The 57074-nt window shown below is 58.0% G+C and carries 50 protein-coding genes, 1 tRNA gene and 1 pseudogene (3 of these 52 running past the window's edge); 19 read left to right on the top strand and 33 right to left on the bottom strand.

Features of this window, described 5'->3' with window-relative positions; translation table 11 throughout:
* Positions 1-1329 carry the 5' portion of an AAA family ATPase gene (locus tag ACR0I7_RS01385; RefSeq protein ID WP_480507685.1) on the bottom strand. 1815 nt of this gene lie to the left of the window's left edge, so only the first 1329 of its 3144 coding nucleotides appear in the window; the start codon lies at positions 1327-1329; the stop codon falls past the left edge of the window.
* 446 nt (positions 1330-1775) lie between these two features.
* The gene (locus ACR0I7_RS01390; RefSeq protein ID WP_480507687.1) at positions 1776-3755 is read right to left on the bottom strand and encodes a bifunctional 2',3'-cyclic-nucleotide 2'-phosphodiesterase/3'-nucleotidase; all 1980 of its coding nucleotides are present in this window, start codon (positions 3753-3755) and stop codon (positions 1776-1778) included.
* A 245-nt stretch (positions 3756-4000) separates the two neighbouring features.
* Between ACR0I7_RS01390 and ACR0I7_RS01395 the strand changes: the two genes are divergently transcribed.
* Complete coding sequence (locus ACR0I7_RS01395; RefSeq protein ID WP_480507689.1) at positions 4001-5239, top strand: AGE family epimerase/isomerase; 1239 nt, start codon at positions 4001-4003, stop codon at positions 5237-5239.
* Between the two features lie 490 nt (positions 5240-5729).
* Positions 5730-8312, top strand: a complete 2583-nt coding sequence (locus ACR0I7_RS01400; protein ID WP_480507691.1) for a molybdopterin-dependent oxidoreductase — start codon at positions 5730-5732, stop codon at positions 8310-8312.
* 51 nt (positions 8313-8363) lie between these two features.
* Here the strand turns inward: ACR0I7_RS01400 and ACR0I7_RS01405 are convergent, their stop codons facing one another.
* The 13 genes from ACR0I7_RS01405 to ACR0I7_RS01465 all read right to left on the bottom strand — a co-directional run bounded on the left by ACR0I7_RS01405 (position 8364) and on the right by ACR0I7_RS01465 (position 25249).
* Positions 8364-11015 carry a molybdopterin-dependent oxidoreductase gene (locus ACR0I7_RS01405; RefSeq protein ID WP_480507693.1) on the bottom strand — a complete coding sequence of 884 codons (2652 nt, stop codon included), beginning with the start codon at positions 11013-11015 and terminating at the stop codon, positions 8364-8366.
* Complete coding sequence (gene nirD / locus ACR0I7_RS01410; protein ID WP_480507695.1) at positions 11015-11347, bottom strand: nitrite reductase small subunit NirD; 333 nt, start codon at positions 11345-11347, stop codon at positions 11015-11017. The genes ACR0I7_RS01405 and nirD overlap by 1 nt, the downstream gene beginning before the upstream one ends.
* Positions 11344-13779 carry a nitrite reductase large subunit NirB gene (gene nirB, locus ACR0I7_RS01415; RefSeq protein WP_480507697.1) on the bottom strand — a complete coding sequence of 812 codons (2436 nt, stop codon included), beginning with the start codon at positions 13777-13779 and terminating at the stop codon, positions 11344-11346. The genes nirD and nirB overlap by 4 nt, the downstream gene beginning before the upstream one ends.
* 4 nt (positions 13780-13783) lie before the next feature.
* Positions 13784-15463 carry an ABC transporter ATP-binding protein gene (locus ACR0I7_RS01420; protein ID WP_480507699.1) on the bottom strand — a complete coding sequence of 560 codons (1680 nt, stop codon included), beginning with the start codon at positions 15461-15463 and terminating at the stop codon, positions 13784-13786.
* A gap of 5 nt (positions 15464-15468) precedes the next feature.
* Entirely contained in the window at positions 15469-16551 is a 1083-nt protein-coding gene (locus tag ACR0I7_RS01425) for an ABC transporter permease (protein ID WP_480507701.1), read from the bottom strand.
* Positions 16552-16625: 74 nt separating this feature from the next.
* A complete protein-coding gene (locus ACR0I7_RS01430; protein WP_480507703.1) occupies positions 16626-17990 on the bottom strand; it encodes a CmpA/NrtA family ABC transporter substrate-binding protein in 1365 nt (454 codons plus the stop codon).
* A gap of 258 nt (positions 17991-18248) precedes the next feature.
* On the bottom strand, positions 18249-19418 hold the full coding sequence (locus ACR0I7_RS01435; RefSeq protein WP_480507705.1) for an ABC transporter substrate-binding protein: 1170 nt from the start codon (positions 19416-19418) through the stop codon (positions 18249-18251).
* Positions 19415-19999, bottom strand: coding sequence for an ANTAR domain-containing response regulator (locus tag ACR0I7_RS01440; protein ID WP_480507707.1), 585 nt, complete (start codon positions 19997-19999; stop codon positions 19415-19417). The genes ACR0I7_RS01435 and ACR0I7_RS01440 overlap by 4 nt, the downstream gene beginning before the upstream one ends.
* Positions 20000-20166: 167 nt before the next feature.
* On the bottom strand, positions 20167-21138 hold the full coding sequence (locus ACR0I7_RS01445; RefSeq protein WP_480507709.1) for a sulfotransferase domain-containing protein: 972 nt from the start codon (positions 21136-21138) through the stop codon (positions 20167-20169).
* A 44-nt stretch (positions 21139-21182) separates the two neighbouring features.
* Positions 21183-22403 carry a CoF synthetase gene (locus ACR0I7_RS01450; RefSeq protein WP_480507711.1) on the bottom strand — a complete coding sequence of 407 codons (1221 nt, stop codon included), beginning with the start codon at positions 22401-22403 and terminating at the stop codon, positions 21183-21185.
* A 37-nt stretch (positions 22404-22440) separates the two neighbouring features.
* A complete protein-coding gene (locus ACR0I7_RS01455) occupies positions 22441-23271 on the bottom strand; it encodes an MBL fold metallo-hydrolase (protein ID WP_480507712.1) in 831 nt (276 codons plus the stop codon).
* Complete coding sequence (locus ACR0I7_RS01460; protein WP_480507714.1) at positions 23268-24230, bottom strand: NAD-dependent epimerase/dehydratase family protein; 963 nt, start codon at positions 24228-24230, stop codon at positions 23268-23270. The genes ACR0I7_RS01455 and ACR0I7_RS01460 overlap by 4 nt, the downstream gene beginning before the upstream one ends.
* 17 nt (positions 24231-24247) lie before the next feature.
* Positions 24248-25249, bottom strand: a complete 1002-nt coding sequence (locus ACR0I7_RS01465; RefSeq protein WP_480507716.1) for a 3-oxoacyl-ACP synthase III family protein — start codon at positions 25247-25249, stop codon at positions 24248-24250.
* Positions 25250-25681: 432 nt separating this feature from the next.
* Here ACR0I7_RS01465 and ACR0I7_RS01470 point away from each other — a divergent pair, with 432 nt between their 5' ends.
* Positions 25682-28813 carry a CARDB domain-containing protein gene (locus tag ACR0I7_RS01470; protein WP_480507718.1) on the top strand — a complete coding sequence of 1044 codons (3132 nt, stop codon included), beginning with the start codon at positions 25682-25684 and terminating at the stop codon, positions 28811-28813.
* Positions 28814-28981: 168 nt separating this feature from the next.
* Here the strand turns inward: ACR0I7_RS01470 and ACR0I7_RS01475 are convergent, their stop codons facing one another.
* Positions 28982-31039 (bottom strand): adenylate/guanylate cyclase domain-containing protein, encoded by a 2058-nt coding sequence (locus tag ACR0I7_RS01475; protein ID WP_480507720.1) that lies wholly within the window; start codon positions 31037-31039, stop codon positions 28982-28984.
* Between the two features lie 319 nt (positions 31040-31358).
* Positions 31359-31432, bottom strand: a tRNA-Cys gene (locus ACR0I7_RS01480).
* A 231-nt stretch (positions 31433-31663) separates the two neighbouring features.
* Here ACR0I7_RS01480 and ACR0I7_RS01485 point away from each other — a divergent pair.
* The 3 genes from ACR0I7_RS01485 (at position 31664) to ACR0I7_RS01495 (ending at position 34679) form a co-directional block, all read left to right on the top strand.
* Positions 31664-32317 carry a protein-L-isoaspartate O-methyltransferase family protein gene (locus tag ACR0I7_RS01485; protein WP_480507722.1) on the top strand — a complete coding sequence of 218 codons (654 nt, stop codon included), beginning with the start codon at positions 31664-31666 and terminating at the stop codon, positions 32315-32317.
* A gap of 95 nt (positions 32318-32412) precedes the next feature.
* Positions 32413-33831, top strand: coding sequence for a TolC family outer membrane protein (locus ACR0I7_RS01490; protein ID WP_480507724.1), 1419 nt, complete (start codon positions 32413-32415; stop codon positions 33829-33831).
* A gap of 74 nt (positions 33832-33905) precedes the next feature.
* A complete protein-coding gene (locus ACR0I7_RS01495) occupies positions 33906-34679 on the top strand; it encodes a hypothetical protein (protein ID WP_480507726.1) in 774 nt (257 codons plus the stop codon).
* A gap of 3 nt (positions 34680-34682) precedes the next feature.
* On the opposite strand, the gene ACR0I7_RS01500 is transcribed toward ACR0I7_RS01495, so the two are convergent.
* Positions 34683-36125, bottom strand: a complete 1443-nt coding sequence (locus tag ACR0I7_RS01500) for a cobyric acid synthase (protein WP_480507728.1) — start codon at positions 36123-36125, stop codon at positions 34683-34685.
* On the opposite strand from ACR0I7_RS01500, the gene ACR0I7_RS01505 reads away from it, so the two are divergent.
* Positions 36124-36276, top strand: coding sequence for a hypothetical protein (locus ACR0I7_RS01505; protein ID WP_480507729.1), 153 nt, complete (start codon positions 36124-36126; stop codon positions 36274-36276). The two genes, ACR0I7_RS01500 and ACR0I7_RS01505, sit on opposite strands and share 2 nt — an antisense overlap.
* A gap of 17 nt (positions 36277-36293) precedes the next feature.
* On the opposite strand, the gene ACR0I7_RS01510 is transcribed toward ACR0I7_RS01505, so the two are convergent.
* Complete coding sequence (locus ACR0I7_RS01510; protein ID WP_155151640.1) at positions 36294-36614, bottom strand: DUF6280 family protein; 321 nt, start codon at positions 36612-36614, stop codon at positions 36294-36296.
* A 219-nt stretch (positions 36615-36833) separates the two neighbouring features.
* On the opposite strand from ACR0I7_RS01510, the gene efp reads away from it, so the two are divergent.
* Entirely contained in the window at positions 36834-37397 is a 564-nt protein-coding gene (gene efp / locus ACR0I7_RS01515) for an elongation factor P (RefSeq protein ID WP_480507731.1), read from the top strand.
* 55 nt (positions 37398-37452) lie between these two features.
* Here the strand turns inward: efp and ACR0I7_RS01520 are convergent, their stop codons facing one another.
* Both ACR0I7_RS01520 and ygfZ read right to left on the bottom strand, forming a co-directional pair.
* Positions 37453-38400: an ABC transporter transmembrane domain-containing protein gene (locus ACR0I7_RS01520; protein ID WP_480507733.1), complete on the bottom strand. Its 948-nt coding sequence runs from the start codon at positions 38398-38400 to the stop codon at positions 37453-37455.
* Between the two features lie 86 nt (positions 38401-38486).
* Entirely contained in the window at positions 38487-39227 is a 741-nt protein-coding gene (ygfZ, locus tag ACR0I7_RS01525) for a CAF17-like 4Fe-4S cluster assembly/insertion protein YgfZ (RefSeq protein ID WP_480507735.1), read from the bottom strand.
* A 72-nt stretch (positions 39228-39299) separates the two neighbouring features.
* Between ygfZ and ACR0I7_RS01530 the strand changes: the two genes are divergently transcribed.
* The gene (locus ACR0I7_RS01530; protein ID WP_480507737.1) at positions 39300-39974 is read left to right on the top strand and encodes a TIGR04283 family arsenosugar biosynthesis glycosyltransferase; all 675 of its coding nucleotides are present in this window, start codon (positions 39300-39302) and stop codon (positions 39972-39974) included.
* A gap of 7 nt (positions 39975-39981) precedes the next feature.
* On the opposite strand, the pseudogene ACR0I7_RS01535 reads toward ACR0I7_RS01530, so the two are convergent.
* A pseudogene (locus ACR0I7_RS01535) lies at positions 39982-40737 on the bottom strand (hypothetical protein); the annotation flags it as partial.
* A gap of 107 nt (positions 40738-40844) precedes the next feature.
* Here ACR0I7_RS01535 and ACR0I7_RS01540 point away from each other — a divergent pair.
* Positions 40845-41615, top strand: a complete 771-nt coding sequence (locus ACR0I7_RS01540) for an alpha/beta hydrolase (RefSeq protein WP_480507739.1) — start codon at positions 40845-40847, stop codon at positions 41613-41615.
* A 13-nt stretch (positions 41616-41628) separates the two neighbouring features.
* Here the strand turns inward: ACR0I7_RS01540 and ACR0I7_RS01545 are convergent, their stop codons facing one another.
* The 4 genes from ACR0I7_RS01545 to ACR0I7_RS01560 all read right to left on the bottom strand — a co-directional run bounded on the left by ACR0I7_RS01545 (position 41629) and on the right by ACR0I7_RS01560 (position 46241).
* Positions 41629-42060: a hypothetical protein gene (locus ACR0I7_RS01545; RefSeq protein ID WP_480507741.1), complete on the bottom strand. Its 432-nt coding sequence runs from the start codon at positions 42058-42060 to the stop codon at positions 41629-41631.
* Positions 42061-42453: 393 nt separating this feature from the next.
* Entirely contained in the window at positions 42454-43233 is a 780-nt protein-coding gene (locus tag ACR0I7_RS01550; protein ID WP_480507743.1) for a hypothetical protein, read from the bottom strand.
* Between the two features lie 10 nt (positions 43234-43243).
* Positions 43244-45202: a DNA topoisomerase IV subunit B gene (parE, locus tag ACR0I7_RS01555; RefSeq protein WP_480507744.1), complete on the bottom strand. Its 1959-nt coding sequence runs from the start codon at positions 45200-45202 to the stop codon at positions 43244-43246.
* Positions 45203-45302: 100 nt separating this feature from the next.
* Entirely contained in the window at positions 45303-46241 is a 939-nt protein-coding gene (locus ACR0I7_RS01560) for a YHYH protein (RefSeq protein ID WP_480507745.1), read from the bottom strand.
* Between the two features lie 164 nt (positions 46242-46405).
* On the opposite strand from ACR0I7_RS01560, the gene ACR0I7_RS01565 reads away from it, so the two are divergent.
* The 3 genes from ACR0I7_RS01565 to ACR0I7_RS01575 all read left to right on the top strand — a co-directional run bounded on the left by ACR0I7_RS01565 (position 46406) and on the right by ACR0I7_RS01575 (position 49758).
* On the top strand, positions 46406-47014 hold the full coding sequence (locus tag ACR0I7_RS01565) for a carboxymuconolactone decarboxylase family protein (RefSeq protein WP_480507747.1): 609 nt from the start codon (positions 46406-46408) through the stop codon (positions 47012-47014).
* Between the two features lie 190 nt (positions 47015-47204).
* Entirely contained in the window at positions 47205-48134 is a 930-nt protein-coding gene (gene ppk2, locus ACR0I7_RS01570; protein ID WP_480507749.1) for a polyphosphate kinase 2, read from the top strand.
* Positions 48135-48405: 271 nt separating this feature from the next.
* The gene (locus ACR0I7_RS01575) at positions 48406-49758 is read left to right on the top strand and encodes an MATE family efflux transporter (RefSeq protein WP_480507751.1); all 1353 of its coding nucleotides are present in this window, start codon (positions 48406-48408) and stop codon (positions 49756-49758) included.
* Positions 49759-49768: 10 nt separating this feature from the next.
* On the opposite strand, the gene ACR0I7_RS01580 is transcribed toward ACR0I7_RS01575, so the two are convergent.
* Positions 49769-50170: a hypothetical protein gene (locus ACR0I7_RS01580; protein WP_480507753.1), complete on the bottom strand. Its 402-nt coding sequence runs from the start codon at positions 50168-50170 to the stop codon at positions 49769-49771.
* A 14-nt stretch (positions 50171-50184) separates the two neighbouring features.
* Positions 50185-51387, bottom strand: a complete 1203-nt coding sequence (locus tag ACR0I7_RS01585) for a pyridoxal phosphate-dependent aminotransferase (RefSeq protein WP_480507754.1) — start codon at positions 51385-51387, stop codon at positions 50185-50187.
* A 91-nt stretch (positions 51388-51478) separates the two neighbouring features.
* On the opposite strand from ACR0I7_RS01585, the gene ACR0I7_RS01590 reads away from it, so the two are divergent.
* From ACR0I7_RS01590 to ACR0I7_RS01600, 3 genes are all read left to right on the top strand, one after another.
* A complete protein-coding gene (locus tag ACR0I7_RS01590; RefSeq protein WP_480507756.1) occupies positions 51479-51871 on the top strand; it encodes a helix-turn-helix domain-containing protein in 393 nt (130 codons plus the stop codon).
* A gap of 29 nt (positions 51872-51900) precedes the next feature.
* Complete coding sequence (locus ACR0I7_RS01595; RefSeq protein WP_480507758.1) at positions 51901-52125, top strand: succinate dehydrogenase assembly factor 2; 225 nt, start codon at positions 51901-51903, stop codon at positions 52123-52125.
* A 77-nt stretch (positions 52126-52202) separates the two neighbouring features.
* A complete protein-coding gene (locus tag ACR0I7_RS01600) occupies positions 52203-52700 on the top strand; it encodes a MarR family winged helix-turn-helix transcriptional regulator (RefSeq protein WP_480507760.1) in 498 nt (165 codons plus the stop codon).
* Positions 52701-52756: 56 nt separating this feature from the next.
* Here the strand turns inward: ACR0I7_RS01600 and ACR0I7_RS01605 are convergent, their stop codons facing one another.
* Positions 52757-53185: a VOC family protein gene (locus tag ACR0I7_RS01605; protein WP_480507762.1), complete on the bottom strand. Its 429-nt coding sequence runs from the start codon at positions 53183-53185 to the stop codon at positions 52757-52759.
* 190 nt (positions 53186-53375) lie between these two features.
* Between ACR0I7_RS01605 and thyX the strand changes: the two genes are divergently transcribed.
* Positions 53376-54287, top strand: coding sequence for an FAD-dependent thymidylate synthase (gene thyX, locus ACR0I7_RS01610; RefSeq protein ID WP_480507764.1), 912 nt, complete (start codon positions 53376-53378; stop codon positions 54285-54287).
* Positions 54288-54647: 360 nt separating this feature from the next.
* On the opposite strand, the gene ACR0I7_RS01615 is transcribed toward thyX, so the two are convergent.
* Positions 54648-54854, bottom strand: a complete 207-nt coding sequence (locus tag ACR0I7_RS01615) for a cold-shock protein (protein WP_008758035.1) — start codon at positions 54852-54854, stop codon at positions 54648-54650.
* A 215-nt stretch (positions 54855-55069) separates the two neighbouring features.
* On the opposite strand from ACR0I7_RS01615, the gene ACR0I7_RS01620 reads away from it, so the two are divergent.
* Both ACR0I7_RS01620 and ACR0I7_RS01625 read left to right on the top strand, forming a co-directional pair.
* On the top strand, positions 55070-55387 hold the full coding sequence (locus ACR0I7_RS01620; protein WP_480507765.1) for an ArsC/Spx/MgsR family protein: 318 nt from the start codon (positions 55070-55072) through the stop codon (positions 55385-55387).
* Between the two features lie 41 nt (positions 55388-55428).
* On the top strand, positions 55429-55797 hold the full coding sequence (locus tag ACR0I7_RS01625; protein WP_480507767.1) for a hypothetical protein: 369 nt from the start codon (positions 55429-55431) through the stop codon (positions 55795-55797).
* A 1-nt stretch (position 55798) separates the two neighbouring features.
* Here ACR0I7_RS01625 and ACR0I7_RS01630 read toward each other — a convergent pair whose 3' ends face one another.
* The gene (locus ACR0I7_RS01630; RefSeq protein ID WP_480507769.1) at positions 55799-56317 is read right to left on the bottom strand and encodes a hypothetical protein; all 519 of its coding nucleotides are present in this window, start codon (positions 56315-56317) and stop codon (positions 55799-55801) included.
* Positions 56314-57074, bottom strand: the 3' portion of a protein-coding gene (locus tag ACR0I7_RS01635) for an HvfC/BufC family peptide modification chaperone (protein WP_480507771.1). The gene runs 1 nt beyond the window's last position; the window shows 761 of its 762 coding nt (coding positions 2-762); only part of the start codon is in view: it crosses the right edge, with 2 bases visible at positions 57073-57074; its stop codon occupies positions 56314-56316. The genes ACR0I7_RS01630 and ACR0I7_RS01635 overlap by 4 nt, the downstream gene beginning before the upstream one ends.
* Positions 57072-57074, bottom strand: the 3' end of a protein-coding gene (bufB, locus tag ACR0I7_RS01640; RefSeq protein ID WP_480507773.1) for an MNIO family bufferin maturase. Its footprint extends 855 nt past the window's final position; 3 of the gene's 858 nt are visible here — the last part of the coding sequence; its start codon lies off the right edge, out of view; the stop codon is at positions 57072-57074. Before bufB ends, ACR0I7_RS01635 begins: the two co-directional genes overlap by 4 nt.

Here is a 57074-nt window from a genome sequence, read left to right on the forward strand (position 1 = left end):
CAAAAGTACCGGGTGCTGTTTGGCCAAAGTAGCCATCGCCTGTACCAGCGCATCGTGAAACTGCGCCTTCAGCCGGTCCGAAGGCAGCTTGGGTAGACCATCTTCGACAGCCATAGGCAAGGACATGGCATTCGCAAAGAGAGGCAGGGTTTGTTCTGTAACCTCCGACCATTGCGAAAAGAGCCGTTTCAGCTTTTTCAGCTTCTGCTCGACGCTGTCTGATCTGCGGAAATCGGCCATATGGCTGATGCAGCTGATGACTGGGAAATGCGCGCTGCGTTCGTGGTTGGGCGAACACTGGAAGCTGAGGCGCAGGCAGGGATGCGCGTCGAAACTGTTTGTTGCGGCCTCGATAAGGCGCGACTTTCCGATGCCGGCCTCGCCGGACAGCATGACAGCCTGCCCAGAGCCGCGCCTTGCCGCTTGCCAGTGTTTCTTGATTGTCTCTATCTCCTTGACCCGGTTGACGAAGGGCGATCCGGTTTTTCGCGGGCGCGCCTGAAAGCGCAACATGGGGACTTCGGACCCTAGAACCGTCCATATACCAACGGGCTTTTCAAATCCCTTGAGGTCCTGTTTGCCTTGCCATGCGCAGTCGAAATTGCTGCCGATAAGCAATTTTGTGTGTTCGCTGATGGCGACGGTTCCGGGCTCTGCCCTTTCCTGCACCCGCGCGGCCATGTTGGGAACTTCGCCAAAAACCAGCCCGCCCAACGTTGAATGCCCGTCGACCACCGCTTCTCCGGATGAAACTCCAACCCGGACTCCGACGGTCTGGTCATCTCCGTGCCGGATCTTTTTGATCGACTCGCAAATCTCCAGCCCCGCAGCGACGGCGCGTTCTGCGTCGTTTTCTTCGACGGTCGGATACCCGAAATAGGCGACAACGCCATCTCCGATGAATTGGGCGATGTGGCCCTGATGCCGTCGGATGATCTCGAAACACAGCGCCTGATAGTCGTGCAGGACCGCGCGGTATTCCTCCAGACCAAGTTGGTTCGACAGTTGTGTAGACCCGACCAGATCGATAAAAATCAGGGTCAGATAGCGGCGTTCAGGAACGTGATCCGATGCGCCTGATTGTATCGAGCGCAGAATGTCGGGCCGTGCCGAGCGTTCCAGGCCACCGCCGGAATTCGCATATTGATGCGCGTGAAGATCCTCAATCGCAATCATCATACGTTTGCGATCACCAAGGTTCAGGCCAAGCTCGATCAGGTCATTTTCAGTAAGCGTGGCAATAACATCCAGATCGATCGAATTCGCCGAGAATGCATCATGGTACTTCTCAAGCGAGATGCTTTCCAGCCACGTCCTGATGCCTGCCATCCTGTTCCCCCGGTCGAAATCAACTCAAAAATAAAACTCGCTATTCAAGTGGCATTACAGAGGCGGCTTCTTCATCTGTCCGCTTCAGGCGCGCGACAATCCGGAAATCGGTTTACTGATGCAGTTCACGCAGCGCGCAGAAAAACTAAAAAATAAATAGGGCTCACCTCAGTGCCTTATGACAAACCTATCCCAAGACGGAAATCGCGTCTACCGGATCGAAAGAATACGGCGGTTTGTTTCCATCTGCGGAACTGCGGTAATCGGCACTTCTTGGTTCCAAGTGCGCTCTGGCCTTTTCGCAACTGTCTGAACGGCTATCAAAGCACATACGCCCTGAGCGGCGGCGGATGCAGCGCATCCTACATATTGCCCGTGCTCTGCTTGAACCGAGCCCGACACACTTCTGGGAAGGTGCCGGGCTCTGATGCGGTGCGGGTTGTTTGTTACAGTTTGATCCGGAAGGCGGCGAACCCATCGGTGCCTTCGCCGGCGTCTTCGATCACGACACCTTTGACATCCTCGACATAGTCGCGCGCTTTGGGTCCTGTTTCGAACAACACCGTCGTGTCGGCCAGTGGTGCAAAGGACCAGTTGGCGTCTGCCTTGGGGTCGATTGTGCCTTGCTCGACGATGTATCGTACGATCACATCCCGGTTGGTGTCGGGGGCTTCAAAAACTACCGTGTCACCCAAAGCACCCGGGAATGTGCCGCCGCCAGAGGCGCGGTAGTTGTTGGTGGCGATAATGAACTCCATGTCATCAGTCACGGGTGCGCCGTTGAATTCAAGGTCTACGATCCGGGCTGCATCCGGATCGGCCTCTTCGCCCTTCGGGCCAAAGCGTGAGGGCTGGGACAGATCGATCTGATAGGTCACGCCGTCCATGACGTCGAAATTGTAAGACGGGAATTCCGGGTTCAGGAGGATCGCGTCTTTCGAACCGGCCTTTATCTGGTTGAACATGCCCGCTGACCGTTCCAGCCAGCCGCGCAGCTGGCCACCGTTCACACGCACCGCGCGTACCGTGTTCGGATAGAGATACAGATCGGCGACGTTCTTGATTGCAACATCCCCAACCGGAACATCGGTATAGTATTCCGGCCCGCCGCGACCGCCAGCTTTGAAAGGTGCCGCCGCAGACAGGATCGGCAGACCTTCGTGTTCGGTGCCTTTCAACATCTCTTCAATATACCATTTCTGCGCGATCGAGACGATCTGAACCGACGGGTCATCGGCCACCAGCGCGAAATAGCTGTGCAGCGGTGCCGAGGTTTTCCCGACCGCGCGCCGGACATAGGCCAGCGTCTCGTCGTGATCTGTTGCAACTGACGCCAGAACCTTTGGATCATCTTCCACCAATGCGGTGATCGAACGGTCGTCGTTGCGCTGCGAAATCGGGCGCGCCTCTGACGTGGTGGTCACCACCCGCCATTCATTGCCGTCACGTTCAAGCAGCAGATCGAGCACGCCCAGATGCGAGCCCCAAAACCCACCCATGACTGCGGGTTTGCCCATCAACGTGCCTTTTTCCACGTCCACGCCCGCACGATCGGCGAAGGTCGGAGATGGGAAAACCAAGTGATTGTGACCGGTTACCAGCGCATCAATTCCATCGACGCCCGCCAGCACAACCGAGGCGTTCTCCATCCCGTCCACATGATCCGCTTCACCAATGCCGGAATGCGATAGGGCGATGATCAGGTCACACCCCTGTTCTTTCATCTCGGGGACATAAGCCTGCGCGGTTTCGACAATGTCGCGGGCCTGAACGTTACCGTCCAGATGCTTGCGGTCCCAGTTCATGATCTGCGGCGGCGTAAATCCAATTACGCCAACCTTGATCGGGTGCTTGGTACCATCCCCCATTTCAATCTCACGTTCGAGGATCGCGTATGGCTTGACCAGGGTTTTGTCGTCGCGCGGGTTCGCACCCTGTGTTTTTGCAACGTTCGCCAGCACAACCGGGAACTCGGCTCCGGCCAGAGCCTTGTCCAGAAAATCCAGACCGTAGTTGAATTCGTGATTGCCCAACGTTGCCGCATCATAACCAACCGTATTGAAGGCTGTGATGATCGGATGGCTGTCGCCCTCTTTCATGCCGCGCTCATACGCGATGTAGTCGCCCATGGGGTTGCCCTGCAGAAAGTCACCATTGTCGACCAGCAGCGAGTTGGTCGCCTCGGCGCGGATCTCGTTGATGATCGACGCGGTGCGCGACAACCCAACTGTGTCACGGGGTTTGTCCGCGTAGTAGTCATAGGGGAAGACATGGACATGGATATCTGTGGTTTCCATGATCCGCAGGTGAGCTTGATTATTGGCCGCAGCCGCTGAAAATGGGTGCAGCATGATGGTGGCTGCTGTGGCTGAGGATGTCGCCAAAAACTGACGGCGCGAGAGTTTAAAGGGGGCGGAAAAGGACATTGGGCACCTTTAGGGTTATAGTTAGATGCGCCGTCTAGTGTCCAACCATAACAATGATATGACACGGGCCGAGCGCGCATCGAGATCGTCTTTTGTCGACGAATTCGCAAATCCAGTCTGCCCCAGTTCGGTCAGTTCAGTAAAGCCATCTGTCGGTGCAATGGCGGACTTCCTCTTCTTGTGCATCTGTGATGTGAATGCGGCCAGAGGTTTCTATGTTCGAACGCTTGCCAAGAGAGACGCAGATGACCAACATCAATGCACATCCAACCGCTCAGATCGGGCCTGAAAGGATTGAGGAGCCTTGGCTGCTGTCCCCGGCGCATAGCGCTTGGTTGCGATCCGATGCCGAGCGTCAGTTTGCTTTCTTTAGAAAGAGTCTGCGCCCCGAGGGCGGGTTTTGTCAGCTGGACGCTGAGGGAAATCCCCGTACCGCCGCGCAAGAGCTTTTTGTGACGACGCGCATGGTGCATTCTTATGCGCTGGGCACTCTGTTCGGGTTTGAAGGCTGCACGCGGATGATCGATCACGGCATGCGATTCATTTGTGATCACCATCTGGATCGCACTCATGGCGGCTATGTCTGGTCGTTGAGTGACAATGAAATCCAAGACGACCGGAAATCGACCTATGGGCATGTTTTTGTCCTGCTGGCTGCAGCAACGGCAAAACAGGCCGGACATCCGGAGGCCGACGCGTTGCTGAAAGATGCAACCGAGGTGCTGTTGGATCGATTTTGGGATGAGGCGCATGGCGCTTTTGCGGATGAGGCCAGCCGAGATTGGATACATCTGTCACCCTATCGGGGCTTCAATGCAAACATGCATGCGGTCGAGGCGTTGCTGGCCGCGTTTGAGGCGACGCAGGATACGCAATACCTTGGGATGGCCGAGCGTATTCTGCGGTTCTTCATCCACGGCATCGCGCCAAAATATCATTATCGCGTGCCAGAGCATTTCACCGAAAACTGGCAGGTCGATGAGGCGTTTCAGGGCGACCCGATGTTCAAACCCTCTGGCACCACCCCCGGCCACTCGTTCGAGATTGCGCGTCTGGTGCTGCACCACTGGGATCTGTCCGGTCGGCAAGATCCCGATGCTGTATTGCACGCGCGAAAGCTTGTTGATCGCGCCCTGAGCGATGCCTGGGATCATGAGCGTGGAGGGTTGTTTTATACGCTGCGTTTTGATGGAACGCCGGATATACGCAACCGGTATTGGTGGCCTGTGACCGAGGCGATTGGCGTGTTGGCCGCGTTGCTCAAGCTAGAACACAACCAAGCTGATGAGATTTGGTATCGTCGCCTCTGGACGTTTGCTGACAAATACTTCATCGACCACGAGTTTGGGGGCTGGCACCCAGAGATCGACAAAACCGGCAGGCATTCCTCGGTTCAGTTCAAAGGTAAGCCGGACATTTATCATTCCGTTCAGGCGTCGCTGTTTCCACTTTCCGAACGGATATCGGGCATGACGTCCCGATAGTAGGCAGACAACCTTTCAGCCAGATGGCGGGTGGAATGGACTACCATTGGCATGAAGGCAGATTCCATACCTTCGGCTTCTGCCTGCTGCGTCTGCTCGGGTGTGATCGAACCCAACCGACCCAGAGTGATGCCGATCGCCTGGGCAAATATGTTGAGAAATTTGGCCCGAGCCGGGACAGGGCTGCCGCGGATCAGATTTTCGCCCCGGAGGCTGCAAATAATTAGCGGTAATCTGACCCACATCAAGTCGGGTGTGGGCTATCTCTGAAATACTGCGCTCACGGTGCCGCAGGAGTGCGACGCCGGATCACGGACTCCAAGCAGCGTCAGCAGCACGTTCATTGCCGACAGGCTTTGATCTGATGCCGTATTTGCGTCTCGGATCCTCGGAATTAGCAACTCTGGATGATAGCAGGTCAAAACAGATGTCTCCAAACCTTTCCCGCCGAAGCTTTCTCAAAACCTCTGCGTCTACAATCGTAGCAGGCATGCTGCCTTTGTCGGCAGTCGCCTCAGCTGGTCGTGACGTGACCTTTGTGCCTCATGCCGGACAGGCTGGCGCGTTCTGGGGCATGATTCAGGATGGAAAACTGATCAAGGCGATCCCACGCACGGAGTTTGACCCGCGACCCACCAAGATGATCAGCAAGGGGATTGTCAGCCGTACCTATCACGATACGCGCGTGAAGTACCCGCATGTGCGGCGGTCCTATCTGGAAGGCTACGAGGCAAACGACGTCAAGCCCGAGCTGCGCGCGCGAGATGAGTTCGTTCGCGTAGATTGGGACACCGCGCTCGGGCTGGTTGCGCGGGCGATCCTCGACACGATTGACGAACATGGCAACAATGGCATTTTCTCGACCTCTTATGGCGGCTGGTCCCATGGTGGTGTGCTGACACCAAATGTCCTGCAGGGCCGGTTCTTTAACCTTATCGGCGGTGCAGCCGTTACCGTGGGCGACTATTCCGGCGGCGCCGGTCAGATCATCATGCCGCACGTTTTGGGCGATATGGAGGTCTACTCGCGTCAGACCTCTTGGTGGCAAATGCTGCAGCATTGCGAAAACTTCGTGATGATCGGTACCGATATGCACAAAAACGGCCGGGCAGAGGGCCGCACCACCGACCACTCGATGTTCCCGCGTTGGGAACAGATCAAAGAGGCGGGTGTCAACTTCATCTCGATCAACCCGCAGTTCACGACCACCGATGAATGGCTGGGATCCGAATGGATCAAGATCATTCCCAACACCGACACCGCGTTGTTCCTGGCGATGAGCCAGCACGTCTATGAAACCGGTCAGCATGATCAGGCTTTCCTCGATACGCATACGGTCGGGGCGGACAAGTTCATCAGCTACATCATGGGCGAAGATGATGGCGTTGCGAAGACGCCGGACTGGGCGGCCAAGATCACCGGCATCAGCGCCGAAGACATCCGCGCGTTGGCGGACCGCTGCGCCACCACCCGGACCCAGTTTGCCGGGTCCTGGGCGATCCAGCGGGCGCAGCATGGTGAGATGCCGTATTGGGCGATCACGGCCTTTGCGGCGATGACTGGGCAGATCGGTTTGCCGGGCGGCGGCGTCGGCTTTAGCTGGCACTGGGGGCAGGGGGGTGCGCTGTTTGCACAGGCCCGTGCGCCGGGTGGTCTGCCGCAGGGACGCAACCGGGTTCTGGGCATCTGTCCGGCCTCGCGCCTGAATGAGATGCTGCTTAATCCGGGCAAAGAGTTCACGCGCAATGGCGGCACCTTCAAGTACCCCGATGTGCATATGATCTATAACTCGGGCAACAACTTTGCCTCGCACCAGCAGGACACTAACGAGCTGTTGCACGCGATGGAGAAGGTGAAGACTGTCGTATGTCAAGACCCGTGGTGGACGGCTGCGGCGCGGTTCTCGGACATCGTGCTGCCTGCGACTTCGCATGTCGAGCGGGATGAGATCAGCTCGGGCGGGACCTATTCTAAGGACAAGGTCTATGCGATGCGCAAGATGATCGAACCGGTGGGCGAGTCGCTTGACGATTTCGAGATTTTCCGCCGGCTGGCCGACATGTTCGGTGTCGAAGGGCAGTTCACCAACAACATGGAGCGGATGGATATCATCCAGGAATCCTACGAGAAATCGACCGCTTCGGAATACATGGACTTTGACGAGTTCTGGGAGACCGGCGTTGCACGTGTCCCCCAGCCGCAGGAAGAATTCGAATGGGTCCGGCATGGTGCCTTCCGCGAAGATCCCGAGGACAACCCGCTGGCAACCCCGTCGGGCAAGGTCGAGATTTACAGCGAAGCCATCGCCAAGATGAACATCCCTGACTGCCCGCCCATGCCCATGTGGCTGGAACCGGACGAGTACCTCGGCACAGGTGAGCCCGACGATATCCACATCGTCAGCCCGCACCCGTATAACCGGATTCACTCGCAATTCGCACAATCCGATCTGCGGCATGAGCTGAACGTTCAGGACCGCGAATTCCTGCTGATCAACACGCAGGATGCGGCGGATCGTGGGATCGAGGATGGTGATCTGGTCGAGCTCTACAATGACCGCGGCGCCGCGATTGCCGGTGCGCGGGTGTCCGACAACATCATGCCGGGTGTGGCCTCGCTGTATGAGGGCGCGTGGTTGTCCTTTGACAGCAAGGGGCGGTGTAACTCGGGGGCGATCAACATCCTCACCTCAAGCCGCCGGGCCAGCGGGCTGAGTCAGGCGACCACGGCCAATACCTGTCTGGCCAAGCTGCGTAAGGCGACGGATGTTGATGGGCCGAACCGTGCGTATGAGCCACCGCAAATTGCGGAGGAGGTTGTCACGCTTGATACGTCGACGTTCAACCTCGAGCGGGCCTATGACCTGATGGAGACGTTTACGGCCAATATGGAGCCGGGTGAAAAGCTGTTCTACGAATACTGCACCCTGTGCCATGTGCCGCAGGACCCGGCCTCGCACACCAAGAAGCAATGGCGTGGCATCACCGAAAGCATGTTCGTCAATGCGGGTGTGACCGACGAAGAAGCGGCTCAGATTCTCGAGTTCCTAGACAAATACGCCAAGCCCGAGTGAGGCAGAATGCCTATGCACCCCGGCCGATTTCGGTCGGGGTGTCTTTCCGATTCAATCCGGCTCGTGCGTTTCCAACGCCCGGTCTGCAGGCACGGTATGCTTCTTGATAAGCTCGGCGAGTTCGGGTCTGCACGAGCCGCAATTTGTGCCAGCTTGAAGCATTTTCCCAATTTCATCGACGTTGATCTTTTGTTTCGTCTGTATCGTGCGAACGATGGTTTTCAGGCCAACACCGAAACAGGAACAGACCGTCGGACCTGTATCTTCTGCATCCACCGGCGCGCGGCCGGACAAGAGCTGATGCGGCGGGATATCTGGCAGTGTCGCCACGTAATCCCGCATCAGTGCGACGGGTGTTGGTGACACGAACAGAACAGCCCTGAGGGTGTCGTTCACAGACAACGCAATGCGAAACGACCCGCGTTTGGGGTCAGACAGGGACACCGCCGTTGCATCTGGCAAACCGAACCACGCGCGTGCGCTCGCGCCCCAATCGTCTACAGTTTTGCACCCGGCGAGTTCTGTTCTGTACCCCGCAGCAGTCTTGGCCGTCGCCCAGTAGTCGACCGGCGGAGAGATCGCTGTGGCCGAGACCGCAAACCCGTACCAGGCCGCGTTCAACCGGCGGATCGTCACCGCAGTGGCCTTGCTTTCCGGTTGTCCCGAAACCGGATCAGTGACGCTGGCAACAAGCGCGTCCACACGTGCTGACGGGGCGGTTTCTCCGGTCCAGTGAATCGGAGCAAAGACCTGCCCCAGTGCAACGGCATCTGTAACGCGCAGCCGGAAAATACAGCGCCCAACGGCGCTTTCTACCTCGACAAGGTCTGCCGGGGTCAGGGCAAGACCTGCGGCGTCATTGGGGTGCATCTCCAAAAACGGCTCGGCAAGATGGGCTGACAGACGGGGCGACAGGCCGGACCGGGTCATGGTGTGCCACTGATCGCGAATACGACCCGTGTTCAGCATATAGGGGTATCGTGGTGTTGTGACGGCTGCGGGTGGGCGGTGGGCAACCGGTATAAACCGCGCTTTTTGGTCCGGGTGAAAGAACTGTCCGTTCTCAAAGAACCGCGCGCGGCGATCCTTACTCGTAACCGGCCAGCGGGTTGGGTCCAGATCGGCATAGTGATCCTCACCAAGATCGCTGAGCCCCGAAATGTCGAAATCCTTGCCAAACGATGCCGCAACGCCCGACAGGGCGGCATATTCGCGAAAAATCTCAGCCGGAGATTTATAACTGAATGCGGCCTGCCAACCCATGCGGCGACCAACCTCGGCCAGAATATCCCAATCCGCACGCGCCTGCCCCGGAGGCGTCAAAACTGCCCGCTGGCGACTGATCGTACGGTCCGAGTTGGTGACAGTGCCGTCTTTTTCCGCCCATCCTGCGGCAGGCAGGACAACATCGGCCAGCCGAGCTGTGTCTGTCCGATGGGTCAGGTCGCTGACCACCGTGAAGGGGCAGGATGAGATGGCTTTTCGCACCCTATCCGCATCCGGCATCGTGACCGCCGGGTTGGTGTGAATCACCCACAGCGCTTTGATCTGACCCTGCTCAACGGCCTGAAACAGATCGACGGCTTTCAGGCCCTGATGCGTGGGCATTGTGGGTGAGGCCCAGAACTGTTGCACCACATCGCGGTGATCGGCGTTTTCGATGTCCAGATGGCAGGCCAGCATATTGGCCAGCCCGCCCACTTCGCGCCCACCCATCGCGTTTGGCTGACCAGTGACCGAGAACGGTCCCATACCGGCGCGCCCAATGCGGCCCGTGGCCAGATGGCAATTGAGGATTGCGTTGACCTTGTCCGTCCCGCTTGAGGATTGGTTGACCCCTTGGCTGAAGATTGTGACCACGCGTTCGGTCTTGATCCAGAGATCGCAGAACGCCGCGATCTGTTCCTCGCTCAGGCCAGTGACTGCGGTCCCATCTTGCCGTGCGGTTTCCAGCGCCTGCTCCAGCCCCACGGTATATTCCAGGAACTCTGGTGAGACATGTCCGTTGTCGTGAATTCTGGTGAGCAGCCTGTTGAACAGGGCCACATCGCTGCCGGGCTGCAAGGGCAGATGCAAATCCGCCTGATCGCAACTGGCCGTGCGACGCGGGTCGATAACCACAATCCGGGTGCCGCGCGCCTGACGCGCCGCCATCACCCGTTGATAAAGAACCGGGTGACACCACGCCAGGTTTGAGCCCACCAGCACAATCAAATCGGCCTGATCCAGATCCTCATACGTGCCCGGAACGGTATCCGTGCCAAAAGCCCGCTTATGCCCGGCCACGGTCGAGGCCATGCAAAGCCGGGAATTGGTGTCGATATTGGCCGCCCCGATGAAGCCTTTCATCAGCTTGTTGGCGACATAGTAGTCTTCGGTCAGCAACTGGCCCGAGACATAAAAGGCCACGCTGTCCGGCCCATGCGCCTCGATGGTCGAGGAAAAGCGATCCGCCACCAGTTGCAGCGCCGCGTCCCAGCTGGCCTCTTTCCCAAAGGCGCGCGGCGTCAGCAGGCGGTTTTCCAAGCCCACGGTTTCCCCCAGCGCCATGCCTTTGGAACACAACCGCCCGTGGTTCGCCGGGTGGTCCGGGTCGCCGCGCACGGCCAGCCCTCCGGCCCCGTCGGGGCGCAACAGAACGCCGCAACCCACACCGCAATAGGCGCAGGTTGATCGAACCTCGGGCAGGCCGGTTCCGTCCATCAGGCCGCGCTCCGCCGGGCCATTTCGCTGTCGTCCAGCAGAATGCGTCCGTCTTCAAGCCGCACCGGATAGGTGGTGATCCGCCCGTCATCTGCGCCCTGCGCCTCACCTGTGTTCAGATCAAAAACCCAATTGTGCAGCGGGCAGGTCACGGACTGCCCATGTACTATGCCCTCGGACAGGGGGCCGCCTTTGTGCGGGCAGCTGTTGGTGGCGGCAAAGACCTCGTCCTCGGCCGTGCGGAAGATCGCGATGCAGCCGACATGCGTTTTCACCAGCCGCGCCCCGCGCAGAGGCACCTCGTCGATATGTCCGATGTCGATCCAGCTCATTCCGCGGCCTCCAGTGTGAAATCTGCAATAGGCGCGTAGGTCTGCGCTTTTTCCTGCACATGCTCGGCCCAGGGGTCCTTGCGATAGATGCTTTGCGACAGCTCGAACCGTTCGACCAGCGCGGCGCGGTTCTCAAGGTCATCGACGACCTGCGCCTTGACCCAGTCCATGCCGACCTTGCCCAGCCATTTGTAAAGGCGATCCAGATACTTGCCACCTTCGCGATAGGCTTGCGTGACAGCCATCACAACCTCGATGGCGTCCTGCTCGGTTGGCACCTGACACAGCAGTTCCGTCTCTTTTACATCCATGCCCGCAGCCCCGCCGATGCTGATCTGATAGCCCGAGTCCACACAGATGACACCGATATCCTTGCAGGTCGCCTCGGCACAGTTGCGCGGGCAGCCAGACACAGCCAGCTTCAGCTTGTGCGGCGTCCAAGACCCCCACAGAATTTTTTCAAGCTTGATGCCAAGCCCTGTGCTGTCTTGTGTGCCAAACCGGCAATGATCGGTGCCGACGCAGGTTTTGACCGTGCGCAGACCCTTGGAATAGGCGTGGCCCGAGACCAGCCCGGCCTTGTTCAGATCGGACCACATTGAAGGCAAATCTTCGCCTTTGACGCCCAGCAGATCGATCCGCTGACCGCCAGTAACCTTGACGGTTGGCACATCGTATTTATCCGCCGCATCTGCAATGGCGCGTAATTCATCCGGCGTGGTGATCCCGCCCCACATACGTGGTACAACGCTGAACGTGCCGTCTTTCTGAATGTTGGCGTGTTTGCGTTCGTTCACAAACCGGCTCTGCGGGTCGTCCTGATACTCCAGCGGCCAATCGGCCAGCAGGTAGTAGTTGATCGCAGGGCGGCAGACATGGCAGCCATTGGGTGTTTTCCACCCGAGTTCCTGCCAGACAGCGGCTTGGCTTTTCAGTTCCTGCCCTTTGATCAAACGGCGCACATCCTCATGCGTCAGATCGGTGCAGCCACAGATCGGTTGCGCCGTTGGCATCTGGAAGTCGTCGCCCAGCGTGACCTGCAACACCTGCTCGACCAGCCCGGTACATGTCCCGCAGGACGCGCTGGCCTTGGTGCTGGCACGCACCGCGCCCAGATCGCTGGCACCTGCGTTGATCGCCGCGACGATATCACCTTTGCATACGCCGTTGCAGCCGCAAATCTCCGCCTCAGGCGGCAATGCTGCAACGGCTGAAAGAGGGTCCGCAGTGTCGCCCCCCTGATAAGCTGGGCCAAAGATCAACGTCTCACGCATCTCTTCAATTCTGGTGCCGTCTTTGATCAAGCCAAAGAACCAACTGCCATCTGCTGTATCGCCATACATGACGGCGCCAACCAGACGATCCTCTTCGATCACAAGACGTTTGTAGACCCCGCGCGAGGGGTCGCGGAACACAATGTCTTCGCGCCCAGCTCCTTCAGCGAAGTCGCCTGCACTGAACAGATCACAGCCCGTGACTTTCAGCTTGGTCGATAAGGTTTTCTGAACAAACGCGGCGTCTTCCTCCATCAGTGCCTGCGCTGCGACTTTCGCCTGATCGTAGAGCGGTGCGACAAGGCCAAAGACCTCACCGTCATGCTCAACGCATTCGCCCACCGCATAGACATCCGGGTCTGATGACAGCATCTGATCGTCCACATGGATACCGCGCCCGGTGGCCAGACCGGCCTCTTGCGCCAGCGCCGTGTTCGGGCGGATACCCACCGCCATAACCAGTAGATCACAAGGCAATTCAGTCCCGTCCTCTAGAAGCAGCGCCCGGACTTTGCCATCTTGGCCGAGGATTTCTTTAGAGTTCGCCTGCAGGCAAATCTTGATGCCTTTGTCTTCAAGCGATTTCTTCAGCAGATAGCCTGCGGCTTCATCCAGTTGGCGTTCCATCAGGTGGCCCATGATGTGAACGACGGTCACGTCGACCCCATGCGCGGCCATGCCCGCAGCGGCTTCAAGCCCCAAAAGGCCGCCGCCGATGACGACAACCTTGTTGTTAGGACCCATGCCTATCATCCGCTGGGTGTCTTCCAGATCGCGATAAGCGATCACGCCGTCCAAATCATGACCGGGCAGAGGGATGATGAACGGATTTGACCCTGTCGCAATGATCAGCTTGTCGTAGGGCACATGTCCGTTGACTCCCTCGACCACCTTCATCTCACGGTCGATCTTAGCCACCTTTTCGCCAAAACGACACGCGATACCACGTTCGGCATACCAGGCGTCGTCATGGGTGACGATCTCTTCATATGTCGTCTCGCCCGACAGAACCGGGCTGAGCATGATGCGGTTGTAGTTCCCGCGCGGCTCGGCGTTGAACAGGGTGATGTCGAACGCGTCCGGGGCCGCGTCGGTCAGGGTTTCCAACACCCGGCCCGAGGCCATCCCTGCGCCAATGACGACAAGTCGTTGTTTCATGATTTCACTCCGCTGCAATCGCCTTGGGGGCGGGTGTTTTGGGCTTGGCGCCGTGTTCGTATTCCTCGAGGAAATCGAGGACCTCCTGCCGGTACGTGTAGTAGTCCGGATGTTCCAATAGGGCTTTGCGGGTGCGTGGGCGTGGCAGGTCGACCTTGGTGATCTTGCCGATGGTCGCTTGCGGGCCGTTGGTCATCATCACTACGCGGTCGGCCAGAAGGATCGCCTCATCCACGTCATGGGTCACACAGATTGCGGTGACCTTGGTGCGGGACCAGACCTCCATCAGGACTTCCTGCAACTCCCATCGAGTGAGGCTGTCGAGCATTCCAAACGGTTCATCCAGCAGCAAAAGTTTCGGCGACAAGGCGAAGGCGCGGGCAATACCGACGCGTTGTTTCATGCCGTTCGAGAGATCCGAGGCAGATTTGTCCATCGCGTCAGCCAGACCAACGCGTTCCAGATAGTATTCAACCACATCCTGCCGCTCGGCCATGCTGGCCTTGGGATAGACCTTGTCGACCCCAATCGCGACATTCTCTTTGGCGCTGAGCCAAGGGAAAAGGTTGGGCGACTGGAACACCACGGCGCGCTCGGGGTCGGCCCCTTCGACGTGACGGCCATCCAGCTTGATCGCGCCTTTCGAGATGTCGTTCAGACCCGCAGCCATAGTCAGAACCGTGGATTTGCCGCAGCCCGAATGCCCGATCAGAGAGATGAATTCACCCTTGTCGATTTTTAGGTCGAAATCCTCAACCACGGTCAGCGGACCTTTGGGCGTTGGATAGACCTTGTGCAGCTGGGAGAAGTCGAGGAAGCGGCTCTCGATCATCCCCTTTTGCGCCTCGGCCACCGCCGTTGGAACCCCGTGGATTGGGGTGACATCGGGCAAGATGCGCGACCCTTCGACCTTGGCCTCGATCCCCACATCCATCAGGTATTTGGTGACGTCAGCGCGGAGGCGTTTGAAGGTCTCATCGTTGTTCATCGCCCCTCGATCCCGTGGACGTGGGATCGACACGCGGAACTCCTGACCCAGAGTCCCATCGGGGTTCAACGCAATGATACGGTCGGCCAGAATGATCGCCTCGTCGACATCATTGGTGATCAGCACGCAGGTCTTTTTGTCGGCCTCCCAGATGTGTTCGATCTCATCTGCCAGATTGGCTCGGGTGAGCGCGTCAAGCGCTGACAAAGGCTCATCCAGCAGCAGAACTTCGGGGTTCATCGACAAAGCCCGCGCCACGTTGACCCGCTGGCGCATCCCGCCCGACAGCTCCGCCGGACGGCGCGTCGCGGCGTGGCTGAGGCCCACCATCTTGACGTAATGCGCCACTTTATCGGCTTTCTCTAGCTTGCTGAGGCCCGGGAAAACCGTATCAACGGCCAGACCCACATTGCCGCTGACTGTCAACCACGGCATCAGCGAGTAGTTCTGGAAGATCACGCCACGCTCGGGGCCGGGGCCTTTGATCGGGGCACCCTTGAATGTGACCTCGCCGCCGGTTGGGGTATCCAGCCCCGCCAACAGATTGATCAGGGTGGTTTTCCCGGTGCCGGAAAAGCCGAGGATGACCAGAAACTCACCCTCTTGCACATCCAGATTGATGTCTTTCAACACATCGGTCCGTGCGGTGCCCTCGCCAAAGGATTTCGAGGCGTTTTTGAAGCTTAAGATGCTCATCGCGCTCACCGGTTATTGGTAAAGGTAAAAAGGGATTGCAGCGCGTACATCACCCGGTCCAGCAAGAAGCCGATGATGCCGATGGTAAAGACCGCAACCATGATCTTTGCCAAGGAGCTGGAGGAGCCGTTTTGGAACTCATCCCAGACGAATTTGCCCAAACCGGGGTTCTGCGCCAGCATTTCGGCGGCGATCAGAACCATCCAACCAACCCCAAGCGACAGGCGCAAACCGGTGAAGATCAACGGCAGGGCCGAAGGCAATACCAGTTTGGTGATCTTGGTATAGGTGTTCATTTTCAGAACTTTGGAGACGTTCACAAGATCCTTGTCGATGGATGCAACACCCAGCGAGGTGTTGATAAGTGTGGGCCAGAGCGAACACAGGGTCACGGTGATGGCCGAGATCAAAAAAGACTTGGCGAACCAGCCGTCATTGGTGACGTAGACAGCCGAAACGATCATGGTGACGATCGGCAGCCATGCCAGCGGTGAGACGGGTTTGAAAATCTGGATCAGCGGATTCAGCGCGGCATTTGCCGTCGGCGACAGACCCGCTGCGATCCCCAGAGGAACAGCGATGGCCGTTGCGATCAGAAAGCCAAAAAACACCGTTTTGATCGAGGTCCAGATTTGCTGATAGTAAGAAGGGGCGCCGGTAAAGGCGACGTCTTTCACCTTTTCGGGTTGGCCTGCGTCGATGAATTTCTGGTTGCGCTGTGCGACCATCGCTTCGAATTTGGCGCGCTTGGCGGCCTTGGCCTGCGCATCTGCGTTCAGACTGACCATTTCCTCCCAGACTTGAGCGGGTCCGGGCACCGCACCAAGCGAGGTCTGAACCTTGGGTGCTAGTGTCGCCCAGAGCAGCAGAAAGGCGCAGATCGACAGCAGCGGCACAACCAGCAAACGCCAGATCTCAGTCATCTGGGCGCGGGGGTTGTCGCCGGCGGCAGCTTTCAGAACAGGTGTGGCCCAGCTGAGGCCCAGAACCTGAAACCATTTATCGGCGGCGTTGATACGGGTGAAAAGGCGGGCGCGACGCTCTTGCCGTGCGGTGTCTGCGTTGAATTCGGGATCGACCGTTGTCATCAGATCTTGTCCTTGCGCTGGCGGGGCACTTTTAGGGGCCACGCCCGACTGTCGCCGGGCGCAGCGTTTCGGGATTAGCCTTGGACGTCTGTGCCGACGATCTTCTGATCGCCCTTCAGACCGATGGACAGGCTTTCGAGATAGGCGTTGGGGGTGCGGCCATCATAGGCGATGCCGTCTATGATATCTTCGGGCGGGGTCGGAGCTTTATAGCCATCGCTGTCCCAGGGGAAGTCCGCTTCATTCGCTAGGCCTTCGTCGACCAGCATGCGCGCGGCTTCAAGATAGATGTCGGGCTTATAGACCGACTTGGCGACCTCATCATACCAGCTGTCTGGTTTTGATTCTGGGATCTGGCCCCAGCGGCGCATCTGGGTCAGGTACCAGACGGCGTCGGAATAAAACGGATAGGTCGCGTGATAGCGGAAGAACACGTTGAAATCGGGAACGTCGCGCTTGTCGCCTTTTTCGTATTCAAACGTGCCGGTCATCGAGTTTGCGATGACTTCATAATCGGCCCCCACATATTCCGCACGGCTGAGAATCTCGACCGCTTCAGGCCGGTTGGCATTGTCATTTTCGTCCAGCCATTGTGCGGCGCGGATCAGAGCTTTGGTCACAGCCAAAGTGGTGTTGGGATATTGCTCGGCAAACTCGGCATTGATGCCAAAGACCTTTTCGGGGTTGTTCTTCCACAGTTCATAATCGGTGATGACCGGAACGCCGATGCCTTTGAACACGGCCTGCTGGTTCCATGGCTCACCCACGCAATAGCCATAAATCGTACCGGCCTCGAGCGTCGCAGGCATCTGCGGTGGAGGGGTCACCGATAGGAACACATCCGCGCCAATCTGGCCGGTCACGTTTTCCGGGCTGTAATAACCGGGGTGCAGACCACCGGCCGCTAGCCAGTAGCGCAGTTCGTAATTGTGGGTCGAAACTGGGAAGACCATGCCCATGTTAAAGGGCTTGCCTTCAGAGTTGTATTTCTCAACCACCGGCGCCAGCGCCTCGGCACTGATTGGGTGCTGCGGGCGGCCATCGTCCATCACCGGGATGTTTGGCTTCATTTCTTCCCAAACTTCGTTGGAGACCGTGATGCCGTTGCCGTTCAGGTCCATTGAAAACGGGGTGACAATGTGCGCTTCGGTGCCATACCCGATGGTTGCGGCCAGAGGCTGTCCGGCCAACATATGCGCGCCGTCCAGCTGACCGTCGATCACGCCATCCAGCAGCACCTTCCAGTTGGCCTGCGCCTCAAGCGTCACGAACAGACCTTCGTCCAGAAAATACCCCTGCTCATAGGCCACCGCCAGCGGGGCCATGTCCGTCAGTTTGATAAAGCCAAAGGTCAGCTCGTCCTTTTCCAGCTCAAGCTCGGCAAGGGCCGGAGAGACAAGCGCGGTGCTTGCCGCGAGGCTCAAAAGTAGTTTTTTCATTTCGGTCTCCTTTGGTTCGGGCAAACAAAAAAGCCGCCGACACAGACCGCCGGGAGGAGATGGCGGTTGGTCGAGCGGCTTTGCTCTAGTTCATGTGCCCAAAGCTTTGGGCGAATTCCTGCGGTGGGCGTCGTTGCCTGCCGTTGGGACTATTAAGTCAGTCGCTGCTTTGGCAGTCACCAGGTTTTCGTTTGAAGGCGGTGAATATTCTGCATCGCAGCATCGATTTGCGCTGCAGTGCAAAAAAATTGTGCAGAACTACCCGGACGGCTCGAAAATGCGCCGATCAAAGAACATGTTCGGCGGCAGAATCAGGCTGCCACGGGCCGAGGCAACCGCGGTGGATTCGGGGATAGCCCCTTCAAGCTTTTCCGAGGCTCCGGGCAATTCAACCCCCGAGCCCTGCAATTCACGCCGGTACAGATCGCTGCGGAACACCTTTGCCGCCTGACGTTCTGCAATCTCTGGATCAATGCCGTTTCGGCGGGCCAACTGGTGCGCGATCCACTTGGCCTGACTGCGCCAAGGAAAGGTCGCCGCGCCGTCAAAGAACTCGACAAACCCTTCAGCCTGCCGCTGTTCCCCACGCGCCGAGATTGAGAAACTGCCCATTAGCGCGCGGTCGATCAGCTCTGGCGATACGTTGAGATAGGTCTTTTTCGACAGCATCTCGGACGCCGTTGTCCTGCGTTCCGCCTGCGATAGCCATCGCCCGGACCGCCACACCGCGCGCAGCAGGCTGCCCAACAGGTGTGGCTCTGTCTCGGCCCAGTCGCTGCGGACGGCCAACACCTTTTCAGGCGCGCAGGTCCAGATTGCGCGACCGGGCAGCAGCAGGGTGCCCACCTGATCATCTACCGCAAATGACCCCCAGGGTTCACCAACGCAGAACGCATCAATCTCACCCGCGGCCAAAGCCTGCGCCATGAGCGGTGGGGGAACCGTGCGTATTTCAACCTGCTTGGTCGACAGGTCAGTGCCTGCAACCCAATAGCGGAGTAATTCGACATGCATCGAAAACGGAAATGGCACCCCAAAGGTCAGGACATCACCGGCAGCCTGCGCCAGTGCCGCACCGGCTTTTTGGGCGTCGGCAAAATCGAAGCCAAAGCCCTGATCTGCCAATCGCTTACCCAGTTGCGCGCCAACGCCAATAACGGTGCCGTTCAGCGACAGAACTGAAATGGCGGACAATGGCGTTGCGTTGCCGCCCAGCCCCAGGGCAATGGCAATTGGAATCGGCGATAGCAGATGTGCCGCGTCGACATGACCAAAGGCCAGCATGTCCCGCAGTGATGACCAGGACGGGGCAGGGCGCAGGTCCAGCGAGATACCCTCGGCATGGTCAAACCCCATCTCGCGCGCAACGATCAGGGGGGCCGCATCGACAAGCGGCACATAGGCAACGGGCAGGGTCACGGTCCTCATGACAGCAACCCCGATGCGGTGACCAGCGCCTCGGCCACCTCGGCCACGCGGCGGTTCTGGTTCATGGCGGTTTTGCGCAGCAGGGCATAGGCCTCATCTTCCTGCAGCCCCTTGGCCTTCATCAGCAGGCCCTTGGCCCGGTCAATCACCTTACGCTCTTCCAGGGCGCGCCGGGTTTCGACAAGTTCCGTGCGCATCTGGCGCAAAACCTGAAACCGGGCGATGGCCGTGTCGATAACCGGCTTGATGCGTTCGGCCTGCAGGCCATCCACCACATAAGCAGAGACGCCCGCCTCAACAGCTGCGCGGGCCAGACCGCCCGCCGCGCCTGACACAAACATGGCGACCGGACGCTCCAACGGGCCCGAGGCGATGGTCAGCTCTTCCAGCATATCACGTGACGGGTTGTCGATATCGATCAGCACGATGTCGGGGCTGTGCGTGGCAATCTTGCGCGCCAGGCCCGAGACCTCATCAATGACAAAGACATCGACATTGCCCGAGTCCTTCAGCGCGTCAACGATTGCAATCGCGCGCTCGCGATTTTGTTCGACAACAACAATGGTCAGGTTGGAGGTCATGGGTAATGCGCTGGAGAAAGATGCCGGCAACTACAATTCCAGCATGCAGCGCACCAGGCCACGCTCGATTGAGCTGCTTATTATTTGGGCAGTGTGTCAGATTTTGCAAAAAGGCTGTGCAGTTGGTTTTTTGCTGGCTGCGCGGCATTTCGAGCCTCTTGTACAGGCTATGCAACCCGATTTGAGATCTGTCGGCCCGCTGCCGTAAGTTCATCGAGTTTTTGTTGGTCGTGCATCGGCAACGACATATAGCGCGGTTGAGATACGCGGGGGATGCCCGCGCCGGTCCTGAGCCATGCCTCATGTTCCGGCAATTCGAGAAACTGCGCCAGGCGGGACAGCTGGGGCCGTGGTGTTTTGGTGATTTCCTCATAGCGCATCACTATCCGGCGGTTCTGGGGCAAAGCCTGAAACTGCCCGATCCCGCTGTGGATCATGGCGGACCAGCAGGCTGCCGCGTCCTCGATCGAAGGACGCGTTTGCAGGATGCGCTTCATCGGCAAAATCGACCCCGACAAACGCTCGGCCATCGCAATCCAGCGGGTGCTGCCAATATGTGCGCCGGGTTTGAAAACGTCGATGCCCATCCGTTTCGCAGTTTTCCAGAACCAGATCAGAAAATGAGCAGGCAGGTAGTTTTGCATGGACAAGGCAACATCGCGGCCATCCCGCAGGATCAGTACGAACTTTGCCTCAGGAAACCTTTCAGCCAGCGCTGCTGTTGCAATTAGTGTACCACCAGAACGCTCGACCCAATGCTGCTGCCCAGTTTGAGCGGCAAGGGTTTCGATGAGCGCGCGACAATGATCAGCGCGCGTTTGTTTGCCAAAGCGGGGGACAACCTGCGCCAGATGATCAAAGATTGCATCCGGGTTTTGGAACAGATGAGGAAGTGTCACGGCGAGTATCGGGGGGCAATCGAAAGGATCGAAACGCCCGCCCGGCACCGTGTGGTATAAAAACTCATTCGGCGCGCTGTGTGGATTTGCCAGTTGCCGCATGACCGGCGTTGGCTTCGCAAGCTGTCGCCAGAAGGTGTCCCCGTCGATGCGCCCGGGCAGAAGCGCGCGCGACCCCTGCATTGTCATCAGCTCAGACAGGCTGAGCACATCCGGATGCTGACGCAGAATCGTAGACATCATCGTCGACCCGCTCCGCGATGTGTTGACGAGAAAAGCGCCTTTCATGGTGGGGTTCCATGCCATTGGTTCTCGACCCGCCGCAGCTTGCGATTGGTTTCGGGTTGCAACCGTTCGGTTCTACCTGACACGCTGACATCCGGGCATCGGGCGCGCATCAAAGCTTCTAATGCGCGGCGAGATCGCTCTAACTGCTCCGGGTGGCTTGTTTCGGGAAGAACCAGGTCCACTCTATCTTCGGCAACTCTGCGGATTCTGAAATCGGTGATCTGCCTGTCTGTGTTCAGCACCGTATTGCGTAATACATCCGGCGTGAAATAGATCGGCTGACCCTGCCGGTCAAAGATGAATACATCGTCCATGCGGCCCACGATCTCGTCCACAACCCGCAGCGGCGAACCGCAGGGGCACGGCCTGTCAGAGAGGCGCAGCAGATCGTTCATCCGATAGCGGGCCATGATCTGAAACTGCCGCTGAAAACAGGAAATGATCGGATTCACCAACCCGTTCTCGGCGGGTTCGAATTCGAAGAACACAGCATCTTCAGCCAGATGTAGCGCTCCATGGGCGCAGCTGACCCCGAAAAGCCCCTCGGTCGCCATATAGATTTGTCCCAGCGGGATACCAAAGCCTGCTTCGATTGCATCGCGGTCCACTGGATCCAGCGTTTCCGCGCCCGAATAGAGAATTCGAGGGCGTAGCTTTAACGGGACCTCTGCCAACGCACGTAAAATGCGTGGCGGTCCGACCAGACATGTCGGATCAAATTCCTGCAGCCGATGCGACCAAGCCTCAAGCCCTTCGGTCAGATCAAAGAACGCAAGTTGCAGCCGTCTGGCTTTACCTGCCGTGTCATAGAGCGCCGAGGACTGCGGCAGGATCACCGCAACGCGTTCAGATTGCAGCGGAAACCGCGGCAACGTTTTGGCGAGGATCACCCCCAGCCAGCGCAGACGTTCTTTCGGCGTCACCATATAGAGAGCGCGATTGCCGCTGGTGCCGGTGCTGGCCCCCACGCTGACACCGTCCAGAACGCCACCGCCATCAAAGCATCGCCATCCCTTGGCAGCGGGCACATCCCATCGATTGAACGCGCCGAAATCGGCCATCATGACGGATTTGTCTATTATTGGCAGGTCCTCAAGCTGCGCTGCGCCGGATGCATAGTATCGCACGCGCGGAACATCTCGGTGCAGCCAGCGCTGGACCATCCTTTCTTGCCAGGCCTCGAAATGCTGCCGCGAGATGCCGTTTCTTGTGCGCATACGGGTCGCCGTAAAAGACCGTCCGAGGTGCCACAGGTCATACATCTTCGAGCTGGTCCCTATCATAGGTTGTCAGCACCGGGTCATGGCAAAGAATGACCTTGCCGCCTGCGGCACCAAATTCAGCGACACGGGTTCCCGATTGCTGCGCGGCCTGGACGTCCGCAGATACCAAGCGCGATAGGATAGGCGGGACATGTGGTAATGACAGCGCTTGGGTCACCCATTGCACGTCACAGGCATAGAGGAGCGCAGGATCAACCCCGGGAAAACACAGTCCGAAATGACCCGCCGCATGTCCGGGTAGATCTATGGCGATGACCGTCCCGTCGCCGAAAAGCTCGCGCCCGACACCCAGGTTCAGCGGCGCAGGGATATTTGGCAGGCTCGCGATATCGGTCACCCTGTCGGGTAGGCCATCGGGCAGAAGTTCGGTAAAGATACCGTGCCGTATATTCATAAGGTGCCCACGGCCTAAGACAGTTTTCAGGGCTGTAAGATTGGTGATAATTTTGGCATTCGGGAATCCGCTGAGCGCCGCGACATGATCTGCATGAAAGTGGGTGACAATTATTGTTGTCACGTCCGACGGAACATAGCCCAAATTGCCCAGAACCGTGCCGATCTGCCCGCTTGCCACAAGCCGGGGTTTCGTCGCGCGGGCATAGGCGCGCAACGCAAAACTTCGCTGTGCGCCGTTAGTAACCGCGCTGCTATAACCCGTGTCGATCAGCACGGGGCCAAGACGGGGGTGTTCGAGAATGCCGTATCTGACACGAAGGTCCAGCGTCTTGCGCCAGCGTCCGCCACGCAGGACTGCCCGCTCTGGAGCATCGATAAATGCGCTATTGGCGAAATGCAGCTTCATGTTCGTTCCCCGGTGACCATAGCCTCTTGCAGACCTTCCTCAAACCCGACGAGCGGACGCCAGTCCAGAAGCCGCGCGGCTTTGTCGATATTCAGGCTTTGCTCAAAGGCCAGCAATGCCAGCGCATATGCGCTGATCCTGGGTTCGCCTGTGCCGGGCAGCAGGGCGGTCAAATGCTCGGCCAGCCTTGCTGCGGCAAGGGCTGGTCTGAACGGGATCGACCTCCAGCGGGGCGTTACCCCCGCACGTGTGCAAGCCATGTCGATGATCTGTCTGACCGGCAGCACTTCACCACCTGATATATTAAAGACCTGTCCGATTGCATCAGGTCCCGCCCGAAGCGCTGCATCGACTGCGGCGCAGACATCAGTCACGTGAGTCAGATCAATCTTTGCTCTGCCGTCTCGAAACACCGGCAGAGGGTGCCTTTGCGCGGACTGCAGCAATCTCGGAAGCAAATTGCTGTCTCCCGAGCCATAAATCCCGCGCGGCCGAAGACTGATGGGGCCTATTTCGGGTTTCGACAGCACCAGCCGTTCTGCTTCGCCCTTGGTTCTGGCGTAGTGGTTGAACGGGGTGGGCAGGGGCTGCGCTTCATCGACGTTCAGCTGGTCTTCCAGTGCAAAATACACGGATGGCGATGAAATGTTGACGAACCGGGTCACGTCCAGTTGTGCGGCAATCGCAATGATGTTCCGGGTGGCATCAATATTGGCTCGATCAAAGGCCGCACCCGGTCCCGAGGGTGCAGATAAGGCGGCGGTATGGACGATCGCGTCTGGTTTGCTAAAGACAGTGGACGCCGGACGAGCAGACAAATCTGATTGATGAACCTCAAACCCCTGATCGGCCAGCAGGGCGCAGCGATGTTTCGAGCGTCCGGTTGCGACCACATCATAACCCCGATCTCTGAGAAACCGGCACAGGCGACCGCCCAGAAATCCGGTTGCTCCTGTCATAAGAACCCGCATAGTAGTTACGTCTGCAACGCCAGGCCAGAAAACGACACGCCCGCCGATGTGCCCAACATCAAGAGGCGCGCGCCCGGAGCCGCCCTGCCATCACGCCGCGCGTGGTCCAGAGCGGTCGGCAGGGAAGCGGCGATCTGGTTGCCGATATCCGCCGACAGATCGACGATCTGTGCGGGGCTAAAGCCGGTCTGATCGGCCATATGGGCCAAAGCATGCGGGCTGGCCTGATGCGGTATGACGACGCTCACATCTTCTTTTTGCCAGCCCGCCATTTCCAAAAGTTCGTCTACGAAGGTGGGGAAATGCCTCAGGGTAATTCTGAACAAATCGGATCCGTTCATCCGAAAAACCGTTTGTCGGGCGAATTCATCCGGCTCTTTGTGAAAATCAAGACGCGTTCCGCCGGCTGCGATTTCACATGCTTCGTATTTTGATGGATAGCTCCGCATAAGGCTCGCGCGGATACCGAGGTCTTGGTCCTGCGCGGCGCTTACGACAGCAGCCGCAGCGCCGTCGCCAAACAGCGCGGCAACTTCGGGCTGTTCGGCCCAGGGCAGACCTCGGGAAGCGATTTCCGAGGACACAATCAGGGCCTTGCGGCACGCCCCGACCGCAATCCGATGACCTGCCGTTTCCAGCGCGGTGAGAAAACTGGTGCAGGTGCTGTTCACATCAAACGCGGCAGCCGAGCCATCCTTTAGCCCCAGCTCACGCATGATGAGCGGGGCCGTGGAGGGCAACGTCTGAAAGGGAATGCCGGTGGCAGAGATAACCAGATCGATATCATCCGCCGCGATCCCTGCCTGCGCCAGCGCTCCATGACAGGCTGCGACGGCCATATCGATCTGGCTGACATCTCTCGCGTAATATCGTTGTTTGACGCCGGTTTTTCCCTGCAAGTAGCCACTGTTCCGGCCAACTTGAGCGTCCAATGTTCCCGAACTCACGGGATCTCCGGGCAGGATATGGTGTGTTCCCCGAATGGCGATGCGAACGGTGCGGCTCAAAAGGATCCTCCGGGCTGTATGACAGCATTTGAATTACGCCCTCTTGGAGCAGTCGGCAAGTTCGGTAAACCATACCCGCCCGCCAAAACTCTGTTTGCAATGCACAAAAGTTGCTGGGTGCTTTCATGTATGGTGATGGTCCGGACCGTCTGGAAAGCTAGCGTATCTGACACGGCGCGGCGCTACCTGCATTTGGGCCCTGCATCCGATGTTCGCAGGCCCTGCCGCCTCCGGTTGTTTGGCCCTGGTGACCTGTTTTTACTTTCTCGGGCCAAGCAGGAATCCGCCAATTCCCGCCAGCAATCGGGATAGAACCACGGTGACAAGGGTTCTGATGGTACACTTGAAGTGAGGACCCAGCATTATTGGCACGAGTTTCCTCAATTTTAACTTGTAATATTTTCACATAAGCAATGCATGGAGACAGAACCCATGTCTGTTCGATTTCATTTTTCCTACTTCTTCATCACAAGCAGTTTGATTGCCGCAACGCCTGCGTTGGCGCAGGGGGTGTGCGGAACCGATATTGCCATAGGCCGCAATGATGGCGCCAACGCCCGATGGGAGGTTCACGCCCCTCAATTCGGTGACTTTGCCGGGCTTGCCGATGGCGGCGACGGTTGGGGTATCGAGCGTTCGGTCACATCGCTGGCGTGGGGCGACTATGATGGCGACGGTCGCCCCGAGCTGGCGCTGGGGCGCGATGCCGGGGCAAACATGCGCTGGGAAGTGCGTGATGACGCGCAGGCGGGTTTTACCCTGCTGCTGGATGACGGCGGCGAGGGCTGGGGCGTTGGGCGTGCCGTGTCCGCCTTGGTCTCGGGTGACTTTGATGGCGATGGTCTGGACGAGCTTGCCATCGGGCGCAACAGCGGCGGCAATATGCGGTGGGAGGTGCGCGACGACGCAGATGCGGGCTTTGCGCTGATCCTTGCGGATGGCGGCGAGGGCTGGGGCAACAGCCGCGGCGTCACCGCCATGGCCGCTGCCGATTTTGATAACGATGGCCTGGACGAACTTGCGATCGGGCGCAACAGCGGCGGCAATATGCGCTGGGAGATACGCGATGATGCACAAGCCGGATTTGCGCTTATTCAAGAAAATGGTGGTCAGGGCTGGGGCAACGGTCGCGGCGTCACGGCAATGGCTGCGGGCGATTTCGACGGAGACCGCATTCCTGAGCTGGCCCTTGGCCGGAACAACGGGCCAAACATGCGTTGGGAAGTGCGCGACGATGCCAGCGCAGGCTTCGCGCTCATCCTCGAGAATGGCGGTGACGGCTGGGGCAATAGCCGCAGGGTGACCGCGATGGCTGCGGGGGACGTGGACAATGACGGGCGTGACGAACTGGTGCTGGGCCGCAATGGCGGGGGTGGTATGCGCCTGGAAGTACGCGACGACGCCAATGCGGGCTTCGCGCAGCTTATGTCGGACAGCGGTGGCGGAGCAAGCCGGGGCATTTCCGCATTGGCTGTCGGCAATCTGGATGCCGACAGTGCTGCAGAAATCGTGCTGGGCCGAAGCGCGGGCCCCAATATGCGGTGGGCGGTGCGCGATGATGCCGACAACAACTTTGTACAGCTTGTCGACAACGGTGGATCGGGCTGGGGAAATTCGCGCAGCGTACGCGCGCTGGCGATTGCACAGCTGGGGGACCGGGACGGGGATGCCTTGCCCGACCTTTGGGAAACCACAGGTATCGATGCCGACTGCGATGGGATGATCGATATCAATCTGGCGGCGCTGGGCGCCGATCCGATGCGCAAGACACTGTTTATCGAGGTTGATTTCATGGAAGATCACAACCCGCTGGACGATGCCATTGACGAAGTGGTGGATGCCTTTGCGGCGGCGCCTGTTCCCAATCCGGGTGGCGGTGCGCAGGGGATCGACCTGATCGTGATCGAAGATGACCAGATCCCCCATCAGGACAATATCACGACCTGGGACGGGTTCGATGACCTGCGCGATCAGTGGTTCGGCACACAGGCCGAGCGGGATGCCCCGAACGCCGACGCCATTCTGGCCGTCAAGTCTCTGGCGTTCCGCTGGGCGCTGTTTGCGCATCGCTATGACGGCGGCGGTTCCTCGGGTCGGGCCAAGGGAAGCGGCGATTTCCTGGTGACGCTGGGCGGTTCTCAATGGGGCGTCGATCCGGTGACTGGCCACAACTTCGGCACGCTCGAAGAGCAGGCCGGCACGTTCATGCATGAGCTGGGCCATACCCTGTCCTTGCGGCATGGCGGGCAGGACGGAACAAACTGCAAGCCCAATTACCTCAGTGTGATGAACTATAACTTCCAGACCAGGTGGCTGAATGACCTCGATGCGGGCGCGCTTGTGCTTGATTACTCGCGCAGCGCGCTTGATCCGCTGGATGAATCCGCTCTGGACGAGAGCATCGGCATCAACGACGGGTCGTTTGAGACCCGTTGGAGCGCTGACGGTGGCGCGTCATGGCTGACCGGGCGGGGCGATGGTGCTTTGGACTGGGATGGCGCGAACCCGTTCCCGGACCCCGGCACCGTCGCGGTTGACGTCAATGATCGCGGCATCCGCGAATGTGGCGTCGACAATTCAGGTAATCCCGCGCCCACGCCCGGGCAGGAACTGATGGGTGCCGAGGATTGGTTGTTTCTGCGTTATCGCGTGCTTGCGTCCGGGGAGGGGGCTGAATTCGATTCTCCCGAGGTTGAGCTGACCGACGAAGATGCTTTCCGGTTGCGGACCGAATGCCCGGCGAATGACACTAGCATTCGTTGTCGCCCGTTGGGCTTTGAATATGTCGCCAAGTTGTTGTGCGGACGTCAGGACGACCCGGACAGTTTGATGGTTGTGCCGGGCCGCTATGCAACTGCGCTGAACATCCATAACCCTCATAATCGCGACGTGCGTTTCTACCTTAAGATCGCGACTGCCCTGCCACCCGGAGGGCTGATGGCCGGCAAGCGTTTCAAGGTAGGCGAAGGGGTTTTGCGCTATGACGATGCGGTGCTGGCAGATTGCGATCTGCTGCGCCGCGAAGTGTTCGACGGCACGTTGCCGACCCCCCTGATTGACGGCATGTTTGTCCTGCAGACCGACGCGCGGGTGGATGTGCGCGCGGTCTATTCCGCCGCACCGCCGAGTGGGAGTGCGCCTTCAAACGGGGTCAGCACGATGCAGGTGATTGAAGTCACGGGCAATCGCACCGAAAGACCGCGCCCGCCGCAGCGTGCCGATCTTGTGGTGCGCGATATCGATATGGCCAGCCTGCAGGTGAGCTGCCCGACCGGCGCGGGGTCGTGTCGCACGCGGGTCCGCGCAACAGTCGCCAATATCGGGCAGGGGGCCGCGTTGGCAAGCACAGCCCGGGCGCGGATGGACCCTAGCCAGTCAGTTGTGGTGGATCGTCCGACCGGCGCGCTCGCACCCGGTGCCACGCAGACCATCACATTCACCAGCCCGCCCGGCGGAAACTGCTTTGATCCTGATTGCCAGATTTGCGTGACCGCAGATTTCCATGATGTGGTGGATGAAAGCGACGAGACCAATAACCAGCTCTGCCGCGAGCGTCAGGGCTGACGGGCACAATGGCCAGCCGCCCGAAAGGGGCGCCGTTTGCAGTCCGAGCGGTAAACACCGATCTGTTGCAGCCGTGTGATGGGCTGATGCGTGCCGATCACAGACGGGGTTGCGATGTCCTGACCTCAGGACATCGCGGCCTTCGTCATTTCCTGAGGTTAGCACAGATCACTTTTTTTCGGTGTTCGTGACGGCGCGCCAGCCTTTCGGCGGTGGCGTGTCAATCAACGGCCGGATGCGGGATATCATCGAGGCAGAGGCCACATCTCCGTTCCGCATCCGGTCGGCGGTTTCAAACGCTTTGAGCGCCTGCTCAAACTGCCGCGTGCGGTAATATGCCAACCCTTGTTCATAGGCCTCAACCCAGTCCGGCACGCCATCGACATCCTCGGCCATTGCGATCAGTTCAAAAACCACAAGCTCTTCACTGCGCCCAAATACTGTCAATGTATCCAGTTCGCGCACGATGATGGCATCCCCTGCTTCGCGACGGGTTTCGGGACCGATGAGGATCTGGGTCCCATAGTCCTTGTTCGCGCCCTCCAGTCGGCTGGCCACATTCACGACATCACCAATTGCGGTATAGTTGAGCCGTTGTTCGGATCCGATATTTCCGACCAGAGCTTCGCCACTGTTCAGCCCGATCCTGATGCGCAGGCGGTTGCCTGCTTCGTCTTCGATAGCTGCCTTTTCGACGGCGGAAACCAAATCGAGCGCTGCACAGCAGGCGTTCTCGGCATGGTCGATGTCTTTGCGGGGTGCGCCCCAGAACGCCATCACCGCGTCGCCCATAAACTTGTCAATGGTACCCTCGTGGCGCGCAATGGCCGCTGAGGCCGCGCTGAAGAAGGGCTCCATCATCTCGACGATCTTGGGGCCAAGCTTTTCGGACAGCCCGGTGAAACCGGTGACGTCACAAAATAATACCGAGATTTGTTTCATCTCGCCGCCGGGTTGGGTCTTGATACCCTCGGCGACCAACATTCGCACCAGATCAGTGGGCACGTATTTGCGAAACGCCGACAGGCCCGCAGCCATGCTGGCAGTGGCGGCAGAAAGATTGGCCAGCTCAGACAGTTTCGAGGGTCTGCGCGAAATACGCTCGACATCAAAGCGTTCGATCCTGTTCAGGTCTTCGGCGATCCGCGCCAACGGATTTGCAACGACGCTGCGCACCAGCCAGATCGCAAGGGTTGTGGCAACCGCCACCACGCCGATCAGGATATAGAGAAGATTTATCAGCGTCTTGTCGATCCCCGAAAGAAAGGCAGATTCCGGGATTACCGTGGCAACGCGCCAGCCATAGAACCCGAGGGGGGTTAGGGCGACCGCGTAAGGTACATCGTCAATAACAACCCGCTTGGTCAGGCTTCCTGCTGCTTTTGCATCAGGGTCGCCCAACAGTTGCTCGCCCGAGATCATTGCAACCTCATACAGATTTCCTTCTCCCATCCGCGCGGGCGTAACCTCATCAGCTTCGGCATCGGGAACCGCTATCACTTTGCCCTCGGCATCCAGAATAAAGGCCGCACCGAATTCACCCGGAGCTAGGGTTGCCAGAAAACGCGACAGCCTGTCGGTTTCGATGGCAACGGACAGAACGCCCTGCCGGGTCCGGTTGACGTCGACCGGACCCGCATAGGCATAGACGGTTTTGTTACTGCCCGGCAGGTCGCGCGCTTCGATCCAGCCGGTTGAGTTGAGACCCATGAAGTTATCAAACCAGGCATGATCGCGCGGATCATAAGATGTCTCGACAAAGGTCCGTTCTTCGAACTGGATATCACCGGGAATGAAGATATACCTGTCGGTTCTCAGCATTCCGTCGCGGATGTTCTTGTCGATTTCGACCATCTCAAGGCCGCCATCGCCCAACCGGTGAGACGCGAAAAAGTTTCCGTCCGGCCAGCCAAAGAAAATCCACGAGATATTGGGCTGCGCCTGCAGTTGCGACAGAAAGACAAATTCCCGCTTGTCAGCCTGCCGCGTAGCGATGACATTCTGCACAAAGATCGTACGCACTGCGGCCCAGGCGGCCTCAGCAGATCTGAGCGTCAATCCGACTTCGATGCGAACGGTATTTGCGATCTGGCTGTTAATCTCTGCCGCCAGCATACGGCTGTTGTCGCGCGCCGTTGTCCACCAGAGGGAATGAACGATGAAAGTCGACACCCCGATGGAAAGGGCGACAAGCATGGATACAGCTATGCCTACACTGACTCGCATGAACGCTCCGCAAACGACGAGGATGAGGATAGTATTGGATTGAGAGTGAACAGAGCGCAAAGAATACTTTGGTATAGCACTGAAATATCACGCATCTGTTAGTTTTGTGCCCGTTATCTGACATGGGCATTGGTGGGGTGGTCTGGCGGGATTTATCTTCGGCAAAGTGGCGCGACGATAGAATACTGATCGTCAATACTGCCGAGTCAAAAGGCAACACTCCCCAAGGCGCGAAAAAAGTGCGGACGAAGATGTTAACGTTACTCTGAACGGCTTAGCGGCGACACTGAAATCAAAGAGCTAACTGCTTGGGAATAAATGGAGGCGAGTACCGGAATCGAACCGGTGTACACGGATTTGCAATCCGCTGCGTCACCACTCCGCCAACTCGCCTTTATAAGTAAAATCAATTACTTGCTGTGGTGTGATGGGCCTTCTAGCAGCTTTCAATACCAAGGTCCAGCGGGTTGCGTAAAAAATGGAGCGGTTGAGGCCAATTATTGCGTCCGACAATAGTACGCGCCATTTTGTCAGTTCTGTGCAGTTTCACAGGCCAGCCCCGTTGCCGGTGATCTCTTAATGTGGCACAAGCCGCAACACTAGGGAAATAGAGTGAGCGATCACATGACAGATTTCGCAGCCCGCCGCCTTACCATGGTAGATACCCAAATTCGTCCGTCGGATGTGACCAAGTTTCCCATCATCGATGCGATGCTGACGGTTGAGCGTGAGAAATTCGTGCCAGACTCGCATCGTGAAGCAGCCTATGTCGGCGATTTGATGGATCTGGGCGATGGGCGGTGCCTCCTGGAACCGCGTACTCTGGCTAAGATGTTGGACGCGCTTAATATTTCCGATAATGAAGTGGTTCTGGATGTCGCTCCGATGCTTGGGTATTCGACTGCAGTGACCGCGCGCATGGCGCAACTTGTCGTCGGGGTCGAACTGGATGAGGGTGTTGCGGCAGAGGCGCAGTCAAATTTGATGGACGCCAATATCGACAACGCCATCATTCATACCGGACCGCCCGAGCAAGGGGCGGCAGAACACGGACCCTATGATGTGATCATCATTCAGGGTGGGGTCGAGCGGCTGCCCGAGGCTCTGCTGGATCAGCTGAAAGACCATGGCAGAATTGCTTGCCTGTTTGTGGAAGGCGAATTGGGCACGGTGCGCATTGGCCGCAAGTCCGCCGGCAACGTCACCTGGCGCGATGCGTTCAATGCCAGCGCGCCTGTCTTGCCTGCGTTTGTTGCAGACAGTGCATTTTCGCTATAGTAGGCGATCAGATTTTTCTGTCGCCTTGATTAGTTGAAAACAAAGGCGCAAACTGCTCGTGCAGCTACGTTATTTTGATTTGAGAGGAATTGGGTATGCGTGGAAGGGCTGGAAGTAAGCTGGTCAGAGCCATGGTGATGGCCGCTGGTCTGGCGATGGCTGTGGTGCCCGGACGACAGGTATGGGCCGACAACCTGACGGATGCATTTATCGGCGCTTACAATTCCAGTGGCCTGCTCGAACAGAACCGTGCGCTTTTGCGTGCGGCTGATGAAGATGTTGCGATTGCATTGTCTGCCCTGCGTCCGATCATCAATTGGACGGTGCGGGTGAGTCAGGATTTCACCAAAACGCGTACCGGAACGGTTGTAACAACCTCTGAGCCGTCGCTGTTTTTTTCGGGGCTGACGCTGAGTCAGCTGATCTACGATGGTGGCGCATCTGTGCTTGGCAAGCAGTCTGCGCAGGAAACGGTTTTGTCGACCCGTCAGTCTCTGATTGACATCGAACAGCAGGTACTGTTCCGCGCGGCGACCGCCTATCTGCGGGTGCTGCTTGAGGAAGAGACTGTCCAGATCCGCCAGAACAACGTTGATCTGTCCAGCGAGGAACTGCGCGCCACACAAGATCGCTTTGAGGTTGGAGAGGTCACGCGCACGGACGTCGCCCTGTCGGAATCCCAGCTTGCAAGCTCGCGGGCCGATCTGGCGGATGCCCGCGGCGCGCTGAGCACGGCGCAGGCCGAGTATGTCAATGCCGTAGGCAAACTGCCGGGCCGCACGGCCGGTCAGCCCGGTCTGCCAAACCTGCCACGCTCGGTGGCTGAGGCGCAGAGCCTCGCACAGCGCAATCACCCCTCGATCCTTTCGGCGCAACATCAGGTGCGTGCGCTGGATCTGGTTGTACAGCAGCAGCGTGCAGGCCTGGGGCCGAATGTCTCGTTGGATGCCGATGTGGGTGTGACCGAGAGCTATGACGATGACAACTACACCAACGACGCGGGCATCGCGTTGACATTCAACCAGCCGATCTATGCCGGTGGCCGTCTTGCTGCTACTGTTCGGCGCGCGATCGCAACGCGGGACGCGTCGCGGGCGAACCTGTTGAATGTTCAGAAGGACATCACGCAAGGTGTAACCGATGCATATGTGCGCTTTGAAACCGCAACCGCCAGTTTGACCGCGTCGAACGAGCGGGTGCGCGCATCGCAGGTGGCCTTTGACGGAATTCGCGAAGAAGCCACGCTGGGTGCCCGGACCACTCTGGATGTGCTGACGGCTCAGCAGGATTTGCTGGATGCGCAGCTTGCACAGGTAGCCTCGCGGACCGAACGTTCGCTTGCGGCGTATCAGCTGTTGCAGGCGCAGGGTCTGTTGACAGCAGAACGCCTGGGGCTTGCGGTGCAGATCTACGATCCGACACTTTATTACAACTTGGTTAAAAAAGCGCCAGCTCAGGTCAGTAAACAAAGCCGCGATCTGGATCGTGTCCTCAAAGCGTTGCGCCGCGACTGAGCTGCGTTACTATTTGTTGTGAGGTCAGGATTGTTTGGCTACACTCGCGCCAAAGGCTAGAGCGGTAGAGAACAATGACAGATAGCACTATCAAAACAGGCGCAGAGGATGTTCTGTCATCCGTCAAACGTCTGGTCAGCGAGGAAGGGCGTACAGCCCCCAAGCAGACGTCGCCTGCAAGCCCACCCAAGGCCGGTCGTCTGGTCCTGACGGATGCCTTGCGCGTGGAAAGCCATGCTGCCGAGGAGCGCAAGGAGGCGCGGCTGCGGACTGACAATACCGTTGGCGCAAAGCTGACGGATGCAGCGCAGGCGCCCGCCAACGACCTGTCAAAGCCCATGCGGTTGCGGTCGTGCGATATTGTCGAGCCCGGAAATACAGCGATGCGCCCGGCCGATAAGTCTGGCGAGCCCGACAAACCGGCTGATCTGGCGGATAGTCTCAGTGCAAAGATAGAAGCGCTTGAGGCGGCGATAGCGCGTACTGAAGATCAGTGGGAACCGGATGGCGAAAGCGACGATGCCTATGCTGGGACGCGGACGCATGCGATGGACTGGAAGGCCGAGAATGAAGCCTCCGCTGCCTTGGGCGAAGGTGATGAACAGGACGACTCTGCTGCAACATTTGTGCGCAATCCCGGTGCCGTTGTTGAGGCAAAAGATCAAGCACCCACCAGATCCGTACAATCGGGGCTTCCCGTCGTTGACGAAGACATGCTGAGCGAGATGGTGTCGAAAATCGTTCGTCAGGAATTGCAGGGCGCGCTGGGTGAACGCATTACCCGAAATGTGCGAAAGCTGGTGCGGCGTGAGATCAATCGGGCCTTGGCTGCGCAGGATTTGGAATAGAACTCAGCCGCCTTTTGGCGGTTGCGCAAGCGCGAGTAGCATGTCGAGGTCCATGTGCCGCTCAAGGTGATCCGCCAGATCATCAAGGGTTTGATCAACCCCGTCTTCGTAAGAGATATGCGACGCTGCACCCAGTTGCTTCAGATAGTTGGCGCGGAACGCGTCAGATGTAAAAATACCATGCAGATAGCTGCCGCGGATACGGCCATCCGCGCTGGTTGCACCTTCGGCGGTGCCGTCGATTTCCAACCAGGCACGCCCGCAATCCGGCCCTTCGCTCCGGCCCATGTGAATTTCGTAACCATAGACGGGATCACCTGTCTCTAACGCTTTGGCCGAGCGCTGTGTCACCTGTTTTTGTCCGGCCATAATGGTGCTGATATCCAGCAACCCAAGCCCCGCGACGGTACCGGGGCGTCCGTCCACGCCGTCAGGGTCCGAGATGGTTTTCCCAAGCATCTGATAGCCGCCACACAGGCCCAGAACATGCCCGCCCCGGCGCACATGGGCGTAGAGGTCGATATCCCAGCCCTGCTTGCGGAAATAGGTCAGGTCTCCGATCGTTGACTTACTGCCGGGCAACAGAACCAGATTTGCGTCGCCGGGCAGGGGCCGGCCGGCCGGAATGATCTCGACACTAACATCCGGTTCCGCCGAGAGCGGGTCGAGGTCATCGAAATTCGCCATCCGTTCAAGCTGTGGCACCACGACCTTGCATTTGCCACCACGATGCGAGCGAATGTCCATCATGTCCTCGGCGGGCAGTTTCCAGGCATCCTGGAACCAGGGAACAACCCCAAGGCACGGCCATCCGGTGCGGTCCGAGATGTCATCCCGTCCTTCGTCGAACAGGCTAATATCGCCCTTGAACCGGTTGACCGCAAAGCCCTGGATCATCGAGCGGTCGGTCTGATCCAGAACGGTCTGAGTTCCGACAATCTGGGCGACTACCCCGCCGCGATGGATATCGCCTACCAAAATGACAGGGACACCTGCTGCGCAAGCAAATCCCATATTGGCAATATCACCGGCTCGCAGGTTGGTTTCAGCCGGGCTGCCCGCACCTTCGATCAGAACCAGATCAGAGCTTGCGCATAACCTGCCAAAGCTCTCAAGCGCTGCGCGCAGCAGTTTGGATTTGTCCTTGCGGTAGTCTCCGGCCTTCATGGTGCCGGAACGCTGGCCCTGTACGATGATTTGGGCGCCGGTATCCGTTTCTGGCTTTAACAGGATCGGGTTCATATCCGTATGCACAGACCGCATCGCAGCGCGGGCCTGTAGGGCTTGTGCGCGGCCGATTTCGCCACCGTTTTCAGTCACTGCGGCGTTGTTGGACATGTTTTGCGGTTTGAAAGGGGCCACCTTGAGGCCGCGCTTGGTGAAGGCACGCGCCAGCCCGGCCACCAGAACCGATTTTCCGACGTTGCTGCCGGTGCCCTGAATCATGATCGCGCGCGTCAAAAGCTATCTCCTGCAAACCTGGGCAGATGACCTGAAAGCGATGCTTTTGAAAAGCCTGGAAAGGCACTTGCGAATGGCAAAACCGACATCCGCGCACGAAAAAAGCGCGCCGCAGCTGCGGGCGCGCCTTTTTTGAGGGAAACAGCTTGTGACTTAAGCTGCTTCTGCTTGCTGAGCCGCGTTGCGTCGTTCGCTTTCTTCGCGCGACAGCGCAACCGAAGTGCGCACACCGCGCCCAACGAATTCCATTAGTCCGCCAACAACCCGTTCATTCGGATCGATGCCAGCGCAGGTCAGCACTTCGCGGCCATCACGCGAGCGCGCCCAACGAGCGATCTGCTCGGGGCCGTTGCCATATTTCTTGTCGTCGGCGATGGCATCATCCAACGCAGCCAGTACGACGGCTGCAAAAAGTTTACGAGCACGGTTGCCTTGTTCGTTGTTAAAGGCTGTGCCGTCAACGAAATCTCTCATCTCGTCTTCCTTGTTTTTCTTGCTCTTGTAATTTCCGGCGTGACGGTCCTTATGACCTATAAAGCGCGATTCGGATACACCTAATATGCATAGTTGCGTTGCGTCATTTGCATGGCTCGCTGCAACAGCAGCACTGGGTGTCGTTGTCTTGCCAGTCCATGTCCCGCCAGATATAGGGTCGCCAACTGACGCATCAACCGTTTGTGAAGGATTTATGCAATGCCCAAGATCAATGGGAACGAAATTCGCCCCGGCAATGTGCTTGAGCATAACGATGGGCTGTGGGCTGCTGTTAAAGTCGACCATGTGAAACCGGGCAAAGGCGGTGCTTTTGCGCAGGTCGAACTGCGCAATCTGCGCAATGGCTCGAAGTTGAACGAACGCTTCCGGTCCGCCGACAAGGTTGAACGGGTGCGCCTTGAGCAAAAGGATCAGCAGTTTCTCTATGAGAATGACGGGATGCTGGTGTTCATGGATTCCGAAACGTATGAGCAGATCGAACTGCCTGCCGATCTGCTGGGTGAACGCCGCCCGTTTCTGCAGGATGGCATGACCATCGTTGTCGAATTCTATGAAAGCGAGGCGCTGAACGCGACCCTGCCGCAGAAAGTCACCTGCAAGATCGTCGAAACCGAGCCGGTCGTCAAAGGTCAGACCGCTGCCAACTCGTTCAAGCCTGCTGTTCTGGATAATGGCGTCAAGGTCATGGTGCCTCCGTTCATCGGTCAGGATGAGATGATCATTGTGAACACCGAAACCATGGAATACTCAGAGCGCGCCTGACGTCGGGTGTAGTTTTTGCTTTAAGCAGGGCCGTGCAACCTGGGTTGCGCGACCCTTATCTTTTTGGGCTCGGCGGATTGCGGTATCGGGCGCGATCTGGGCCAAAAAGCTCGAGCATCAGTTCAAACTTGATCCGGTTGGCACTGACCTGTCTGTAAAACGCGATCAGAAAGGCTGTTGGTCCCTGAATGCGAGCCAGGCCGCTGGTTGCGGCGACCACCGTGCCAACATCGGTCTGGCCTTTCAGGACCAGCCATCCGCCCAACATCAGAACCGCGACGGTACCCGCCCCGTTGATCACGCTCAGCAGGAATTTGGCTGAGAGTTTCCAGATGAACATCTGCCTGCGCGTTTCGAAAATGGCGTCGAACTCGTCATAAACCTCCTGAGTGACGGCCGTTATCTGGTCGACGGTCAGATGATCCGTGGCCTTGCGTAAGATACGAACGCGCTCTGCGACAAAGACGTTCACCTTACGTTGCGAGATCAGGACGATGATGAGCTGCGGCAAAATCATCGATAACGCAATCAACCCAAGCCGGGGCTGCGTGGACGAAATGTATCCGATGACGCTGATCAAGGTGCCGATCTGAACGACAGGATCGGAAAAGGCGCCGCCTGCAAACTTTCCCAGTTCTTCAGCCTCTGCCGAAATGGCCGTGGTCATCGTGCCTTTGCGCAGGTTTTCACCCGATTCATCCACGTCAACCGTGCGGGTCAGCAACCGGCGACGGATCAGACGGATGAGATCTTCGCCCAACGTCCCGGCGCGGTAGCCCAACACCCATTTCAGAGCAAGGCTGAGCATGATCACGGCCATCATTCCTGCCCCAAGCAGGATAAGATGGTTCGGATTGGTGTCCTTTGCGGTCAGGTGATTGATGATGTCACGCTGAAACTCCAGCGGTGCGGCGGCAAGTGCGGCCACGGCCAGCGAGAGAATGATCAGGACGATCTGCCGACCCGCGCTGGCACGCCAGATTGTTGAATAAAGCTGTAGCATGTGACCACCCGCCTAAGCATACCGATCCGGGGGCAGTCTGTAAGCAAATCACAGCAAATACAAAGACTTTGATCGCAACTGCGCTTCTATGCGCGAGGCAGCCGTATCACCGCGTCCCCCGCGCGCATCTCGCCGTCCGCGCGCGCAAACCGCAGATAGGCAATCGCCCGGCCAGCAGACTGGGTATAGAGGGTGCCCGCCGGTTTCCCGTTGGACAGGATATCTGTGCCAACCGGCGCCTCTCCGTCGATCTCAACAGTGACCAGGCCTTTTTTCAGCTCGGTCTTGTGTTTCATCCGGGCGGTGACCTCTTGCCCGACATAGCACCCTTTTTTGAAGTCGACGCCGTTCAAACCCTCAAACCCGGCTTCAAGCACATAGCTGTCCGGGGTCAGTTCGATTCCGGTTTCGGGGATACAATGCTGCACGCGGATCTGATCCCAATCGGTGCCATCATCGGTTTCTGGCTGGGTGGAATAGGCCCGCCAGCCAAGCGCGACATGGCGCGGATCGGGCAGGGCACCCTCTGGCATCGGTCCGCTGCCGCGCTGCAGGGACAGGTCTGTCTGTTCAATCGTCACGTCGGCGCGCAGCTTATACATGTTCAGCCGCTTGCCGAGGTTGTCGGCCAGTTCGTCGGCAACATCCAGCAGGATCGCCTCGCCCGCGCGTTTGAGGAAGAAATCCGCCAGATACTTGCCTTGTGGTGTCAGCAGCGCGGCATAGACCAAGCCTTCGTCCAACCGTGCGATGTCATTTGTGACCAGCCCCTGAAGAAAGCTGTCAACATCCGAACCAGTCAGGCGCAAAATGCGGCGGGTGGGCATGGCAAGTCCTCGTCTTTTCCGTTCGCCCCGTGATATAGGAGATCGCGCCACCATGACCAGAGGGGACGCAACGTGTCAGCGCCGATCAGCATCGTCGTTCCAACCCTGAACGCCGCCGAGGGTTTGGTGCCCGTTCTCGAGGCGCTGATGGAAGGGCTGCATGCTGGCCTGATCCGCGAACTGATCATCACGGATGGCGGATCAACGGACCAGACCCTGCGTATCGCCGAGGAAGCCGGGGCCGAGATCGTAACCGGCGGGGCCTCTCGGGGTGGGCAACTGCGGCGCGGATGCGACAGGGCCCGGGGCGATTGGCTGCTGATCCTGCACGCCGATACCGTATTGGAGGCGGGGTGGAGCGAGGTTGTCGGGGCCCATATACCCACGCGCGCGCCTGCCGCTTTTCGGCTGGCATTCCGCGCCAGCGGCATCGCGCCCGCATGGGTCGCTGGCTGGGCCAATCTGCGCAGCCGCTGGTTCAGCCTGCCTTACGGAGATCAGGGGCTGCTGGTGCCCCGCAAGGCCTATCTGGCTGCCGGAGGGTTCCCCGATCAGCCCTTGATGGAGGATGTCGCTCTGGCCCGCGCGCTGCCCCGGATCGGGCTGCTGCCCGCGCGTGCCTTTACGAATGCGGAACGCTATGTCCGTCATGGCTGGTTTCGGCGGGGGGCACGGAACCTGTGGACGCTGATCCGGTATTTTCTTGGGGCCGATCCTGAGCGGCTGGCACAGGCGTATCGGCGCTGAAACTGGTGCGTAGCTCGACAATGGATTTTCCCAGCCGGAACGGGGCTGCAAAGCTCACCAGACACAGTGCCACGATTTGCAACACAAGGATATGCGCGTTGTCCTGCAGATATTCCCATTCATCCTTCAGCTTGCCGACCTGCTCGATCAGGTCATCATAGCTTTGGGCCAGAATAAGGTAGTCCCCGGCAATGGCGGGCACCTTGCGCCGCATATTGTCGATGGCCGCCTGCGTGGTGTCGTCCAGCGAGGTAAAGACCAGAAACTGATCGATATCGAACGCATTTGCCTTGGCCGCCATGCCGCGCATCTCATCCATGTCATCTTTGGACTGGCGCCCAAAGAGAAACTGCAGGCCCTGCAATGGGGCGACCTCATTGGTCACGGCGATGAACAGCGGCAGATCCGCGTTGCTGGCGGTTGAGGCCGACAGGAACTCGACCTTTTCGCACAACACCGCGGTATCGGGATCATAAGCCGGATCGCAAAACCGCAGCCGAAACCGCGCGGCATCCCGGTCAAAGGCCAGCGTCGCGGCATAGGCGACGTCGATCTGCCGATCCAGGCGCGAACTGTCCGAGGTATAAAGCCCTGCCAACACCGCAACCAGCGCACCTATGCCGCCCAGCACGACCCAAACGAGATCGGCGAGCTTCCACGCCCGGTGCCCGGCCGGTTTGCGAAACAAAAATGCCGTTCCAACCGATCCGATCAGAAAGAACAGGATCAGCAGCGGCAATTGGTTGTCGGCAACAAAGCTCATAACCCCAAGTTTAAGTGGTGCGATCCATCACGCAACAGCGATCACGCGCAGTTGTAACCCATTGTCATATCCTCATACTGGTCGCTAGAGCAGCGGGAGGCGTTTTGATGACCAAAGAGATTGTTCTGATCCACGGGGCCTTTGCCGGACCATGGTGTATGGAGGATTATGCAGGCTTCTTGCGCGCGCGCGGCTGGACCGTGCATACCCCCGCGCTGCGTCATCACGGAGGCGACCCGCACGCTGACCCCGATCCGGGCCTGACCGATACCAGCGTAACCGATTATTCCAACGACATCGCCGCATTTGTGCAGGGGTTGGACAGCAAACCGGTGCTGTTGGGTCACGCGATCGCTGGCGTTGTGGCGCAGCAGATGGCCGCGCGCGGCTTGGCCAGCGCCATTGTTCTGATCAACCCCAACGCGCCCTGGGGTACGCTGCCCGAAACCGATGACGAACGCGCTGTACCGCGCGCTTTGATGGAGGGTGGGGCCTTCTGGAAACAGCCCATGCGGGTCGAATTTGACCTGATGGCTCCCTTTGCGCTCAACAAAATGCCCGAAGCGCAGCAACACGCGGTGTTCGACCGTTTGGGTGCCGAAAGCGGGCGCGTGATGTTCGAGATGTTCTTTTGGATGTTCGACGACAACCACGCGATGAAGGTGGATATCGACAAGGTCAACTGCCCGGTTCTGATCGTCTCTGGCACCGAGGATCGCGCCGTGAACCCCAACACCTGCCGCGCGCTGGCAAAGCTCTACGGGGATCGCGCAACCTTTCTGCCGGTCGAGAACCACGCGCATTTCCTGTTCATGGAACCGGGGTGGCAGGGGCCAGCCGCGCAGATCGCAGACTGGCTGGACCAGAAACTGGCATAGGTTGGTCTAACGCTCAGTAAACGCGCAGATAGATCATTCCGGCCTCGCACAGCCGTTTGCAATCGCTCGCGTCTTTGGCGACGTCATCGACGCTGATGATCGAGGTCATGCCCGAGCCTTCAAAGCGATAGTCATCGCACTCCCCGTCTTCGGCCCATTGGCTGCTGTTGTCCCCAAAGTTGATCTCTGTGCAAATCGTGGCCGCCTTGCCCACCTTTGGGTCGACCAGCTTGATCATTCCTTTGTCAAAGGCCTCTCGACAGTCGTTGGCGTCATGCAGAATGTCATCATTGTCCAAATCCGGAGCCATGCTCGAGCCGGTGAAGCGGCGATCATCGCATTCTCCGTCATTGGCCCATTCACTGGCATTGTCGCCAAAACGGATTGACTGAGCGTTAGCGGTGGTGGCGAGCAAAATAATCGCGCAGGTCAAGGGGCGTAACATGTTTTGTGTCCTTAGTGGGGAGGGGAATGCGTCATGTTTACGGTTGGTTAGGGCTTAGTTTCAAGGGTTTTATGAGGGTGAACCGAGGGACCTTTGGCACGGTTGAGGTGTCAGATTTCGTTGAGAAGAATGCCGCGCTGAAGCCCGGCCTACGGGTTGTGGAAAGGGTCCGTAATGCTCATCGTGTGCTTGATGAAAAGCGTCAAGCACATGCCCGACTCGCACCGTTTTGCCGGAGGCGAACCTGCTGTTTGAGGATGCGCGGCTACCGCCCGCACCCTCGGGTTGGCGCGAGGTAGGGGACTACAAATTTAGGCATACAGTTCCAAGTCGTGATACAAGATCGGTTGATTGGTGAATTGGAAATCTGAAATTAACTTCGGTTGATGGAATTCAAGGCTTGCTCCATTGCTCCAGCCGACTAATAAGCGCATCAACATCTGCTTTAATTGCCTTGCTCTTGATTTCTATTGGCCTAATGCAAATTCCTCGTTCACGAACGTTTACATCGCCGCCTTCTGGCGTCGACCACATGATGTCCACTAGTGCATTCAATAGAATCGGTCCCACTTGGTCTTTATCTGGCTCGTTAACGACGAAGCGAATGGCTCCGGTTATTACGTCTGTAATGGACGTCAAGTGAGAATGTCCAATCGCGGTATTGTCGATGTGAACCACGCGATTCAGTTTCTTCCTGGTATTGGCCTGCTCAGATAAGACACCAAGCTTGAAAGCTTCTTTAAGATAAGCCTTTTGTTTGTAGTCTTGAGATTGGTCGAATAGTGCTACTCCACCATCAATTTTTTGTTCGAACATGAATTGGTCGAATTTTGAAAGCAAGGTGTTTACGCCAAATTTTAACCTGTTCTCATGTGGTTGCCCTTTGGCGATAGCGTGGGGAACAACGTAACAACAAATCTTGCAACCATGTTTTGCGGCAGAAGATAGGACGCCATTCTTAATAGCAGTGTGTTTGCTGCTTGGGTAGCCTTTAGGGCTGCTACCTGCAGAAAATTTCAAATCATGTTCAGAGGGAAATTCGTTATCGGCCAATAACGAGGCAACTTCATCAGAAAGACTTTGAACACTTTCCAGAGGAAAAAAGACCCCAGCATAAACTAAGTACTCTTTTGAGCCATCTTGATCAGCCTCGTCGGCTATCATTAAATACAATCAAATCTCCTCAAACATCCAACTCCTCCACAAACCGTGCGTTTTCCTGAATGTACTGGAACCGCAGTTCGGGCTTTTTGCCCATCAAACGCTCGACCAGATCGCCGGTTTCGCCGGGTTCGTCCTCGTCGATGGTGACGCGGATCAGTTTGCGCGAGGCTGGGTCCATCGTGGTCTCTTTCAGGTCCTTGGCATCCATTTCGCCCAGACCTTTGAAGCGCGAGACGTCGATCTTGCCCTTGCCACCCAGACCTTTTTCAAGCCACTCATCACGCTCGGCCTCGTCTAGACAATAGACGCGTTTGGCGCCTTGGGTCAGGCGATACAAAGGCGGGCAGGCGAGGTAGAGGTGGCCCGCGTCGATCATGGGCCGCATCTGGGTGAAGAAGAACGTCATCAGCAGCGAGGCGATATGCGCCCCGTCCACATCCGCATCGGTCATGATGATGATCTTGTCATAGCGCAGGTCGTCGACGTTGAACTTGGTGCCAAGCCCCACGCCCAGCGCCTGCGTCAGGTCGTTGATCTCGGCATTGGTGCCCAGTTTCGAACTGGCCGCGCCCAGCACGTTCAGGATTTTGCCGCGCAGGGGCAGCAGGGCCTGGGTCTTGCGATCCCGGCCCATCTTGGCCGACCCGCCCGCCGAGTCGCCCTCGACAATGAATAATTCCGTGCCGTCGCGTGTTGAACTACTACAGTCCACCAACTTGCCGGGGAGACGAAGTTTTTTAGTGGCGGACTTGCGTTGTGTTTCTTTCTCGGCCCGTCGGCGCAGGCGTTCCTCAGCCCGTAGGATGAGGAAATCCAGTATCGCGCCGGCGGATTTCGTATCAGCTGCCAGCCAGTTGTCGAAATGGTCGCGGACCGAGTTTTCGACCAGCCGTTGTGCCTCGACGGTGGCCAGGCGGTCTTTGGTCTGGCCGACAAACTCAGGCTCTGAGATAAAGCACGACACCAGCGCGCAGCCGCCGGTGATCAGGTCATCGCGGGTGATCTGACCGGCCTTCTTGTTGTTGATCAGCTCACCATAGGCTTTGATCCCCTTGAGGACGGCGGCCCAGAACCCGGCGACATGGGTGCCGCCTTCGGGGGTAGGGACGGTGTTACAGTAAGACTGGATGAACCCGTCGCGCGAAGGCGTCCAGTTGATCGCCCATTCGACCTTGCCGGGGGTGCCGAATTTCTCCTGAAAGTCCACGGTGCCAGCAAAGGGCTGCTCGGCATAGGTGGAGGAGCCGTTCATTGTTTCCTTCAGGTAATCCGACAGACCGCCAGGGAAGTGGAAGGTCGCCTCGGTTGGGGTCTCACCATCGTCGATGGCGGATTTCCAACGAATCTCGACGCCCGAGAACAGATACGCCTTGGATCGGATGGATTTGAACAACCGCGCCGGTTTGAATTTGTGATGGCCGAAGATGTCTGCGTCGGCATGGAAGGTCACCGTGGTGCCGCGCCGGTTCGGGGCTGCACCGACCTTTTCGACCGGACCCAGTGGGATACCGCGTGAGAAGCGTTGTTCAAACAGCGTCTTGTCACGTGCCACCTGAACGACCATCGAATCCGACAGAGCGTTCACCACAGAGGCACCCACACCGTGCAGACCGCCCGAGGTCTGATAGGCCTTGCCCGAGAATTTACCGCCCGCGTGCAGGGTACACAGGATGACCTCAAGTGCCGATTTGTCCGGGAATTTCGGATGTGGGTCGATCGGGATGCCACGTCCGTTGTCGCGCACGGTCAGGGCGTAGTCGGCATGCAGCTCAACTTCGATCCGGTTGGCGTGGCCCGCGACGGCCTCATCCATCGAGTTGTCGAGGATTTCGGCGACCATATGGTGCAAAGCGCGCTCATCCGTGCCGCCGATATACATGCCGGGGCGTTTACGGACTGGTTCCAGACCTTCAAGCACCTCGATGGATGAGGCGTCATAGGTATTGGTCGCTTCGGGCGTCAACAGATCGTCGGGCATGGGTGCTGCTCTTGTTCTTAGGTTTCCTCCATTATGGCAGGGGATGTGGTCCGGGGGAAGAGGGACGCGAAGTGTTGTGTGCCCCAGCGGAACAGAATCCTCACTTTCGAAAGGATCTATCCGGTGTGCCGACGTAGCAATTCATAATCCACGGATAGGCCGACGTGACATAGTATCCATATTGCCCGTCAACCGTCATCCCGTTGCATTCGTCTAGGTCGCCGTTGTCGGTAAAGGTGTAGTCCGCGATATACGTTCCGTCTGGCATTCCGCCGGGTCCTTCGGGTGGGGAGGGTCTTTCCTGTGTTTTCAGTTCGTAACCCGAAACGGCGGCTCTGATTTTGCCCTCGGAATCCTTGAAGATCGTGCCGAAGATTGGAAACCCGTCAGATGCAAAGCCAATCACGGGTGAGGGTACTGTAAACTCCCGATCCACAAACAGCGCATTTGGGTTCGAGTGATAGTGGTAGCGGCCATCAGGTTGTGTATGCGCGTTGTGCAGGTCAACGCCGAAGTATTTGTCATAGGACGGGGGATCGATCAGCCACGGATCACGCACTGTGCATCCGGCAAGCACATTGCCGTTCTTGTCGGCACGCGGCCCATCTGGCCGATAGCATCCGGCCGACAGCAGATCAACAGGCACACCATTGAACAGAACTGCATTGTAGGCTCGTTGGCCAAGTGGCGTCGTCGCGGACGCCTTTTGTGGATTGCGGGGGATTTGAAACTCGGACAGGAGCGGTCGAAAATCATTGGCAAACCTTGCCGTTGCGCCATTGAAGTCGTGATTTGGAGTGCCGTTTGATGCAATAGTGCATGTCTGATCATCCGCAACGATTCGGACCTGCGCCTGATAGGACGTGCTTTTCTGAATGTCTTCAACCGTGGCGGCATAGTCTCCGACATAGTCGGCGCAATCGCCTGATCGGTTTTTTAGTATAACATTGGTAATATCTTTCCCCGCGCTCTGCTGGGCGTTCAGGGGAACAGGTAAAACAAAGGCGAGTATGATAAGGCGTTCAAACAGATGGGCCATGTCCAGGTCCTATTGCAACAAATACATTTCCTGCCCAGCGTATAGAAGTTGAAACCTCTCGCAAGCGGGGTGACGTATTTGGCCGTTGCAAGCAATGATTGTGCGATGCAACTTGTGCGCGGATATCTCACCGCATAGACGGCACAATCTACAAAGGGTTCCCGATGAGCTGGATCGACACCATCCCATTTCACAACGCAACCGGCAGGCTCAGGAAGCTCTATGAACGTGTGGCTGGTCCGGGAAACAATGTCGACAATATCATGATGGCGCATTCTCTGCGGCCCCATTCGATGGAAGGCCACATGGAGCTCTACAAAAACGTTCTGCATCATTCGGCCAACCAGGTCCCAAAGTGGTTTCTGGAAACCCTTGGCGTTTGGGTCAGCAGGCTAAATCGTTGTGGATATTGCGTAGAACATCATTTCAGCGGGTTGCAGCGCCTGTTAGTGGATGCGCCGCGCGGGGACGCCATTCGCACCGCGATCGAAAAGGGCAATCCCGAAACCGCACCGCTTACCGAGGCAGAGATTGCCGCGATGCACTATGCCCGGAAACTAACCGAGGCGCCTGCAAGCCTGACCGAGGCAGATGTGATCGCTTTGCGTCAGACAGGTTGGGAGGATGGGGAGATCCTCGAGATCAATCAGGTCTGTGCTTATTTCGCCTATGCAAATCGCACTGTGCTGGGGCTGGGATGCTCGACCGAAGGGGATGTTCTGGGTCTGTCGCCAAACAATTCAGACAATCCGGAGGATTGGGGGCACCGATAGGTTCAGAAAGGTCGGTCGCGCTGTTTTCAGGGGCAAATGCGTAGACCGCTTGGTTTCGATGAACAAACGGCACTGAGCGCTCGTAAACATGATTTTTATGAGTGCATTGATGCGTCTTTGATTCGTATCAACGCGGCTTGCGCGCTATTCCGCTAACGCTTCTGTCGGAACCTAGTGGACAGGAGATAGCATGGACGTAGCGGTCAAGCCCGAAGCCAAATCAACACAGATCAAAGTTGTGCCCCCTGAGAAAACCGAAGCCGCCGCGCCCAGCCCCGACAGGATTCGGCAGGCATTCGAGAGCGGCAGATACCCTTATAGGCGCAAGATGGCGCGCAAGACATACGAACAGCAGAAGGCCGGCTTGCAGGCTGAGTTGCTGAAGGTTCAGCTTTGGGCTCAGGACACCGGTCAGCGTTTTGTTCTGTTGTTCGAAGGTCGCGATGCCGCCGGCAAGGGCGGCACTATCAAACGTTTCATGGAGCATCTCAACCCGCGTCAGGCACGTGTTGTCGCGCTGAACAAGCCAACATGGGAGGAGAAAGGGCAGTGGTACTATCAGCGCTATGTGCAGGAACTGCCCACCGTGGGAGAAATGGTGTTCTATGACCGCTCATGGTACAATCGCGCCGGTGTTGAGCGGGTCATGGGGTTTTGCTCGCCCAATGAGTATCTGGAATTCATGCGTCAGACCCCGGAACTGGAGCGCATGTTGGTGCGTTCGGGCATCCAGTTGTATAAATACTGGTTCTCTGTCACGCAGAACGAACAGCAACGCAGGTTTAAAAGCCGCGAGACCGATCCGTTGAAACAATGGAAGCTGTCGCCGATTGATAAGGCCAGCCTGAACAAATGGGACGATTATACCGAAGCCAAAGAGGCGATGTTCTTTTACACCGACACCGCTGATGCGCCCTGGACGATTGTGAAGTCGAATGACAAGAAACGCGCACGCTTGAACTGCATGCGGCATTTCCTGTCGACGCTGGACTATCCGGACAAAGATCCGGAGATCGTTGGCACGCCTGATCCGTTGATTGTAGGGCAGGCGCATCACGTGATCCATCGTTCGGATCATATTCTGGGCCCAGTATCGACACCGGTCAAGCAGGGCGGCTGAAGCTCGAAAGTGCTGTTCGGGTTATCTGTATGAACGATCCCAATGCCTGCACAAACGCAGCCGATCCTTTCGTCTGACAGTTTCGAGACCGAGCGGTTTTCTCAGGCCGAGCCGGAAAGGTTTAGCTCCGGCTCGACCCTCTTGCGCGGGCTGAGACCACAACAAGAAGGCTAGGTAGCAGCCCATCAGATTCGTCTCATTTTGAAATTAATTTATTCCGGTCTTGCCCCGGAAACGGCCCGAGCCTAAGGCTGTCAGGATGAGCAAGGTGATGACATATCCAGCCCACTTTCGGGCAATTGCGATTCTGGGTCTGCCATTGATCGGTGGCCATCTGGCGCAGTATGCGATCGGTCTGACCGATACCGTCATGCTGGGTTGGTACGGGGTCGAGGCGCTTGCGGCGGTCACGCTGGCCAGCAGCTATTACTTTGTTTTGTTTCTCTTTGGCGCAGGGTTCGGCTGGGCGGTTATGCCGATGGTTGCAACGGCTGCCGCAGAAGAGGATGAAACCAGCATACGCCGATCTACGCGCATGGGCCTGTGGCTCTCGCTGATTTACGCCGCTCTGACGATGCCCCTACTTTGGTGGTCCTATCCGATCCTGATTGCGCTGAAGCAGGAGCACCAGGTGGCACAGACCGCCTCGGAATATCTTCGCGTGGCGGGATGGGGGTTGTTCCCGGCGCTGATCGTTATGGTGCTGAAGTCATATCTCGCCGCGCTTGAGCGGACGCAGATCGTGCTGTGGATCACCGTTGCAGCCGCAGTGGCCAACGGGGTTACAAACTATGCGCTGATTTTCGGCAACTGGGGTGCGCCAGAGCTGGGTGTGATTGGTGCAGCGATTGCGTCTGTCGTAACGCAGATTGTCTCTCTGATTGCCGTTGTGATCTATGTTGTGCGGATCCTGCCCGAACACAGCCTGTTCCAACGTTTCTGGCGACCTGATTGGGAAATGTTCCACAGCGTTCTCAAGCTGGGTGTCCCAATCGGGCTGACCACATTGGCCGAGGTTTCTCTGTTTGCCACTTCGGCGGTTTTGATGGGTTGGTTGGGGCAGGTGCCGCTGGCCGCACACGGGATCGCCCTGAACCTCGCCTCAGCCACTTTTATGGTGCATCTGGGCCTGTCTAACGCGGCCACAATTCGGGCGGGAAACGCGCTGGGGCGAGGGGATCGCACGCATCTTGAACGGGGCGCTGTTGCCGTCACGCTTATGTCCCTTGTGATGTCGGCCGCAACAATTGTGCTGTTTCTGACCTGCGCTGAACCGCTGATCTCACTCTTTATGGAGGCTGATGACCCGCAGCGGCCAGAAATTCTGGCGATCGGTACCGGCCTGCTGGCGATGGCTGCGCTGTTCCAGCTGGTGGACGGGGCGCAGGTGATTGCGCTGGGTTTGCTGCGGGGACTGCAGGATGCCAAGGTCCCGATGGTCATGGCTGCGCTCAGCTATTGGGTCATCGGAATGCCTGCCTCGTACTATTTCGGTTTTGTGCAGGGGATTGGTGGCATTGGTATCTGGCTGGGGCTGGTGCTGGGCCTGGCCTCTGCGGCGGTCCTGTTGATGATCCGCTTTTGGCTGCGATCCGTGCGGCAGGTCGGGGTGCCTGCCGAATAGTCACTGGGGCCTAGCCCTTGCTCAGCCGGTCGGCCTTTTTCCGCACTAGAACCGAGCGCAGGTCATGCATCGCCATCAGTAACCGGTCGGTGACCTCGTCCAGTTGCTCTTCCGTTGCCTTGGATTGCGCCCATTGGGTTGTCAGGTTCAGATAATCGACTGCGCGATGAATGTCGTCGATATCGCGTTTGGCCAAAAGGGCCTTGCGCTCTTCCATCCAGCGCGCGATCTCGGCGCGGTCGGCATCGGACAGCGTGCGCTGTCCGTGTGGTTTGACCTCGCCATTGCGGATATTGATGACGGCAATCTGGTCCATCTCAATACGCCGCTGGCGGTTTTCGGTGTCGATCCTGAAAACTGCCGCGCCATTCTCGCGCACGCGGAAATAATACTCGGGCAGTTGTGTCGACATGGCGGGCCTCGGTCTCAGGTAAGCGCTGCGCAGAAGCGTTGGATGCGGGTGCAGGCTTCTTTCAAAGCCTCATCCGAGGTCGCATAGCTGACCCGGAAATTTGGCGAAAGCCCAAAGGCCGCGCCGAACACCACGGCCACGTCTGCCTCTTCCAGCAGGGCGGTGGCAAATGCCTCGTCATTTTCGATCACCGTACCGGCAGGTGTTGTCTTGCCAATCAGGCCCGCGATGGACGGGTAGACGTAAAACGCCCCCTCAGGCGTTGGGCAGGACATCCCGTCAATCTGGTTCAGCATGTCGACAACAAGATCCCGGCGGCCCTTGAACAGTTCGCTGTTCGGGGCCAGAAAGTCCTGCGTTCCGTTCAGTGCTTCGACCGCAGCCCATTGGCTGATCGAACAGGGGTTGGAGGTCGATTGCGACTGTATCTTGCGCATCGCCGCGATAAGCTCGACGGGCCCCGCCGCATAGCCAATGCGCCAACCGGTCATGGCGTAAGCTTTCGAGACGCCGTTGCAGGTCAGCGTACGGTCATACAGGCTGCGCTCGATCTCGGCGGGGGTGCAGAATTCGAACCCGTCATAGGCCAGATGCTCATACATGTCGTCCGACATGATCCACACATGCGGATGACGGGCCAGGACATCTGTCAGCGCCTTGAGCTCGTTGCGGCTGTATCCGGCGCCCGTCGGGTTCGAGGGCGAGTTAAAGATGAACCACTTGGTCCTCGGTGTGATGGCTGCCTCAAGCTGCTCGGCCGTCAGCTTGAAGCTGTTATCGAGGCTGGTCTCAACCACAACCGGCGTACCACCGGCCAGCAGGACCATATCGGGATAGCTGACCCAATAGGGGGCGGGGATGATAACTTCGTCCCCGTCGTTCAACGTTGCCATCAGCGCGTTATAAAGCGTCTGCTTGCCACCGGTGCCGACTGAGATCTGCGCCGGAGTATAGTCCAGCCCATGGTCGCGCTTCATCTTGGCGCAGACCGCCTGTTTCAGCTCGGGGATGCCATCGGGCGCGGTATATTTGGTCTTGCCCGCAGTGATTGCTGCAACGGCTGCGTCTTTGATGTTCTGCGGTGTGTCGAAATCCGGCTCGCCCGCGCTCAGGCCGATGACGTTGCGGCCCGCGGCCTTCAGCTCGGCCGCTTTGGCGGTCATTGCGATGGTGGGCGAGGGTTTGACGCGCGACAGTGTCGCAGACAGGAAACTCATTTGCAGCCTCGGTTTGTATGTTCAGCGCGACTGTCATAGGGTGCGCCCGAATGACGATCAAGCGATATAAAACAGAGAACTGGAGACCTCGATGAACGATCAGGACGACTGGTATGGACCAGACGCTGCGACCTTCGGGGATCGACTGGCGGGTGCGCGCGAGGCCTCGGGAATGACACAGGCGCAAATGGCGCGTCGCCTTGGCGTAAAAAAGGCGACAATCGCCGCTTGGGAGAATGACCTGTCCGAGCCACGCGCAAATCGTCTGTCTATTATGGCCGGTATGGTGAATGTCTCGATCAAATGGCTGCTGACCGGAGAAGGAGAGGGCATGGATGCCCCTCAGGAGATGGTCGACGGCGCGTCAGAGCTGTCTGATATCGCTGCAGAGCTGCGCGCCATCCGTGGAGAGATGCGCGCCAGTGCCGAACGGGCCGCCCGGCTGGAGAAAAAGATACGCTTGATGCTGGAGCAACCGCAGTGACCGAGCCTCGTGATGTTCGGATAAAACGGATGAAAATGCGTTCGATGCGGCGGGGGATCAAGGAAATGGATTTGATCCTCAGCGCCTTTGCCGATCGCAATCTGGCGTCGATGGATCAGGATGGTCTGGATACCTATGATGCGTTGCTGCAAGAGAATGATCAGGACCTGTATCAATGGGTCACCGGACAGACCGAACCGCCGGCAGTGCTGGCCGCGCTGATTGCTGACATCGCGCAGACCTTTCAGAAGTAATGAAAAAAGCTGCTTAACCGATTTTTCGGAAATTCGCGTCATGTTGCCCTGAACAGCGCGATGAATCGGAGGATTGGATGAGTATGGAAATGCAGGTCCCCGCCCCTGGGGCGAAGATGTTCATGACCAGCTATCTGGAAGCATTGGCGCTGGTGGAACGGCTGCATCGACTGCTTTTGGATGTCATCAAAGATGAATTCGAGCGCGTCGGAGTGCTGGAAATCAACGCCGTTCAGGCCTTGCTGCTGTTCAACATCGGCGATCATGAGGTAACCGCAGGCGAGCTAAAGAGCCGGGGCTACTATCAGGGCAGCAATGTCAGCTATAACCTAAAAAAGCTGGTCGAAATGGGGTATATGCATCACCAGAGATGCGAGATCGATCGCCGCTCGGTTCGGGTGCGTTTAACTGCTCAGGGGCGCGAGATTCGCGATGTCGTGTCGGATCTGTTCGCCCGGCACGCGGAAGGGCTGCAGAACAGGGGTGTTATTGGCGCCGAGGGCATTGAGGATATCACCAATTCTCTGCGTCGTGTCGAACGGTATTGGACAGATCAGATCCGCTATATCTATTGACGGTACGAAGGTGAGGCCATGCGGTGAAGCAGGCCCCGCCGTCGCGGTTGTATCGCTCACCAGTGGCCCGTGCTCTCCATGCTTGACCATGGTTCAGCGGGGGCGAGGGCTTCGCCGTTCTGCAGCAACTCGATTGAAATGTTATCAGGCGAACGTATGAACGCCATCCGGCCATCCCGTGGAGGGCGATTGATGACGACGCCGTTATCCTGCAAATGCTGACAGGTCTCATGGATATTGTCGACGCCATAGGCCAGATGCCCAAAGTGGCGGCTGTCGCTGGGCAGTGCATCATCGCCATCCCAGTTGTATGTCAGCTCCAACGGCGCATCTTCCTGTCCGGGGGGCGCAAGAAAAACCAATGTAAACCGGCCAGATTCGCTTTCATATCGGCGGGTTTCTTTCAGCCCCAGCAATTCGTAAAACGCCATGGATTTCTCAAGGTCTTTCACGCGCACCATGGTGTGAAGGTAAGTCAGACCCATTACGGCTTTCCTCTCGTTCTCTGTGATGAGGCGCAGCTTAGCGCTCAGATGAGGCATGTCGAGGGGTAGGTGAACATACCCCTCCACATATCCAAAGTGGAATATGTTTGAGGCCCTTGATATCGCGGTTCCGGTGGACGCAAGGGCGAGATATAGTGGCAACCGACTCATTACAGAAGAGGATACTTCCATGCCGCTGTCTTCCGACCAAATGGCCGAGATCGAGGCGCAACGCGCGCAATCGCAAGCAACCCGCCGCGTCGTTTCCGCTGGTATGGAAGACCATCTTTACAAGGCCCATCAAGTGCTGGATCACGGCTTTGTCCGCGTTATCGACTATATGGGCGATGATGCAGCGATCTGTCAGGCGGCGCGGGTGTCGTATGGTAAGGGCACCAAATCCGTGCAGAACGATGAGGGGTTGATCCGCTATCTTATGCGTCACTGGCATTCCACGCCGTTCGAAATGTGCGAGGTCAAGCTGCACGTCAAGCTTCCGGTCTTTGTCGCCCGGCAATGGATTCGCCACCGCACCGCCAACGTGAACGAGTACTCCGCGCGGTATTCGATCCTTGATCGCGAATTCTATATCCCCGCGCCCGAACATGTTGCGGCGCAATCCGAGGTGAACAATCAGGGCCGCGGCGATGCATTGGAAGGGGAAGAGGCCGCGCGCGTGTTGGAGATGCTCAAGGCCGACAGCACCCGGTGCTATGACAACTACGAGGCGATGATCAGTCAGGACGGCCAGCAGGGGTTGGCACGCGAATTGGCGCGGATGAACCTGCCGGCAAATGTATACACGCAATGGTACTGGAAGGTCGATTTGCACAACCTGTTCCACTTCCTGCGGTTGCGGGCGGATCCACATGCGCAATACGAAATTCGGGTCTATGCCGAAACCATGTGCCGGATCGCGGCTGACTGGGTGCCCTTCGCATACCGGGCGTTCGAAGATTATCGCCTTGGCGCGGTGAACCTGTCTGCGCAGATGGTCGATTCGCTGCGGCGCATGTTGAAGGGCGAGGCGGTCACGCAGGACAATTCAGGCATGACTGCGCGTGAGTGGCGGGAATTCGAGGCCATCATCCGCGAGGGTTGAAGTCCCGCGACTACAATCGTCGATACATGTCATGATGGGTGTGATGCCGTGAAAGGCATGCCCCGTTCGGCCTTTATTCAATATGTGGGTAGCCCGTCAGGGGCAGATCACGTCATTCATCGCGGAAGCAATCTGTGATCAACAGGCCGGTAAGAAGCGTCTTATTAGCCGCGCATACGGCAATCAGACGCTAGCAATAACCTGACCAGTGAGCCGCATTGTCTTGTGTGATGGGAAAAAACCAAAAGACCCATGCCAAAATGACCCGGCACGGGAAGTGGTGGTGGTCTCAGCTGGTTGGTTAACGGCCGGAAATTGGCCGCTAACCTTCTTTGACTTACCCGCCTGGGCGGGATTTTACTAAAGCGGCTTCAAATCTGCCGCCATCTGGCGGCCGTCACGTCCGTCCTGCAACTCGTACGAGACTTTTTGATTGTCAGCGAGTCCGGTCAGACCCGAACGCTCTACGGCCGAGATATGAACAAACACATCTTTGCCCCCTTCATCAGGAGCAATAAAACCATAGCCTTTGGTCGTGTTAAACCACTTCACGGTGCCGGTTGGCATTTCCCGTGTCTCCTTCTACTTTCAAGTCACCCCAAAATAATTGCCGGGGCTGCGGCTGACGAAATCGCAACGCAGGACAGTTTCGCGATACGAGACGGCCCATTTTGCGTGTTTCGCCTTTTTCAACATTGCACGGTGAAGTAAAAAATCAAGAATAACCGGGGTAAGCGTATAGTTTTGCCCGATTTTATAGAACTGTCGGGAGAAGCTCAGGCATGAACCTTTATGGCCTTAAGACTTGCGATACCTGTCGCAAGGCATTGAAATCAATTGAAGATGCGAAGTTTGTTGACGTCCGGGCGCAGGGCGTGCCAGCGTCAGTGCTGTCTCAGGCCTATGATCGCTTCGGCAAAGCTTTGCTCAATACCCGGTCCACAACCTGGCGTGGTTTGGCCGAAGAAGAGCGCGCGCGCCCCGTGCTCGAGCTGCTGCAAGACCATCCCACGCTGATGAAGCGGCCGCTGATTGACAGGGATGGGGACTTGTTCCTCGGCTGGACTGAGGAAACACGCGCGGGTCTTGGCGCAGATTGATCGGATACTTATCTGCACTATCCTAACTGCGGAGATTTTGAATGCGTAACGCTGCCATGATTTTGGGGATCGTATCCGGGTTGATCGGTATGTTGATCGGATTTTTCGGATACGGGTATGTCGAGGCGATCAAACACTTTGGTGAGTTCGAGGGGATTGCCGAGCAGGTCAACAATCCGGCGCTGATTCAGACCGTGTCCATTGCCGCGCCTTTGCTGGCGATAACGGGAGGGGCGATGGCCCATGCACGGGCGCTGATCGCAGGCGTTCTTTTGGTGATTTCGGCGGCCGGGATGTACTATGCGTTTGGGTTTGGTGTGTTCACCATGTTCCCGATCGTCTTTGCCGGAGTGGCAGGCGTTCTTGGGCTCGCCGCGGGAAAACCGGACGAGCCCAAGGCCCATTTCTAGGTCATTTCAAGCGCAGAACGCGATCCAGCGATAGCGGGCCTGCGCCATTGATTGCGATGACAAGGAACAGGAAGGTCCACATCACACGCTGATCCATTAGGGTGACCGCGTTGTCGAACAAACTACCCAGCTTCACGCCGTGACCAGTGACATCAACCAGCGTCTGAACCCAGACAAACCCGATCATGCCGACTGCGGCAAGGCGGGTCAGCAGGCCGACCAGCAGCAAGGCTGGTAGGACAAACTCGGCAACAGTGCCCAGGAAGATGACGATGCGCTGAAACAGCGTCATCTGGGTGACATCATACAGGACAGCCTCGGCAGCCTTGGGGAAGATCTGCCCAAAGGCGCCGGCGGATGGCGAAAAGATCGATCCATCGATCTTCAGCATGGCCGAGTTCCAGTAATAGACCAGCAAGACTGCGACAAACACCAGTCGGGCCAACGTGGGCGTCAGCCAGTTGGAGGCATGATCCAGCTTGCCAAGGGCGTTGTTGTGGAATGAGATCAGGGCAGTCATGTGTCCAGCCTTTCGATAGTCACGGAGGTTATTGCACCGCCTTGCAAAAGCAGGGCCAGAGTGGTGCCAAGGTCAAAATCGGGGGTATCTGCTGCGGTGCTTTCATAGGCCTCACCAATGGACTTCCCAGTCTGGAGTTGGGAAATCCAATAGGCCCCTCCCGGTGGCAGGAGGTTTGGTACCGGATCAAACTCGGTACGTGTAATTAGCACGTCCTGCGCCCCGGGTTCAGGTTTGGGCGCGTCCGCTTCGCTGTTGAACCGCCAGATGGCGTGGATCGGCCAATGTGACGAAACCACCTGCATCGACGGTGCAAAGGACAGCCGGGCTTGCATCAGGTCTTCGGGCGGTAAGGCAAGCGCATCGGCATCAATCGGCTGGCTGTCAGCTGCATGATACGAGGTGCGCAGGGCCAGTTCCAGCCGCGCAACATCGGGCAGGTATCCCAGATGGGCCAGTTGTTCCATCCCGGCCAGAAAGGTGGGGAACTCGGAACCATAAAACATCATCAGCGGCGACGAGGGCGGATGCTGGCGCAGGAACATTCCGGCAAGGCCGTCCATATTCTGCGGGCCCAGCAATTTGGTAATAACCGGAAAAGCCTGATGCATCGCCTCGGTTAGCGAAACGGCAACGTTGTTGCGGTAGACGCTGAACCGCCTGCCCGCAGGCTGAGCCGCAGAATCCTGCAACCCGTCGGGAACAGGTTTGGCCGCATCCAGAAGGGCGGCGTGAAAGACGGATTGCGAAACGCTCA

This window comes from Ruegeria sp. AM1, assembly GCF_056540745.1.

What these genes read in the sequence shown, in the direction of transcription:
- ACR0I7_RS01595 (WP_480507758.1), top strand. Translation starts at nt 51,901, where the DNA reads ATGAAAATGCGTTCGATGCGGCGGGGGATCAAGGAAATGGATTTGATC.
- ACR0I7_RS01495 (WP_480507726.1), top strand. Translation starts at nt 33,906, where the DNA reads ATGACAGATAGCACTATCAAAACAGGCGCAGAGGATGTTCTGTCATCC.
- ACR0I7_RS01490 (WP_480507724.1), top strand. Translation starts at nt 32,413, where the DNA reads ATGCGTGGAAGGGCTGGAAGTAAGCTGGTCAGAGCCATGGTGATGGCC.
- ACR0I7_RS01400 (WP_480507691.1), top strand. Translation starts at nt 5,730, where the DNA reads ATGCTGCCTTTGTCGGCAGTCGCCTCAGCTGGTCGTGACGTGACCTTT.
- parE (WP_480507744.1), bottom strand. Translation starts at nt 45,202, where the DNA reads ATGCCCGACGATCTGTTGACGCCCGAAGCGACCAATACCTATGACGCC.
- ACR0I7_RS01505 (WP_480507729.1), top strand. Translation starts at nt 36,124, where the DNA reads ATGATCGCGCGCGTCAAAAGCTATCTCCTGCAAACCTGGGCAGATGAC.
- ACR0I7_RS01620 (WP_480507765.1), top strand. Translation starts at nt 55,070, where the DNA reads ATGAACCTTTATGGCCTTAAGACTTGCGATACCTGTCGCAAGGCATTG.
- ACR0I7_RS01430 (WP_480507703.1), bottom strand. Translation starts at nt 17,990, where the DNA reads ATGAAAAAACTACTTTTGAGCCTCGCGGCAAGCACCGCGCTTGTCTCT.
- ACR0I7_RS01405 (WP_480507693.1), bottom strand. Translation starts at nt 11,015, where the DNA reads ATGGACGGAACCGGCCTGCCCGAGGTTCGATCAACCTGCGCCTATTGC.
- ACR0I7_RS01575 (WP_480507751.1), top strand. Translation starts at nt 48,406, where the DNA reads ATGACATATCCAGCCCACTTTCGGGCAATTGCGATTCTGGGTCTGCCA.
- ACR0I7_RS01510 (WP_155151640.1), bottom strand. Translation starts at nt 36,614, where the DNA reads ATGAGAGATTTCGTTGACGGCACAGCCTTTAACAACGAACAAGGCAAC.
- ACR0I7_RS01520 (WP_480507733.1), bottom strand. Translation starts at nt 38,400, where the DNA reads ATGCTACAGCTTTATTCAACAATCTGGCGTGCCAGCGCGGGTCGGCAG.
- ACR0I7_RS01615 (WP_008758035.1), bottom strand. Translation starts at nt 54,854, where the DNA reads ATGCCAACCGGCACCGTGAAGTGGTTTAACACGACCAAAGGCTATGGT.
- ACR0I7_RS01390 (WP_480507687.1), bottom strand. Translation starts at nt 3,755, where the DNA reads ATGTCCTTTTCCGCCCCCTTTAAACTCTCGCGCCGTCAGTTTTTGGCG.
- efp (WP_480507731.1), top strand. Translation starts at nt 36,834, where the DNA reads ATGCCCAAGATCAATGGGAACGAAATTCGCCCCGGCAATGTGCTTGAG.
- ACR0I7_RS01475 (WP_480507720.1), bottom strand. Translation starts at nt 31,039, where the DNA reads ATGCGAGTCAGTGTAGGCATAGCTGTATCCATGCTTGTCGCCCTTTCC.
- ACR0I7_RS01540 (WP_480507739.1), top strand. Translation starts at nt 40,845, where the DNA reads ATGACCAAAGAGATTGTTCTGATCCACGGGGCCTTTGCCGGACCATGG.
- ACR0I7_RS01460 (WP_480507714.1), bottom strand. Translation starts at nt 24,230, where the DNA reads ATGACAGGAGCAACCGGATTTCTGGGCGGTCGCCTGTGCCGGTTTCTC.
- ACR0I7_RS01420 (WP_480507699.1), bottom strand. Translation starts at nt 15,463, where the DNA reads ATGAGCATCTTAAGCTTCAAAAACGCCTCGAAATCCTTTGGCGAGGGC.
- ACR0I7_RS01440 (WP_480507707.1), bottom strand. Translation starts at nt 19,999, where the DNA reads ATGACCTCCAACCTGACCATTGTTGTTGTCGAACAAAATCGCGAGCGC.
- ACR0I7_RS01605 (WP_480507762.1), bottom strand. Translation starts at nt 53,185, where the DNA reads ATGGGTCTGACTTACCTTCACACCATGGTGCGCGTGAAAGACCTTGAG.
- ACR0I7_RS01590 (WP_480507756.1), top strand. Translation starts at nt 51,479, where the DNA reads ATGAACGATCAGGACGACTGGTATGGACCAGACGCTGCGACCTTCGGG.
- ACR0I7_RS01435 (WP_480507705.1), bottom strand. Translation starts at nt 19,418, where the DNA reads ATGAGGACCGTGACCCTGCCCGTTGCCTATGTGCCGCTTGTCGATGCG.
- ACR0I7_RS01500 (WP_480507728.1), bottom strand. Translation starts at nt 36,125, where the DNA reads ATGATTCAGGGCACCGGCAGCAACGTCGGAAAATCGGTTCTGGTGGCC.
- ppk2 (WP_480507749.1), top strand. Translation starts at nt 47,205, where the DNA reads ATGGACGTAGCGGTCAAGCCCGAAGCCAAATCAACACAGATCAAAGTT.
- ACR0I7_RS01630 (WP_480507769.1), bottom strand. Translation starts at nt 56,317, where the DNA reads ATGACTGCCCTGATCTCATTCCACAACAACGCCCTTGGCAAGCTGGAT.
- ACR0I7_RS01585 (WP_480507754.1), bottom strand. Translation starts at nt 51,387, where the DNA reads ATGAGTTTCCTGTCTGCGACACTGTCGCGCGTCAAACCCTCGCCCACC.
- ACR0I7_RS01425 (WP_480507701.1), bottom strand. Translation starts at nt 16,551, where the DNA reads ATGACAACGGTCGATCCCGAATTCAACGCAGACACCGCACGGCAAGAG.
- ACR0I7_RS01450 (WP_480507711.1), bottom strand. Translation starts at nt 22,403, where the DNA reads ATGCGCACAAGAAACGGCATCTCGCGGCAGCATTTCGAGGCCTGGCAA.
- ACR0I7_RS01545 (WP_480507741.1), bottom strand. Translation starts at nt 42,060, where the DNA reads ATGTTACGCCCCTTGACCTGCGCGATTATTTTGCTCGCCACCACCGCT.
- ACR0I7_RS01600 (WP_480507760.1), top strand. Translation starts at nt 52,203, where the DNA reads ATGAGTATGGAAATGCAGGTCCCCGCCCCTGGGGCGAAGATGTTCATG.
- nirB (WP_480507697.1), bottom strand. Translation starts at nt 13,779, where the DNA reads ATGAAACAACGACTTGTCGTCATTGGCGCAGGGATGGCCTCGGGCCGG.
- ygfZ (WP_480507735.1), bottom strand. Translation starts at nt 39,227, where the DNA reads ATGCCCACCCGCCGCATTTTGCGCCTGACTGGTTCGGATGTTGACAGC.
- ACR0I7_RS01455 (WP_480507712.1), bottom strand. Translation starts at nt 23,271, where the DNA reads ATGAAGCTGCATTTCGCCAATAGCGCATTTATCGATGCTCCAGAGCGG.
- ACR0I7_RS01470 (WP_480507718.1), top strand. Translation starts at nt 25,682, where the DNA reads ATGTCTGTTCGATTTCATTTTTCCTACTTCTTCATCACAAGCAGTTTG.
- ACR0I7_RS01565 (WP_480507747.1), top strand. Translation starts at nt 46,406, where the DNA reads ATGAGCTGGATCGACACCATCCCATTTCACAACGCAACCGGCAGGCTC.
- ACR0I7_RS01395 (WP_480507689.1), top strand. Translation starts at nt 4,001, where the DNA reads ATGACCAACATCAATGCACATCCAACCGCTCAGATCGGGCCTGAAAGG.
- ACR0I7_RS01625 (WP_480507767.1), top strand. Translation starts at nt 55,429, where the DNA reads ATGCGTAACGCTGCCATGATTTTGGGGATCGTATCCGGGTTGATCGGT.
- ACR0I7_RS01485 (WP_480507722.1), top strand. Translation starts at nt 31,664, where the DNA reads ATGACAGATTTCGCAGCCCGCCGCCTTACCATGGTAGATACCCAAATT.
- thyX (WP_480507764.1), top strand. Translation starts at nt 53,376, where the DNA reads ATGCCGCTGTCTTCCGACCAAATGGCCGAGATCGAGGCGCAACGCGCG.
- nirD (WP_480507695.1), bottom strand. Translation starts at nt 11,347, where the DNA reads ATGAGCTGGATCGACATCGGACATATCGACGAGGTGCCTCTGCGCGGG.
- ACR0I7_RS01580 (WP_480507753.1), bottom strand. Translation starts at nt 50,170, where the DNA reads ATGTCGACACAACTGCCCGAGTATTATTTCCGCGTGCGCGAGAATGGC.
- ACR0I7_RS01445 (WP_480507709.1), bottom strand. Translation starts at nt 21,138, where the DNA reads ATGTCTACGATTCTGCGTCAGCATCCGGATGTGCTCAGCCTGTCTGAG.
- ACR0I7_RS01560 (WP_480507745.1), bottom strand. Translation starts at nt 46,241, where the DNA reads ATGGCCCATCTGTTTGAACGCCTTATCATACTCGCCTTTGTTTTACCT.